This is a genomic window from Nostoc sp. KVJ20 (assembly GCF_001712795.1).
Taxonomy (GTDB): domain Bacteria; phylum Cyanobacteriota; class Cyanobacteriia; order Cyanobacteriales; family Nostocaceae; genus Nostoc.
Window position 1 is genome coordinate 1 of sequence record NZ_KV757650.1, and the last position, 57,671, is coordinate 57,671.

Annotated in this window: 46 protein-coding genes (1 of these 46 running past the window's edge); 19 read left to right on the forward strand and 27 right to left on the reverse strand. The window is 43.2% G+C overall.

Features of this window, described 5'->3' with window-relative positions:
* Positions 1 to 119: 119 nt before the first annotated feature.
* From A4S05_RS22535 to A4S05_RS22545, 3 genes are all read right to left on the reverse strand, one after another.
* Positions 120 to 1,286 carry an EcsC family protein gene (locus A4S05_RS22535; protein ID WP_069072025.1) on the reverse strand — a complete coding sequence of 389 codons (1,167 nt, stop codon included), beginning with the start codon at positions 1,284 to 1,286 and terminating at the stop codon, positions 120 to 122.
* A 391-nt stretch (positions 1,287 to 1,677) separates the two neighbouring features.
* Positions 1,678 to 2,505, reverse strand: coding sequence for an alpha/beta fold hydrolase (locus A4S05_RS22540; protein ID WP_069072026.1), 828 nt, complete (start codon positions 2,503 to 2,505; stop codon positions 1,678 to 1,680).
* Positions 2,506 to 2,601: 96 nt separating this feature from the next.
* A complete protein-coding gene (locus tag A4S05_RS22545) occupies positions 2,602 to 3,327 on the reverse strand; it encodes a lysophospholipid acyltransferase family protein (protein ID WP_069072027.1) in 726 nt (241 codons plus the stop codon).
* A gap of 380 nt (positions 3,328 to 3,707) precedes the next feature.
* On the opposite strand from A4S05_RS22545, the gene metG reads away from it, so the two are divergent.
* The 5 genes from metG to menH all read left to right on the forward strand — a co-directional run bounded on the left by metG (position 3,708) and on the right by menH (position 8,872).
* A complete protein-coding gene (gene metG, locus A4S05_RS22550) occupies positions 3,708 to 5,312 on the forward strand; it encodes a methionine--tRNA ligase (protein WP_069072028.1) in 1,605 nt (534 codons plus the stop codon).
* 166 nt (positions 5,313 to 5,478) lie between these two features.
* Positions 5,479 to 6,108 (forward strand): LabA-like NYN domain-containing protein, encoded by a 630-nt coding sequence (locus A4S05_RS22555; RefSeq protein ID WP_069072029.1) that lies wholly within the window; start codon positions 5,479 to 5,481, stop codon positions 6,106 to 6,108.
* On the forward strand, positions 6,108 to 7,316 hold the full coding sequence (lptC, locus tag A4S05_RS22560; RefSeq protein WP_084227222.1) for an LPS export ABC transporter periplasmic protein LptC: 1,209 nt from the start codon (positions 6,108 to 6,110) through the stop codon (positions 7,314 to 7,316). The genes A4S05_RS22555 and lptC overlap by 1 nt, the downstream gene beginning before the upstream one ends.
* Before the next feature lie 153 nt (positions 7,317 to 7,469).
* On the forward strand, positions 7,470 to 7,871 hold the full coding sequence (locus tag A4S05_RS22565; RefSeq protein WP_069072030.1) for a metal-sensing transcriptional repressor: 402 nt from the start codon (positions 7,470 to 7,472) through the stop codon (positions 7,869 to 7,871).
* A 182-nt stretch (positions 7,872 to 8,053) separates the two neighbouring features.
* Positions 8,054 to 8,872 carry a 2-succinyl-6-hydroxy-2,4-cyclohexadiene-1-carboxylate synthase gene (menH, locus tag A4S05_RS22570; RefSeq protein ID WP_069072031.1) on the forward strand — a complete coding sequence of 273 codons (819 nt, stop codon included), beginning with the start codon at positions 8,054 to 8,056 and terminating at the stop codon, positions 8,870 to 8,872.
* Positions 8,873 to 8,886: 14 nt separating this feature from the next.
* On the opposite strand, the gene A4S05_RS22575 is transcribed toward menH, so the two are convergent.
* Entirely contained in the window at positions 8,887 to 9,537 is a 651-nt protein-coding gene (locus tag A4S05_RS22575; RefSeq protein WP_069072032.1) for a glycoside hydrolase family 24 protein, read from the reverse strand.
* A 214-nt stretch (positions 9,538 to 9,751) separates the two neighbouring features.
* On the reverse strand, positions 9,752 to 10,411 hold the full coding sequence (locus A4S05_RS22580; RefSeq protein ID WP_069072033.1) for an NAD(P)H-binding protein: 660 nt from the start codon (positions 10,409 to 10,411) through the stop codon (positions 9,752 to 9,754).
* Positions 10,412 to 10,588: 177 nt separating this feature from the next.
* Here A4S05_RS22580 and A4S05_RS22585 point away from each other — a divergent pair, with 177 nt between their 5' ends.
* A complete protein-coding gene (locus A4S05_RS22585) occupies positions 10,589 to 11,263 on the forward strand; it encodes a DUF1997 domain-containing protein (RefSeq protein ID WP_069072034.1) in 675 nt (224 codons plus the stop codon).
* A 239-nt stretch (positions 11,264 to 11,502) separates the two neighbouring features.
* On the opposite strand, the gene A4S05_RS22590 is transcribed toward A4S05_RS22585, so the two are convergent.
* The 3 genes from A4S05_RS22590 to A4S05_RS22600 form a co-directional block, all read right to left on the reverse strand.
* A complete protein-coding gene (locus tag A4S05_RS22590; RefSeq protein ID WP_069072035.1) occupies positions 11,503 to 11,757 on the reverse strand; it encodes a hypothetical protein in 255 nt (84 codons plus the stop codon).
* A gap of 37 nt (positions 11,758 to 11,794) precedes the next feature.
* Positions 11,795 to 14,884: a phosphoenolpyruvate carboxylase gene (locus tag A4S05_RS22595; protein ID WP_069072036.1), complete on the reverse strand. Its 3,090-nt coding sequence runs from the start codon at positions 14,882 to 14,884 to the stop codon at positions 11,795 to 11,797.
* A gap of 84 nt (positions 14,885 to 14,968) precedes the next feature.
* Complete coding sequence (locus A4S05_RS22600) at positions 14,969 to 15,223, reverse strand: hypothetical protein (RefSeq protein ID WP_069072037.1); 255 nt, start codon at positions 15,221 to 15,223, stop codon at positions 14,969 to 14,971.
* Between the two features lie 442 nt (positions 15,224 to 15,665).
* Between A4S05_RS22600 and A4S05_RS22605 the strand changes: the two genes are divergently transcribed.
* From A4S05_RS22605 to psbA, 3 genes are all read left to right on the forward strand, one after another.
* On the forward strand, positions 15,666 to 18,674 hold the full coding sequence (locus A4S05_RS22605; RefSeq protein ID WP_069072038.1) for a DUF1574 family protein: 3,009 nt from the start codon (positions 15,666 to 15,668) through the stop codon (positions 18,672 to 18,674).
* Positions 18,675 to 18,764: 90 nt separating this feature from the next.
* The gene (locus tag A4S05_RS22610; protein ID WP_069072039.1) at positions 18,765 to 20,264 is read left to right on the forward strand and encodes an MBOAT family O-acyltransferase; all 1,500 of its coding nucleotides are present in this window, start codon (positions 18,765 to 18,767) and stop codon (positions 20,262 to 20,264) included.
* Positions 20,265 to 20,604: 340 nt separating this feature from the next.
* Positions 20,605 to 21,687 carry a photosystem II q(b) protein gene (gene psbA, locus A4S05_RS22615; RefSeq protein WP_069072082.1) on the forward strand — a complete coding sequence of 361 codons (1,083 nt, stop codon included), beginning with the start codon at positions 20,605 to 20,607 and terminating at the stop codon, positions 21,685 to 21,687.
* Between the two features lie 70 nt (positions 21,688 to 21,757).
* Here psbA and A4S05_RS22620 read toward each other — a convergent pair whose 3' ends face one another.
* Positions 21,758 to 24,046, reverse strand: coding sequence for an alkaline phosphatase D family protein (locus tag A4S05_RS22620; RefSeq protein WP_069072040.1), 2,289 nt, complete (start codon positions 24,044 to 24,046; stop codon positions 21,758 to 21,760).
* A gap of 96 nt (positions 24,047 to 24,142) precedes the next feature.
* Positions 24,143 to 24,301 carry a hypothetical protein gene (locus tag A4S05_RS41880; RefSeq protein ID WP_176727071.1) on the reverse strand — a complete coding sequence of 53 codons (159 nt, stop codon included), beginning with the start codon at positions 24,299 to 24,301 and terminating at the stop codon, positions 24,143 to 24,145.
* 141 nt (positions 24,302 to 24,442) lie between these two features.
* Between A4S05_RS41880 and A4S05_RS22625 the strand changes: the two genes are divergently transcribed.
* The 3 genes from A4S05_RS22625 to A4S05_RS22635 all read left to right on the forward strand — a co-directional run bounded on the left by A4S05_RS22625 (position 24,443) and on the right by A4S05_RS22635 (position 28,248).
* Positions 24,443 to 25,426, forward strand: a complete 984-nt coding sequence (locus A4S05_RS22625) for an alpha/beta fold hydrolase (protein ID WP_069072041.1) — start codon at positions 24,443 to 24,445, stop codon at positions 25,424 to 25,426.
* 242 nt (positions 25,427 to 25,668) lie between these two features.
* A complete protein-coding gene (locus A4S05_RS22630; RefSeq protein ID WP_069072042.1) occupies positions 25,669 to 26,853 on the forward strand; it encodes a class I SAM-dependent methyltransferase in 1,185 nt (394 codons plus the stop codon).
* A 516-nt stretch (positions 26,854 to 27,369) separates the two neighbouring features.
* Entirely contained in the window at positions 27,370 to 28,248 is an 879-nt protein-coding gene (locus A4S05_RS22635; RefSeq protein WP_069072043.1) for an NAD(P)-dependent oxidoreductase, read from the forward strand.
* A gap of 274 nt (positions 28,249 to 28,522) precedes the next feature.
* Here A4S05_RS22635 and A4S05_RS22640 read toward each other — a convergent pair whose 3' ends face one another.
* Entirely contained in the window at positions 28,523 to 30,610 is a 2,088-nt protein-coding gene (locus A4S05_RS22640) for a coiled-coil domain-containing protein (RefSeq protein ID WP_069072044.1), read from the reverse strand.
* Positions 30,611 to 30,764: 154 nt separating this feature from the next.
* The gene (gene hslO / locus A4S05_RS22645; protein ID WP_069072045.1) at positions 30,765 to 31,670 is read right to left on the reverse strand and encodes an Hsp33 family molecular chaperone HslO; all 906 of its coding nucleotides are present in this window, start codon (positions 31,668 to 31,670) and stop codon (positions 30,765 to 30,767) included.
* Between the two features lie 262 nt (positions 31,671 to 31,932).
* On the opposite strand from hslO, the gene A4S05_RS22650 reads away from it, so the two are divergent.
* Positions 31,933 to 32,319 carry a hypothetical protein gene (locus A4S05_RS22650; RefSeq protein WP_069072046.1) on the forward strand — a complete coding sequence of 129 codons (387 nt, stop codon included), beginning with the start codon at positions 31,933 to 31,935 and terminating at the stop codon, positions 32,317 to 32,319.
* A 170-nt stretch (positions 32,320 to 32,489) separates the two neighbouring features.
* On the opposite strand, the gene A4S05_RS22655 is transcribed toward A4S05_RS22650, so the two are convergent.
* The 4 genes from A4S05_RS22655 to ispG form a co-directional block, all read right to left on the reverse strand.
* The gene (locus tag A4S05_RS22655) at positions 32,490 to 33,077 is read right to left on the reverse strand and encodes a Uma2 family endonuclease (protein ID WP_069072047.1); all 588 of its coding nucleotides are present in this window, start codon (positions 33,075 to 33,077) and stop codon (positions 32,490 to 32,492) included.
* 19 nt (positions 33,078 to 33,096) lie between these two features.
* Complete coding sequence (locus A4S05_RS22660; RefSeq protein WP_069072048.1) at positions 33,097 to 33,522, reverse strand: universal stress protein; 426 nt, start codon at positions 33,520 to 33,522, stop codon at positions 33,097 to 33,099.
* Positions 33,523 to 33,770: 248 nt separating this feature from the next.
* Complete coding sequence (hisD, locus tag A4S05_RS22665) at positions 33,771 to 35,072, reverse strand: histidinol dehydrogenase (RefSeq protein ID WP_069072049.1); 1,302 nt, start codon at positions 35,070 to 35,072, stop codon at positions 33,771 to 33,773.
* Between the two features lie 664 nt (positions 35,073 to 35,736).
* Positions 35,737 to 36,963 carry a (E)-4-hydroxy-3-methylbut-2-enyl-diphosphate synthase gene (ispG, locus tag A4S05_RS22670; RefSeq protein ID WP_069072050.1) on the reverse strand — a complete coding sequence of 409 codons (1,227 nt, stop codon included), beginning with the start codon at positions 36,961 to 36,963 and terminating at the stop codon, positions 35,737 to 35,739.
* Positions 36,964 to 37,343: 380 nt separating this feature from the next.
* Between ispG and A4S05_RS22675 the strand changes: the two genes are divergently transcribed.
* Positions 37,344 to 38,378, forward strand: a complete 1,035-nt coding sequence (locus tag A4S05_RS22675; protein WP_069072051.1) for a cysteine hydrolase family protein — start codon at positions 37,344 to 37,346, stop codon at positions 38,376 to 38,378.
* 45 nt (positions 38,379 to 38,423) lie between these two features.
* Here the strand turns inward: A4S05_RS22675 and A4S05_RS22680 are convergent, their stop codons facing one another.
* The gene (locus A4S05_RS22680) at positions 38,424 to 39,317 is read right to left on the reverse strand and encodes a LysM peptidoglycan-binding domain-containing M23 family metallopeptidase (RefSeq protein WP_069072052.1); all 894 of its coding nucleotides are present in this window, start codon (positions 39,315 to 39,317) and stop codon (positions 38,424 to 38,426) included.
* A 370-nt stretch (positions 39,318 to 39,687) separates the two neighbouring features.
* Between A4S05_RS22680 and A4S05_RS22685 the strand changes: the two genes are divergently transcribed.
* Positions 39,688 to 40,896 carry an HhoA/HhoB/HtrA family serine endopeptidase gene (locus tag A4S05_RS22685; protein ID WP_069072053.1) on the forward strand — a complete coding sequence of 403 codons (1,209 nt, stop codon included), beginning with the start codon at positions 39,688 to 39,690 and terminating at the stop codon, positions 40,894 to 40,896.
* Between the two features lie 272 nt (positions 40,897 to 41,168).
* Here A4S05_RS22685 and A4S05_RS22690 read toward each other — a convergent pair whose 3' ends face one another.
* The 3 genes from A4S05_RS22690 to ispD all read right to left on the reverse strand — a co-directional run bounded on the left by A4S05_RS22690 (position 41,169) and on the right by ispD (position 43,205).
* Positions 41,169 to 41,516, reverse strand: coding sequence for a DUF760 domain-containing protein (locus A4S05_RS22690; protein ID WP_069072054.1), 348 nt, complete (start codon positions 41,514 to 41,516; stop codon positions 41,169 to 41,171).
* A gap of 256 nt (positions 41,517 to 41,772) precedes the next feature.
* Entirely contained in the window at positions 41,773 to 42,315 is a 543-nt protein-coding gene (scpB, locus tag A4S05_RS22700; RefSeq protein WP_069072056.1) for an SMC-Scp complex subunit ScpB, read from the reverse strand.
* Between the two features lie 206 nt (positions 42,316 to 42,521).
* Positions 42,522 to 43,205: a 2-C-methyl-D-erythritol 4-phosphate cytidylyltransferase gene (gene ispD, locus A4S05_RS22705; RefSeq protein WP_069072057.1), complete on the reverse strand. Its 684-nt coding sequence runs from the start codon at positions 43,203 to 43,205 to the stop codon at positions 42,522 to 42,524.
* A gap of 69 nt (positions 43,206 to 43,274) precedes the next feature.
* Here ispD and A4S05_RS22710 point away from each other — a divergent pair, with 69 nt between their 5' ends.
* The gene (locus A4S05_RS22710) at positions 43,275 to 44,234 is read left to right on the forward strand and encodes a glycosyltransferase family 9 protein (RefSeq protein ID WP_069072058.1); all 960 of its coding nucleotides are present in this window, start codon (positions 43,275 to 43,277) and stop codon (positions 44,232 to 44,234) included.
* A 236-nt stretch (positions 44,235 to 44,470) separates the two neighbouring features.
* Here the strand turns inward: A4S05_RS22710 and A4S05_RS22715 are convergent, their stop codons facing one another.
* From A4S05_RS22715 to A4S05_RS22730, 4 genes are all read right to left on the reverse strand, one after another.
* The gene (locus tag A4S05_RS22715; RefSeq protein WP_069072059.1) at positions 44,471 to 44,845 is read right to left on the reverse strand and encodes a DNA-binding protein; all 375 of its coding nucleotides are present in this window, start codon (positions 44,843 to 44,845) and stop codon (positions 44,471 to 44,473) included.
* A 195-nt stretch (positions 44,846 to 45,040) separates the two neighbouring features.
* Positions 45,041 to 46,504: a sensor histidine kinase gene (locus tag A4S05_RS22720; RefSeq protein WP_069072060.1), complete on the reverse strand. Its 1,464-nt coding sequence runs from the start codon at positions 46,502 to 46,504 to the stop codon at positions 45,041 to 45,043.
* Between the two features lie 129 nt (positions 46,505 to 46,633).
* The gene (gene rppA, locus A4S05_RS22725) at positions 46,634 to 47,311 is read right to left on the reverse strand and encodes a two-component system response regulator RppA (protein WP_069072061.1); all 678 of its coding nucleotides are present in this window, start codon (positions 47,309 to 47,311) and stop codon (positions 46,634 to 46,636) included.
* Positions 47,312 to 47,443: 132 nt separating this feature from the next.
* Positions 47,444 to 47,929 (reverse strand): CRR6 family NdhI maturation factor, encoded by a 486-nt coding sequence (locus tag A4S05_RS22730; protein WP_069072062.1) that lies wholly within the window; start codon positions 47,927 to 47,929, stop codon positions 47,444 to 47,446.
* A gap of 843 nt (positions 47,930 to 48,772) precedes the next feature.
* Between A4S05_RS22730 and A4S05_RS22735 the strand changes: the two genes are divergently transcribed.
* Positions 48,773 to 49,219, forward strand: a complete 447-nt coding sequence (locus A4S05_RS22735; protein WP_069072063.1) for a Fur family transcriptional regulator — start codon at positions 48,773 to 48,775, stop codon at positions 49,217 to 49,219.
* A 124-nt stretch (positions 49,220 to 49,343) separates the two neighbouring features.
* On the opposite strand, the gene A4S05_RS22740 is transcribed toward A4S05_RS22735, so the two are convergent.
* Positions 49,344 to 52,367, reverse strand: a complete 3,024-nt coding sequence (locus tag A4S05_RS22740) for a pentapeptide repeat-containing protein (protein WP_069072064.1) — start codon at positions 52,365 to 52,367, stop codon at positions 49,344 to 49,346.
* 143 nt (positions 52,368 to 52,510) lie between these two features.
* On the opposite strand from A4S05_RS22740, the gene A4S05_RS22745 reads away from it, so the two are divergent.
* Together A4S05_RS22745 and A4S05_RS22750 are read left to right on the forward strand one after the other, a co-directional pair.
* Positions 52,511 to 54,274, forward strand: a complete 1,764-nt coding sequence (locus tag A4S05_RS22745; protein WP_069072065.1) for a DUF3685 domain-containing protein — start codon at positions 52,511 to 52,513, stop codon at positions 54,272 to 54,274.
* A 24-nt stretch (positions 54,275 to 54,298) separates the two neighbouring features.
* Positions 54,299 to 55,009, forward strand: coding sequence for a diacylglycerol/polyprenol kinase family protein (locus tag A4S05_RS22750; protein WP_069072066.1), 711 nt, complete (start codon positions 54,299 to 54,301; stop codon positions 55,007 to 55,009).
* A gap of 150 nt (positions 55,010 to 55,159) precedes the next feature.
* Here the strand turns inward: A4S05_RS22750 and A4S05_RS22755 are convergent, their stop codons facing one another.
* On the reverse strand, positions 55,160 to 56,614 hold the full coding sequence (locus A4S05_RS22755) for a dihydrolipoyl dehydrogenase family protein (RefSeq protein WP_069072067.1): 1,455 nt from the start codon (positions 56,612 to 56,614) through the stop codon (positions 55,160 to 55,162).
* A 76-nt stretch (positions 56,615 to 56,690) separates the two neighbouring features.
* Positions 56,691 to 57,671 carry the 3' portion of a threonine-phosphate decarboxylase CobD gene (gene cobD, locus A4S05_RS22760; RefSeq protein ID WP_069072068.1) on the reverse strand. Its footprint extends 138 nt past the window's final position, so 981 of the gene's 1,119 nt are visible here — the last part of the coding sequence; its start codon lies off the right edge, out of view; the stop codon is at positions 56,691 to 56,693.

Sequence of the window (57,671 nt, forward strand, 5' to 3'; positions counted from 1 at the left end):
ATCCACCTCAGAACTCCGTTAATGAGTCTTTGATGCTCATTAATCAAGCCATGAACTGTACTCTTTTATTTCCTACCCCATGCCCCATGCCCCATGCCCCATGCCCTATGCCCTATGCCCTATGCCCCAATTGTATTTGTGTCAATGTCAAATTTGCTGGCGATCGCTGAGATTATTTCTTGCTCAATTGGTGTAGTCTGATTGTCAGCCTGGGCAATTTTGTAACACTGAGCTAACAAAGGTATGGCAAAATCACGATTTAGCTGATTTAACAATACATCTAAAGGTTGGGGTGATTTGATATTTTGGGCAATGGCATCTAAGGACTTAGGACTGATGTTTACAGCTTTTAATTCTGGCAAAATTTCTTCCCAAGTCTTTTCTGGATGACTGGCTAGGATCATGTGGACTAAGATTTGATCCATGAGAGTTTGTTGAGCGATAGCACTTTCGAGATACTTTTCGCTTTCGGCTTTTAAGGTTGCCAATGTCTCTGGCGATTCGAGGGATGTTGATTCATCCAGCTTGGCTTCATAAAATCGACAAGCAGCATACCCCAATGAATAGATCATCGTCGCATTTGAACTAGCTCCGATCGCTGCACCAGCAAAAGGTACATTTCGCAGCAACCCTAATCCAGCAGCTTTTAATAAACGGCCTCCACCCAAAGCCAAACCAAAAATTGCCAAAACTTCGCCTTTCCGGGCAGGATCTTTTAAATCTAGCCCATAGTCAGATGCAATCTCATAAATCATTTCTGATTGCAATTTTGTTGTTGCTGTTAAATCAATTGCCAACAATGCAACTGCTACTCCCGGCAAAATACTAGTTGCTAGTCCAACAGTGCCAGCTTTAGTCGCTTTTGCCAGCATGATTCGGTGAGCAATCTGGCTAGTTGATTCATTGGGATACTTTTGCTTTAGCTTCTTTACTGCCGCTTCTGCTTTTTCTAAATCAATAATGTCAGTACTACCAATTAGCCAGTTAAGATTTAACACTCCAGATACTTTTCTAATCAGCCAATTTTGGCTGAGGTGGTTAACAAACTGACCGCTAGTTTGAGTTGTTTGCTCAATTAACTTGTGTGTTTGTTTCGCGGTGGCTTCTCCCACACCCACTACTGTGTCTAAAACCGCCATGCCAGTATCAGCAACAGTTTTAACAAAAGACTCTATTATAGATGGTTCATTTTCTACTGATGATTGAGCCTGAATTCCGAATTTTGAAGTTTCTGTGGGTGAATTACCTGATTTTTTCACTTCTATTTCTTGGGGTTTGTCTGCCATTCTTTGACACCATTCTCTATCTCTAAAGCCTCTCTCTTTCTTTTAGCGAATCCTGAGCGGCTCTACATCCCTCTATAAACATAATTATCAGTTTCAGATTAACTATTTTCTTGTTTTAAAAACTGTGTTAATCCATCAAGAATAGGAACATCCTCTAATCCCTGTTAGGACTTACGCAAGTGTCACAAAAAAATCGGATTTGTAGTTTGTAGTAAGGGCTTTAGCCCTTATTTTGTTCGCGTAGCGTCTCGTTGGCGAAGCCTCTCGTAGAGAAGAGAGGACTAAAGTCCTCACTACGAACTGAAAATAATATGAAAACAGAGGTAAACCACCAGCATCAGATGAGAAACGCGGGTAGAAATATCCCAATTTGATGCGATCGCACCTCACCTTATCCTCTCACCTCTAACCCGGTACTGATATCAGCATTACTTTCTAAAAATTCGTTATCCTTAAGAATTTCATAGAGATTAGTATCTTGCTCTAGTAAGCAAGCATGTCCGCAATGGGGCAATACCACAATCTTGTTATTTGGTAGGATATTCCCTATACGCTTCACTTCAGTTACAGAAGGCAAAAGGCGATCGCTACCACCGGCAATTAGCATAACTGGTTGAGTTAAGCGACTTAATTGTTCCTCATCAATCTGAAACTCTCGCAGTAAAGATAATCGCCAAAGAACGGTTTCTGATGGTACAGAACGCATAGTTTTCAGTAAATCATGGCGATCGCTCCGGGAAATGCGTTGCAAAGATGCTAAAAACGGCAACAACCCTAGTGCGCCAATATCATACAATCCTGATGGCACTAAGTAAGTTAGTTGGGATGCCCAATGCAACCAAGGGCGAAGCCGAAAGGATGAAGCTGGGTTAATTAGGATAATTCGCTTAAATAAGTGAGGTGCTTGGATTGCTACTTTCATTGCCAAGCAACCACCAAAGGACTCACCACACAGGTAAACTGGCCTCTGAGAGCTTTTTTCTAGTTCTGCGTGGATCAAGTCCAATACACTTTTAGTTAGCACATCCCAACTGTTAAGGTCTTTCCGGGGGATCGCCAAACTGCGGACATCGAAGCCAGTTTCTAATCCTGTGGTTTGCGATCGCAATAGTTGACCTGTTCCATCCATTCCTGGCAAATATACCAATAGAGGATACTCTGGCTGTACTCGTTCAGGAGTCAGGAAACAAGGCTTTAACTCAACTTCAGAGATAGTCATTAGTCATTGGTCAGTAGTCAATGGTCATTTGTTAATGGTATAAAACTTTTGAACTGTTGATTGTTCGGACGATCCAAAATCCCAAATCGAACGGCTCTAATAGCAACCTTGACGCAGTAAATCACTAATTTCACCATGACAGTGTTCTGTCAGTTCAGCCACAACAGTTCTGGCTTGTTTGCCATGATATTTTTTATGATGTTGGGGCGTAATCCAATAAGGATGACCGATTAACACTGCAACCCGACGATAAATTACCAAAGGATGCCAACCACTTTGGTTAAATAAAGGTTCTGAGGGGTCAAATACACTCAAAAGCCTTAGTGGGAAGCCATTTGTGTTTACCTCTTCTAAGGAGGCGATCGCGATCGGCAAAATCGCTAAATCCTGCACATCAGCTCGCAATGCCAAATGGGCAAATCCTCGATGAAACTCACCCACCTGGTTTGGCTGAGTAAATTTCACCATTGGTTCAGTTCCTTCTGGAAATACTCCCACCATCTGCTTGGACTGCAATAGCACCTGCGACTGCAAAAAAAAGCTTTGCAGGCGGTTTTGAGTTTCCTCCAAAGGAAAACATCCCAATTGTCCGGTGACAATCTCCCGCATTACTGGCACTTGTCCCATATAGTGATGGCAAGCAAAGCGAATAGGACTCGATAACGCCGCCATTAAAATCAGTGCATCCATAAAGCTGTGGTGATTGCTAACTACCAACACGCTGGCATCCTGGGGAATGCGGTCTTCGTAATAGCGAAACATTTGCGTTGAGAATGCAGCCACCAAAGCACGAGAAATCTCTAGGGGGCTATTTCGACTCATACCTAATCAATATATTTTTCCGGTAAATATGGCAGCTTATCTTAATTTAATTTTTACATTTCTTTACTATTGCCATGACCGTCTTAAGATAGAAATATCTAATCGACAAAAGCAAATAGATTTTTCACGTTCTCAATTATGTATTCTTGATCACAAGAATTTCTAATAGAAAGTATTCAAAAACATTATGATTAGTTAATTTTCATCTTTTAGGCAAAAATTATCAGAATTGATGCATATTACAAAACAATTATTGACCTAATAAATTTGCTAGTATGAAGGTGTTATTGGAAAAAATAGGAATTTTATTGTATAATTGCGTGGTTTTGCCGCTGAAAGCTAAGGTGTAAAACGTTTTAATAAGTTAATTTTTATTTTGTATGAATCTAGTGAATAAAAAAGAATTGACATTTGCACTAACAACACCCCTGTATTATGTAAATGATGTTCCCCATATAGGCAGCGCTTATACGACGATCGCAGCAGATGTAGTTGCGCGATTTCACAGACTACTAGGACATCAGGTATTACTAATTACAGGTACAGATGAACATGGGCAAAAAATTCAGCGATCGGCAGAAAGTTTAGGCAAAGCACCACAAGAGTTTTGCGATGAAATTGTCCCTAGCTTCGTAAGTTTATGGCAGTTACTAGACATTCAATACGATCGCTTTAGTCGGACTACTGCACCTCGTCATGAAGCGATCGTCAAAGAATTCTTTGAGCGAGTCTGGAAATCTGGTGATATCTACCAGGGACAACAACAAGGCTGGTATTGCGTATCCTGCGAAGAATTCAAAGAAGAACGGGATCTATTAGAAGGACACCGTTGCCCAATTCATACTAACAAAGAAGTAGAGTGGCGAGACGAACAAAACTATTTTTTCCGCTTATCCAAATATCAAACTAAGCTGACAGAATTTTATCAATCTAGACCAGATTTTATTCAACCAGAAAGTCGGCGCAACGAAGTTCTCAGCTTTGTCAATCAAGGACTGCAAGACTTTTCCATTTCACGAGTGAATTTAGATTGGGGTTTTCCCGTACCAGTTGATCCCAAGCACACCCTTTATGTTTGGTTTGATGCGCTGCTAGGTTATGTCACAGCATTACTAGAACCAGATGCAGAACCGACTTTAGCAAATGCTTTAGAAACATGGTGGCCGATCAACCTGCACCTAATTGGTAAAGATATTCTCCGCTTCCATGCCGTTTACTGGCCCGCAATGCTGTTGTCGGCTAGCTTACCCTTGCCAGAGCGAGTATTTGGGCATGGCTTTTTGACCAAAGATGGGCAGAAGATGGGCAAAAGTCTGGGTAATACCCTTGATCCTATTGCGTTAGTTCAGCGCTATGGTAGTGATGCCGTTCGTTATTACTTCCTTAAGGAAATCGAATTTGGCAAAGATGGAGATTTTAATGAAGTAAGGTTCATTAATGTTTTGAATGCAGATTTGGCAAATGATTTAGGTAATTTGCTCAATCGCACCTTGAACATGGTGAAGAAATACTGCGCCCAGAATAAAGTCCCATCAATCGGGAATGAAGCGATTCCTGACGAAAATCCTTTGAAAGCAATTGGTTTACGTCTAGGGGAACAGGTGAAACAAGCATACCAAGAGCTAGCTTTCAATCAAGCCTGCGGGGCTATCCTTTCATTGGTGCAAGCCAGTAATAAGTTTATTGATGAACAAGCTCCTTGGTCATTATATAAACAGGGACAGCAGGAGTCGGTGGAAAAAGTTCTCTACGCAGTTCTAGAATCAGTTAGACTAGCAGCTTATCTGCTATCCCCAATTATTCCGAACATCAGTAGCGATATTTATCAGCAGCTAGGCTTTGGAATAAACTTTAACGATCAAATACAAAGTTCAGTTACCACTCCTTTTTCTATTCATGCTACATGGGGAATACTATCCAGTAAACAAGAGTTGGGTACACCCAAACCTATTTTTAAGCGAATAGAACCCCCGAAAAACGATTAGTCCTTATCAAAGTCTGATTTTGTTCAATTTCTTATTTTCTCAAAAAATTTATCGTGGCTGAATTTAAATTAGCCCCGGAACATTATCATAAGCCGCTGTGACTAGCATCTAAAAGTTGGTAATTTGTATCAAAAATAACAGGGATAAAAATTGAGGTATCACAATGATGTTGAATAATTTGGAAAACGATTCGATCTTTACGCCAGAACAAGTTTTGGAGAATCGGGGTAGAGTTGCCATATTTATAGATGGCTCAAATTTATTTTATGCTGCACTGCAACTAGGCATTGAGATCGACTACACCAAGCTATTGTGCCGATTAACTGGAGGTTCCAGACTGCTGCGTTCTTTTTTCTACACTGGTGTAGACCGGACAAACGAGAAGCAACAGGGTTTTCTGCTGTGGATGCGTCGCAATGGCTATCGAGTCATTGCTAAGGATTTAGTCCAGCTACCAGATGGTTCTAAAAAAGCTAACCTGGATGTAGAAATAGCAGTCGATATGATGGCACTAGTAGATTCTTATGATACCGCAGTTTTAGTCAGCGGTGATGGGGATTTAGCTTATGCAGTTAATTCAGTGAGCTATCGGGGCGTGCGGGTAGAAGTGGTGAGCTTGCGATCGATGACCAGTGACAGCTTAATTAATGTAAGCGATCGCTACATCGATTTAGAAGCCATCAAAGAGGATATTCAAAAAACCCCTCGCCAAAGTTATCCATACCGGCCTTTATCTGGTATCGGTTTTTTAGAAGACCCCAGAAGTAGTGATGGACACCTAGAAATCCAAGAATAATGGCGTATAAATTTCATCAAAAGGGGAGATGGGGCAAGAGAAAAATTCAAAATTTCTCCTCCACTCCCTCTTTTCTTATTTTACCTTTGACCTTTTTCTTGGTATTTGGTTTAGTTGCTTGCGGGGGTAAATCCCCTCCAGCTTCCCAACAAAATACTGCGGATTCATCTAATCCAGATAGCGATTTGACTTTCTTTGATGTCACCCTAGAACAAGCAGATGAAGTGGGAAGACCCATTTGGAAAGTCAGGGCTAAAACTGCAAAATACACCAAAGAAAAACAAATTGGTCAGGCTGAAAGTCCTTATGGTGAACTATACCAAGATGGCAAAGTAGTTTACCAAATCAAGGCAGATGTAGCAGACATTGAGCAAGATGGGAAGCAGTTGTTTCTTAAAGGCAAGATATTTGCCACAGACCCTAGTAATGGAATTGTATTGCAAGGCAATGAATTAGAATGGCGACCCCAAGAAGATTTGTTGATTGTCCGCAACCAGATTAACGGCACTCATAAACAACTACAAGCAGTGGCGAAAGAAGCGCGAGTTAAAACCCGCGAACAGCGAATGGAATTTTCTGGAGGAGTAATAGCGAATTCAGCTGATCCCCAATTACAAGTTAGAACCGAGCATTTGATCTGGAATATTAAAGAAGAAAAACTGATTGGCGATCGCCCCATAGAAATTGATCGCTACAAAGATAATAAAATTAGCGATCGCGGCAAGGGAAATTATGCCGAAGTCAACTTAAAAACAAAAATTGCCACTGTCCAGAAAAATGCCCAACTAGAATTACTAGACCCGCCACTGCAAATAGCTAGTAACTCTATGACCTGGAACATGAACACAGAAAATATTACCACACACTCGCCCACACGAATGTTCCACCGTACCGAAAATGTCACAGTGACATCCAATCAAGGTCAAATGATAATACCGCGAAAAATTGTTTATTTAACAGGTAACGTCAACGCCGTTGGTCAGCGTCGCCAGTCTCTAAGATCCAATTCATTAACTTGGTATTTAGACAATAAGTTAGTTGAAGCTCAGGGAAATGTGCTTTATCGGCAAGTTGACCCACAAATAAATTTTGTGGGTGAAACAGCCGTTGGTAATCTGCAAACAGAAAATATTGTTGTCAAAGGTGGCAGTCCTAGCGGTAGGGTCGTAACGGAGATTATTCCCCAAGAAAGAGCCAATCGTCAGTAGTGGAGTTAGGGGCATTGGGCATGGGGCATTGGGCATTGTTTATAGTAGTTATTCTCAATCTCCCTCATCCCCACTCCCCACTCCCCACTCATAAATTTTGGGTTGGTCGAGTACTAGGCTAGGATTTTAGTACTACAAGTCCTTTGATAACCCATGAATGGATCAAACAGATTAGGTAAGGAATCCTTGCCAACACCCCAGCAAGCAGAACATTCCCACCATCATGATACAGAGCAAGAGCAGACAGATCATACTCATGGGACTGGAGAGTTAGCTCATTCTCACGTCCATAGTGAAGAATCTCTACGGCGAATTGTCAATCGATTATCGCGTATAGAAGGACATGTTCGTGGTATTAAGACAATGGTGCAGCAAAGTACCCCTTGTCCTGATGTTTTACTGCAAATTGCCGCAGTCCGAGGCGCATTGGATCGGGTAGCGCGAATTGTTTTGGATGAACATTTAACCGAGTGCATTGGTAGAGCCGCACAAGAAGGTAATATTGACCTTGAAATTAAACAGTTAAAAGCTGCTTTAGATCGATTTTTACCTTAAAAATTAAAAAAATAATGTAGGATACATTCGCTATTCAATAGTGCATCATGATATTTACCTTAGCAATATTATGTTGCAAACTTTTAGCAACCTATTTTAATTCATTTCCTCGTATGCTTAAATAAGCTTACTCCATAAGATAATATGCTGTGCAGCCAAGAAAGATGGTTTTTAAGTAGACTATGGTAAGAGAAAAATATCAATTTTACTATTCTTTCATGGGCAACCCAGAAAAACCACTGATTCTTTTTCTGCATGGTTTCATGGGTAATATAAATGAATTTGATGAAGCTATAAAATTACTATCTGATGAATTTTCCTATTTAACAATTGATCTCCCTGGACATGGCAAAACCCAAGTTTTGGCTGGGGATGATTACTATACAATAACAAACACTGCCCATGCATTAATCAACTTGCTGGATGAGTTAAAAATTGCCAAATGCTTTTTAGTTGGTTATTCAATGGGTGGAAGATTAGCTTTATATCTCACCCTGAATTTTCCAGAACGTTTTCATAAAGTTGTACTAGAGTCAGCTTCACCAGGTTTGCCAACAGAAGCAGAACGATTAGAACGCATTAAACTTGATACGCAAATAGGTAGAAAGGTAACAAGAAGTTTTGAAAAAAACGATTTTGCCACTTTTTTATCACATTGGTATGATCAGCCGATTTTTGCTTGTATCAAAAATCATCCAGAATACGATCGCATGGTAGAAATTAGGTTACAGAACAATCCCCAGGAATTAGATAAGTCACTGCGCTTTATGGGTACTGGATACCAACCCTCTTTATGGGAAAAGCTAAAAGATAATACAATTCCTATTCTCTTATTAGTTGGTGAATATGATAAAAAATTTATATCTATTAATACAGAAATGGCTAAAAGATGTGAATTTGCCCAGATGAGAATAATTGATAATGCTGGGCATAATATCCACTTTGAAAACACCTTGGCATTTGTGGAAAATATAAAAGACTTTTTGTCCGCAGCAAGTTAAAAATTAAGATAACTTCACTGCTTCTTTATTGCCTTGCTAGAAGGAGTTGGGGATGGTGTCAAATTCGGGGCTGTTGGTTGATTAATTGCGGTTAATTCTTCTTGCAACATTTTCTGATAAATCTTAGGTAAAGAGCTACTAACAGAATTAGTTTCTATCCCATATCCTAAACTTGTCCAGGTGGGAGAGAGTCGCCGCAAAACATCATTTATCTTTCCCTGACGCAACAGTTGAGAAATATCAACTCCCCAAACTTTAGAATCATTTAACCATCGGTAAACTACTACATCTTGATATTCTGCTTCAAAACTATAACCAGTCCAAAACATCATCTGCATTGGATTTGGATGATAAGTGGGGGCTAAACGATACCAAGTAATGTTGATAATTTGATATCTGCCAGCAGCAGTAGAACAATTACCTGTGTTGGGGCCTGTGACAATTGTGACGCATATCTCAGGATGTCGGCTGAGGTCATTAACTTGCTGTCCACCGTATAACAGCGAATAGGGACGGTTCCCACTAGCCTCACTCGCCGAGATAGTTCGCATTAAAGCGCGAATATAGGGGTCGCCCTGTTTCATGACCAAAGGCGGCTGTTGATCTCTAAAAACGGGATCAGAAGGCGATCGCAAGTCTCCAATATACCATTGCAATAAATACACAAAGCCGAGAAGCGCGGCTATCGGGCCAATAAGCTTTTCAGCACCTTTGAATTCAAAGCCTTTCAGAGTCTAACTCCTTCAAATTTGCTCTGTTTACTAACAACAATAATTGACGCGCTCATTCTGGCAAAGTTCACATACATACCGACTATTTGTAGGGGACGCATAGATGCGCCCCCCTAGCGCGTGTTGCTCCTAACTCTTCACTGGTTGATTACGCGACGTTAGCAAATAATTCCCCAAAAGTTTTGGAGCTAGCTTCAGGTTTGGCAACAATTTCGACAATTTTATTGCGTGCATCAGCTTCAAATAGCGCCTCAACAGCAACTTGGGCGACTTTCTGCCTGGGGATGCTACCCTCAAACAGTGTATCTGCACTCTGCATCACAATGGGGTCGAGGTTATCTTCATTCTTTAAGCCACCAGGTCGGACAATCGTATAAGTAAGACCACTTTTTTGGATATACTCTTCAGCTTGTTTTTTCCACAACAAAATTAGCCAAAACAAATTCAGTGGATGGAAAAGCTGCGAAATACACAAAGAAGAAACTAAGACAAAATGTTCAATTCCCTTTGTTTTAGCAGCATCTACTAAATTTTTAGTCCCTTCAAAATCCACTTTATAGGGGCCAGTGGGGTCAAAGCTCGGTTTTGCGCCAGTTGCAACCAACAGAACTGTGCTATCTCCCAACGCAGCAGCCAGACTTTCTGGTTGTAATACGTCGCCTACAACTAATTCAGCTTCAGGAGAGAGAATACCCCTAGCTTTCTCTATATCCCGCACCAAGGCTCGGACGGGAATATTCCGCGCTATCAATTCTTGCACAATCCGGCGACCTGTTTCACCCGTTGCCCCTGCTACAAATGCTTTCATGAGAAATGCTATCCTGGGAAACTATTGTGTGCTTGTTCAGTTCTTTATTTTAGTAATTCTATGGAGTTGATGGCAGATTAATGAGGTTTCAGTAAAATGGGATTTGAATGCGAAATGACCCAGGCGCGTGGGGAATCATTAATATAGACGAACGCCAAAGTATACAGTAATGCATTTATGCTTTCAAGAAAAAGCGAATATAAATCCTGGGAAATAACAGAAGCCGTTTTACCTGTAGCCTCCACCCAAGAAGAAGCTAAGGAAACATTAACAGAAGCAAATGTAGCAACGCTCACAAAATTTTACGGTCGTTATCAAGACTGTATGGAAATGGCTGCCCCAGCAGAGAAGGTTGCTGAGTATCTCAATGCTCACGCCTCATGGTTTTCGCGCTGCGCTGAACCCATGAAGGTACAATCACTTGGGGAAAATGGCTATGCTTTAGTAATTGGTCGTTTTGGTTCTTTCGGTTATGAAGTAGAACCGAAAATTGGTTTAGAATTGTTGCCCCCAGAGGAAGGTATTTACCGCATCCGTACAATCCCCATTCCTGACTATCAGCCGCCTGGTTATGACGTAGACTACCACGCAGCTCTCAAGTTAATAGAAACGGATGTTTCCTCTAGTATTGGGGAGGTTACAAGAGTTGAATGGGAATTAGATTTAATAGTTTATATTCACTTTCCTAGGTTTATTCAGCGATTACCAAAGTCTCTAGTTCAATCTACAGGCGATCGCGTACTTAACCAAATCGTCCGCCAAGTCTCCCGCCGCTTAACTCGCAAAGTTCAGGAAGATTTTCATAAATCTTTGGACATACCCTTTAATACCAATTCTAGGCAAAAGCGGTGAACGAAAGTGTTAAGAAAAATCTGACTAATGGATAGTCACAAGTGGGGACAATACAATTCGGATAAGAAAGTGAGGCAGGGTAAGAAAGAAAGTTTATTAGCAATTTTTCTTTCCCTGCTCACCTCAACAGATAACTTTCTTAACCAAACCGACTTGCAAGTGCAAAGGGACAGACTTTAACTAAAGTTCAAGTTAAGGAGAGGTTCGTCGAATTCACGCTTGATTAAGTAGTCAACAGACTAATCACGAGCTTGTCGCGTCACCAAACCACCAATAAACGCCCCTAAAATAGTGCCTGTCCATAGTCCTGTTGTGCTACCTTGCCATATTGCTCCTGGTGTCATCCAAGCGTTACACATCTCCTTTAAACCCCAAGGTTGGTTTTGGCATTTTTGGCTATGCAGCATTATGGTAATTTGCCCACTGGTGTAAGCACCAAAAAAACCTAATGACAATGCCAAAAAAGTGCAAATTAAAATTCTATTTTTTGTCATTTGTCATTTGTCCCTTATTCCCATGCCCCATGCCCAATCAACCTGTATTTCTCATCCCTGCTGCAATACCATTAATAGTTAACAATGCTCCTCGCAGTAACTCACCTTTGCTGTAGCGAGAATGGATAACTCCAGAAGTAGCAGTAGTGTTTAGGGACTGGCGTAGGCGCTTGAGTAGTGAAACTTGGATAAATCCCAAGGGGACAATTGTGCCATTGCGTAACTGCACAGATCGTTGCAATACAGGATCACCATCTAACAGTTGATTGTGATCGGTGATTTTTAACACCAAATCCCTTGTGAGATAAAACTCGCTGGCAATTTGATCAAAAACTTTGGCAAAACGAAGTTGATCTTCTGGTTTTGACAATTCTTGGACGTAGTGATGTGCCATTTGCATATCTACTTTTGCCAAGGTCATTTCAGCCTTAGAAATCACCATCTTGAAAAAGGGCCACTTAACATAAAAGTAGCGCAGCAATTTCAAATGTTCTTCTGGTTCTGCGTTCAAGAATTCTTGTAAAGCCGTGCCAACACCGTACCAGGAAGGCAGCAAAAATCTAGTTTGTGTCCAGCTAAATACCCAAGGAATAGCTCGCAGACTGCTTAAATCTTTTTTACCAGATGGACGGCGGGCTGGACGAGAGCTAATTTGTAGCTGGCTTATTTCTTCAATTGGGGTTACTTGGTGGAAGAAGTCAACAAAATCAGGCTGTTCGTAAATTAAAGCACGATAATGTTGACGCGATCGCACTGCTAATTCTTCCATAATCTCGTTCCAGGGTTCAATATCATCAAACCCTGTCCGCAGTAGACTAGCTTGAATCACAGCTGTAGTGATGGTTTCCATGTGGTACAAAGCCAAGTCCAACAAGGAGTATTTAGAAGCCAAAACTTCTCCTTGTTCGGTAATCTTGATTCGCCCATTGATACTATGACCGGGTTGAGCCAAAATCGCCTCGTAAGCAGGGCCGCCACCGCGTCCCACAGAACCGCCGCGTCCGTGGAAAATCCGCAAATTTAGATCATAGCCTTCTGCTATTTGTTGCAGTGATTTTTGGGCTTTATGAATTTCCCAGTTGCTACTTAAAAAACCAGAGTCTTTGTTGCTGTCAGAATACCCCAGCATTACTTCTTGCAAGTTGGGGGTGAGGGGGGAGGGGGCAGGGGAGGTGGGGGAAGCAGGGGAGGATGAATTTTCATCCACTACAACACTCTCTGCTTTTGTCTGTTCGTAGCCGCCGGCTAATAAGGCGCGATATAACGGCAGTTCAAACAGTTTCCGCATGACGCTTCGGGAGCGTTGTAAGTCTTCTACTGTTTCAAATAGGGGGACAACTTGAATAGTTCCCACAGCAATGGCGGGGTCAAAAAGTCTGGCTTCTTTGGCTAACAGCAACACTTCCAGCACATCGCTCACGTCGCGGCACATGCTGATAATGTAAGTTTGGCAGATATTCAGACCAAATTCTTGTTGGAGCGATCGCACGACGCGAAAGGTTTCAATTACATCGTTGGTTTTTTCGGAAAATGGCAATTCTGCCGGAATTAATGGCCGACGGGTTTGCAGTTCTCCTGTAAGCCAAGCGACTCTTTGCTCCTCAGAGAGTTCGTTGTAAGGTTGAGGTAATATTTGCAGGTATTCCAGGATCTCATTCAGTGCATCGGCATGGCGGGATGATTCTTGGCGAATATCTAGCTGTGTCAAGTTAAAACCAAAAATTTCTACTTGACAAATGAGATTTTCTAATTCTCGACAGCTTAAACCTGTTTCTGTCAAGTTGCGCTGAATCATCCGCAGTTCTGCTAAAAAATCGGCTCCGGAAAGATACAGGGGGCTATCTTGATTTTTTGGCGTTTCCCGATTGTACAAAGCTAAATTGCGATCGCGAGTATTTTCCAGTCGTTTCAGCACATAAGCCAGTTTGAGCCGATAGGGTTCTTGTCGATAACGCAGCGCCAGTGCGTCATAAACTTCGCTTAACTGGGACTGATCCAATTCTAGAGATTCCAGTAAATCTGGTAAGACATCACTCCAGTGCATCGACACACTCAACAATTCAATCAGATTTTTCACTGACTGAATATATCTTCCGATCACCATTTTGCGCTGATAGCAAGCTGTCTTCCAGGTAATTTCGGGTGTGACTGATGGATTCCCATCTCTGTCTGAGCCTACCCAAGAACCGAAAGAGCAAAAGTTTTTACTCGGTGGTTCTAGCCAAGGAAAGGTATTGGATAGAGTGTGTTTGAAACGTTTATAAAGTTGGGGAATGCCGTCAAATAGAACTTCTTGGAAGTAGTGCAGGGCATAATCTACTTCGTCTAGCACCGTGGGTTTAAACTGGTGCAGTTCATCTGTGCGCCACCACAGGCGAATTTCTTCGAGCAATTGTTCGCGGACATCTGCTGCTTCCCAAGCATATCCCCCGGCTGTAGTACCAAAATGGTTTTCTAAGGTATCCAGCTTTTGCAAGAGTTGTACCACCTGGCGCTGCTTATCCCGGATAGTATGGCGAACAATTTCCGTCGGGTGCGCTGTGAAAACTAAACGCACATCCAGATGTGCAATTAAACGTTGAATTTGCTGGGGTGGTACATTCAGTTTGAATAAATAGGGAAATAAAGCAGCAAAAGTCCCTTTTGGTTTGACTTGCGCTTTTTCTAGATAATTTTTTGCCAGCAATTCTGCTGCGATTCCCTTGCTAACAGGCGCATCATCTTCTCTTTGATTGGACGAGTAATTGACATTAGATGCTCTTTCTGCGTCTGTAGGCTCTGTTTCTGCTTCATAGCGACTCAATTGCTGCCGTTGTTCGTATTCCTGCTCTATGATGTTGATCAACTGAAAATATAGAGCGAAAGCACGAGCCGCGCGGATTGCTTCGTTGATATTTAGTTGTTCAATTAATTTAACGGCTGAGGATGCTTGGTCATTTGTTGCTTGTCCTTCTGGTGAACATAGATCGCGCAACTGCCGCAACAAATCTACCATATTCTGACCGCATTCTTGCCGGAGAACTGACTCCCACAATTCTTCCACTACCTGGAGACGATGACGCAAAAATAATTCCGACACCGGGTATATATCCGCAGTTTGAGACGAAGAGTATAAAAGGGAACCCATATTCTCTATTCTTGTAAAGCTAATTACTGTTTACGGTTCTAGGTTTTGCACTTAATGCTCACCGGGTTGTTCCTGAGCAAATAATTATTTGGTGTATATCTTCTCATCTTGATTGATTTCGTGTTCATCTGGGAAGTCGAGGTTGGGTAGGCGATCGCCTCGAAATAATTCTTCACTGGCTTCCCCGATGGATTCTAGTGCTCTTACTGTAGTTTTTCCGGTAATGAGCAGCAGTAATATAGACGCTGTACCTATTTGTAAAAGGAAAGATTGGGGAATGCTAAAAAAATCCAGATTAGATGGCGGGTTAGTTGAGGGTTGTTGGTTGGTAGGAGGCATTGCTAATTTTTGGTTATGGGAATATGAGTCAAAAGGAGTTATGAGTCAGGAGTTAAGAGTTAGGAGTTAAGATGACTCCAACGATCAAGGGATGGAGTTGAAATGAGATAAGCTTGTTGTTTGTTTCGCCTATCAGGGGCGTTACATTAGCACATTGGGACGCGAGTCCGGTTTTAAAGGACAAGTCATCAGCCAGTCATATAAAATTATTCTGACTCCTGGCTCCTAACTTCTGATTTCTGACTCCCTATTAGTAAAATAAACGCAAAACTCAACATTAGTCAGACTTGCAACCTGTACAAGACTATCTTGGCCGATTTTGTGAGCTACGAAGGTAACAAAATTGTTAAAAAAAAACGTCAGAGTGTGATAGACCTATGGTTCTAGTTTACAAGTGCAGGCACTATCCCCCAACAATCGCTTCCTGTAAAGTTAACTGAGCATGAAAACAGTATTACCAGATCGCCAGCAATCCTTAGTGCAATGGGTAAGCCAAGCAACAGGGATCAACACTTTCGGGGTGAAAGTCCGGTTGCGGGGAAATGACCTTCATATTCTTTGTGAAGGTACAGAATGTCCGCAGCGTTGGCACACTTTGTCTGATTTGCTGCAAGCACTACAGCAAACAAACTTAGATATCCTCACAAGTAACGAACAACCCTCAATATATCAAGTATTTGTCTATGGCCGAAGAAAAGGGGAACAGCGCCCCAAATGGTGCCATCGGGTTTACTTGAATCAAATAGATAAGCATCTGGAGCAGGTGGAGCAAGCCTTGCTAGCAGACTCGGAAAAATCAAAACAATCGGGTGGAGCATTAATTGTCTCTAACGAAAGTTTGGCACGCCAAGGCAACCCAGAAGCGATCGCTCGATATCTCAGCGAAACTCTGAGTACCTTAGGTGTATCGGTACAGGCAAAGATTAAGCTATATAAGCCAAAGAATTCTCAGCCAGAAGAAAATCGCCTGTGGATATTTTGCCAGTCGAGCTATAGCCCTGATGCATCCTTGCTTGCTGAACCAATAGCACAAAAGTTGCGTTATCTCAAGCTTTCCGGCTACCAAGATGCAGTTATTGTTTCCCAGGTGAGCGGCGAAACTGTACATGATTGGCTGCTGCGGGTGGATTTGACACCACCAGAAGTGATGCTGAAAGAGTGGGCGCGTTGGGGGGATATACAAGCGATCGCTCGATTATTAACTGAGGTACTATCAGGGTTAAAAATTGCTGTTCAAGCTTCTCTGAAAGAATCAACGCTACATATCTTTTGTACCCCAGCTTTTGATCCCCTAGGAACTGCCCCAATCCCAGACAAGGAAGTGTGCTTAAAGGCGATCTTACCCCAGCTAGAAGCGATCGCACCTCAAGGCATTCTCGCCGCCACCATATACGGACAAAAAGCAGGCGACAAGCAACCCACTTGGATTGATTGGCTGGCTTTACCCGCTGCAAAACATCCCGCCTTTGCCCCATCACCGCTAGAGTTGGCAAATACTGGCGATGAACCAGCCATCATATTTTTACTAGAGCGCTTACTCAACCCTGACTTGGATTGGCGGCTATTGACAGGTGGAATTCGCGTACTTTTACTGAACAAAAATGATTTATTGCACATTATGTGTGATGCACCTGTTTGTCCAGGGCGGCAACAAGTAGCAAGTAAAATTACGCAGTTTATTCGCCAATTAAAAATTCCCGGTATGATGGGAGTACGTATATACGGTCGCCGCGCTGGGAATAAAGAACCTTTTTGGCATTATGGCGTTGATCTTGAACATCGCCAACGTTTAGTGCCAGAAGCAACCCCAGAATTTGCTGCTACTTCTAAATACGTTAACGACCTGGTAACCTCTGAGACTAGTGAGCCAATTTTGCGCCCCGACTTAACGACAGAAGAAGTTCAAAGTTTTGTAACCGAAGTAGCGCGAGATTGGATGGCAACGGCCAGTTCAACAGCGAAAAAATTCCTGTTGAAAAGCCAGTTATTTACCGAAAGCAACCAGTCAGCGGAACATAACCATGATGTTCAAGGAATTAAGATTGCTTTAGTTTGGGGAACACTGGGATTATTGCTCACCCTCCAAACTGATTGGGTATTGGGTCGAATTATTGCACGGACTAGTTCGCCAAAAGTCGCTAATGTCTCGCTTCCATCATCCTCTGAGCATAAGGCATCTTTGACATCTGGGAAAAATCAGAGTGGGGATACGACATTTTTTAGCAGCACTTCCAAGACAAAATCTCCTCCAAATCAGAGTTCTGTATTTAATGCTTCGGAATTTACCCAAAATGATGATACCCCGACCAAGAATTTGGCAGCCGCACCACTGAAAGAAAAAGCAACCGCAACAGCTATTCTTTTAGCAGCGCGATCGCAGATGCCAAGTTTCAATGTCAGGCAGTTAGATGAACAACTAGCACTGTATAAACAGCGTTTAGCGAGAACTGGTAATCCGCCAGATGTATTGATTATTGGCTCCTCCCGCGCCCTCAGAGGAGTAGATCCAGCAGCACTTTCTAAAGCTTTAGCGACTCAGGGCTATCCAAATCTGGACGTGTTTAACTTTGGGATCAACGGTGCTACCGCACAAGTTGTAGACTTTGTGATTCGCCACGTATTAGAACCATCAGAACTGCCCAAAATAATTGTCTGGGCAGATGGCGCCCGTGCTTTCAACGGTGGACGCGAGGATATTACCTTTAAATCCATCGCTGCATCAGCTGGTTATAAACAAGCATTCCAAAAAACTCCAACAGATGCAAATAGCGATGATTTAGCCGAAAATACGGTAAATTCGGGAGAGAAAAAGACAAATGAGGACGTACCGGAGATTAGTACGTATCAAGCTGTTAATGAGTCATTGAATCAAGCTCTAGCATCTGTTTCCAGTAGCTATCCAAATCGCGATCAAATAAAAAGTTTACTGCAAAAACAACTCCTCATACTTGGTCATTATCAGACAGTTGCATCAGAAAGACAGCTAACAGACGGTACTTCAGATGAAAGTACTTCTCGGCAATCAGTTGACTTTGATGGCTTTCTACCTTTGTCTATTCGCTTCAATCCCGCTAGATATTATCAAAAATATTCTAGAGTTACCGGAAATTACGACAATGATTATAAATCTTTCCAAGTGGAAGGACAGCAAGATGCTGCTTTTCAAGAAGTGCTTCAGTTTGCCCAATCTCAGAAAATTTCCTTAGTGTTTGTCAATATGCCTTTGACAGGAGATTATTTAGATCCAGTGCGTAGGCAATATGAGCATGAATTTCAGCAATATATGTTGCGTTTGGCTACTAATCCCAACTTTATTTATCGTGATTTGAGTCAACAGTGGATAAAAGTAAATGACTACTTTTCTGATCCTAGCCACCTCAACCGCTTTGGCGCATACGAAGTCTCGAAAAAGCTTGCTAATGACCCGATGATTCCTTGGCCAGTGAAGTAGGGGATTGGGGATTGGGGATTGGGAAGAATAATCTACAATACCCAATGACAAATGACCAATGACAAATGACGAATGACAAATGACTAAAAAATGAACTTTATATCAATTTTCTATGGGCTGTTCTTATTGAGTGTATTAGGAATTTACTGGTCTTTAGCACAACAGAAATTGCGATTGTGGACGCTGCTAATTGCCAGTTTGGTTTTCTATGCATCTTTGCATATTCAGTACATACCATTACTATTAGCCTTGACGTTTGTTAATTTCCGTGTGGGGCTGGAGATTGGGCAAAACACATCACCAGGAAAACATTCTCTGGATTGGCAAATTTCTAATGAAGAGTGGCAATTTGCTCAAGGTGATTGGAATCGTCACCGTCTAAAAGTTTTGTGGGTGGGTATAATTCTAAATGTTTTACTGTTATTAGGTTTTAAGTATTTTACCCCTTTATTCAAGTTTGTTTTTCATGTGCAAACAAACTCAACAGATAACTCTTTTAAATTGATTGCACCATTAGGAATTTCCTTTTTTACCTTTGAATGCATTGCCTATTTAGTAGATGTCTATCGTGGTGCCCCTGCTAGTGATAATTTTCTCAAATTTGCCACCTACAAATTATTCTTCGCCAAACTCATTTCAGGCCCGATTACGCGCTATCACAACTTAGCAAATCAATTCAATACACTAAACTTTCCCAGTAGCGATAGAGTAGCTGAGGCGCTGTGGTTGATTGCTAGAGGCGCAGTCAAAAAAGGTATTTTTGCAGACCACCTCGGAATTTTCGTCGATTTATGTTTTGGTAATCTGCAACGGGCGGGTAGTACCGATCTCTGGTTAGCTACATTCGCCTACGGTTTGCAGTTATATCTAGATTTCAACGGTTACGTAGACATCGCCCGTGGTAGTGCTATGCTTTTCGGCTTGGTTCTACCTGAGAATTTTGACTTTCCCTACTTCAGCACCAATATTTCAGAATTTTGGCGGCGCTGGCACATGACTCTAGGAGATTGGCTGCGTAACTATGTCTACTTTCCTTTGGGTGGTTCGCGTCGGGGTTTAGTCCGTACCTGCTGGAATTTATTTATTGTGATGCTAATCGCTGGTATCTGGCACGGTGCTGCTTTGGGTTATGTAGTTTGGGGCATATTCCACGGGTTAGCCTTGGTGGTTCATCGACTTACAGATACTATGAGCGATCGCTTTGAAAATCTAGAACATTTCTGGCAAAATCCTCTAGGTATCTTTGTCGCTTGGTTCTTAACTCAATTAATGGTTTTTACCTCTTGGATTTGGTTCCGTCTACCTAATCTCCAAGACTCTTCTTTAGTAATTCGCCATCTTTGGGGTTATCCAGCTGATGCCCAGTTTGCTCAAAAGGTCTATGTAGATGCCTTAAATATGAGTCAATACCAACTCACTTGGGTACTTCTAACTTTAGCTGCCTTCATGGCTATAGTCTATGCCTTCAACCGAATGCTGAAGTTAGAGTTTAATTGGCCTCTCAAGCTTGTCTTCGTTCCCATCTGTTTCTACGCTGTTTGGTTATTCGCTCCTGAAGGGAGTTTGCCCTACATCTACTTTGATTTTTAACAGAAACATAAGACAATTCACAACTTATTATTTCGTTACAAATCAACAGGACTTAAAATTTTTCTAACAGCTTATTTGTAAAGAAATGTAAAGACAACTAACTAGGCGATCGCATCATTGAAAGTTATAGCTAGATTGGTATTGAAGTGGCTTACAAAGCCTCAGTCCATTGCTTTTATCTAGTAGAAAAACTTTATATTTCGATGATCTTTTTAAAGAATACTGTTACAGAATATTAAGTCAAAGATCGCGTCAAAGTAAATTCATGTAGACTGTATTTCAACAGGCAAAATCAATCTTGCTTGTTCCATATTTAACAACAAATAGCACTTATAAAACAATGACCACAACCTTACAACGGCGCTCTGGCGCTAGCGTATGGGATCGCTTTTGCGAGTGGATCACCAGCACTGACAACCGTATTTACATCGGTTGGTTTGGTGTTTTGATGATTCCTACCCTGCTAGCTGCGACCACCTGCTTCGTAATTGCCTTTATCGCTGCTCCTCCTGTGGACATCGATGGTATCCGCGAACCAGTTGCAGGTTCTTTGATCTACGGAAACAACATCATCTCTGGTGCAGTTGTTCCTTCTTCAAACGCCATCGGCTTGCACTTCTACCCAATCTGGGAAGCTGCTTCCTTAGATGAGTGGTTGTACAATGGCGGCCCTTACCAATTGGTAGTTTTCCACTTCTTGATCGGTTGCGCTGCATACCTTGGTCGTCAGTGGGAACTTTCTTACCGCTTAGGTATGCGTCCTTGGATCTGCGTAGCTTACAGCGCACCTTTGGCTTCCGCTACCGCAGTATTCTTGATCTACCCAATCGGTCAAGGTTCTTTCTCTGATGGTATGCCTTTGGGTATCTCTGGAACCTTCAACTTCATGATTGTGTTCCAAGCAGAACATAACATCTTGATGCACCCCTTCCACATGTTAGGTGTGGCTGGTGTATTCGGCGGTTCCTTGTTCTCTGCAATGCACGGTTCTCTAGTAACTTCTTCCTTGGTGCGTGAAACCACCGAAACCGAATCACAAAACTACGGTTACAAGTTCGGTCAAGAAGAAGAAACCTACAACATCGTTGCAGCCCACGGCTACTTCGGTCGTCTAATCTTCCAATACGCTTCTTTCAACAACAGCCGTTCACTGCACTTCTTCCTCGCAGCTTGGCCTGTCGTCGGTATCTGGTTCACCGCTTTGGGTATCAGCACGATGGCATTCAACCTGAACGGTTTCAACTTCAACCAATCAATCATTGACTCCCAAGGTCGCGTTATCAGCACTTGGGCAGACGTAATCAACCGCGCTAACTTGGGTATGGAAGTAATGCACGAGCGTAACGCTCACAACTTCCCACTCGATTTGGCTGCTGGTGAAATTGCACCTGTAGCAATGACCGCTCCTGCTATCAACGGTTAATACTTCAGTATTAGCTAAATAAAAAGCGCCCTCCAGAGATGGGGGCGCTTTTTTTAATGAGCAAAGCTGGTTATCGTAATAAGGACTGATTGGGCGTTAACTGGCTCTCAAAACGGCTGTAAACAATTTGGGTTGGATACCAAGAAGAAAACCAATACAAATCTTGAATAACTTTGCAAGAATTACTCCCATCTGGTAACTCAAAGTGAACCAAAGCTAAATTATTCAATCCAACGACTTCCCGCCCCTCCTGAAACCAACGAGATTTCCAAAACATCACAGGTTGTAACCATTTCCATTTGGCATTTTTGGCTCGTTTCCAGGGAGCTATCAACGAAAATATATCTGCTGTGTAGGCAGAAGTTTGAACACTGTTTCGAGGTATCCACTCCAGCACACAATGCCAGTCAGAGTTAGCTAGCATTTGGCGATTATGGTGTAATTGTTTCTCGGAAATTTCTACCATATTGGGTGGATTGAGCCACCCTATCCAATGTCTCACCTTTTCTGGTAACAGCCAATCTTTCAATCGTGTATGAATGAGCCGGGTCAAAATCTCTTCATTCTTTAATGCACTAGCTGTTAACTGCACTAATACAGACTGTAATTTGGAATGGGTACGTGCATAAGACAAGTGAGCGACAGAACTGTAGTGAATATCCCCGGATAGAATCACGACTTGTTGACGTTCCTCAAACAAGGTGGTTAGGAATTGTGCCAGCGCTCCAGTATTAATGTTCCAGGCATCTCCAACATCCGTTGAAAAAACTTTCTCCCGTTTTAAATGCCAGTGGTGAATCCAATCAATCACTTGTAGTCCAAATACATTAGTGGGCGCAATCACAAATGTAGTTTGAATCTGAGTTTGTTCAGCTATTTCTTGTAAAGGCAAAAGTAGCTGTTGCTCAAAGGCTTGTGGACACAACAGCATCGGCGGCGCGATCGCTTTTTGATCGGCTGGATAACCCCGCCAAGTACGCGTATCAAGCACAATTACTTCATGGCAATCGCTCCTGACTATGTAGTGCCAAGTCAGTGCTTCAGGATGTCGATCCAGAATAAATACTGGGCCGTCTCGGACTAAGATAGGTAAGCCTGTGTGCGGATCGTTGGCTGGCATACCTACATAACGAGCGATCGCCTCATCAGCCTTTACATCCGTCCCTTGGGAAGCTGACCAAGCTTGTGCAGCCATCAACAGCTTTTCACCAGATTGACCTTCAGCAAATTGCCCTGGTGTGTTGCCCCACGCTTGAAATACCGTGTAGGCTAACAATGCATTTTGAACTATTCTTCGCCCTAAAGGACGCCCCAGCACTCGCAAACACCAAGCTTGGTTTAGGTTCCAGTCATCACTAACATCATGGTCATCAAAGATGGTGTACATGGGAATATTGGCAAGGGCGCGACGCACTTTCCAAAGCGTATAAATTAATTGTCGCAAATGCCATACTGCCCGATTCCAGTCCTTGATAGCGTGGCGATCGCGCATTACTTGATGTCCTTCGGGAAATGCGGTTGGCCAGCATACTGGCGACCAAGCTAGTAAATAAGTAGCGTAATACTCGCCCAGACTGAAAAGATGACTGTTAACTTTCTCAGGTTTATTATGTAATCCTGCGGTCAAGCCTGCTTGATTTGTCGCAACTTCAGACCGCTCTCCAGGGGGTAGTTGCTGGGGAGTGCAGTATACTCCATTCACAGGAAGTTGTTCTTCCCAACCCAAGAGTGCATCACCAAGAGTACTGGCAACCCACAACGACGGTTCTGATACATCGTCGCCGTAAATTTGATCTCCGGTGAGGAACAGCTGGTGAGGGCGATGTTGGGGTTGATTAGCCGCAGCCTCAATTAAAGTGTCAAGAATTGGCAGTGCATCAAACCCATGACCATGAGGTTTACGGCAGGAAGCATGGACAATTTGTAAATCTTGCAGACAGTTAGGCGGTAGAACAAAGGTTGGTTTTTGATGATCGAAGTAGCTAATGCTGACTGTAGGAGAAGAGTTTGAGCATAATGCTTGTTGCAGAGTTTGCGGGGTTTGGTCAGCAACAGTAAACTGGAGATCGTATGCATAGATGTGACCTCCAGTTAGGCGATGTCCAACCGTAGACCGAGCCGTTATCGCAACTACATGAAGATGCTTACCCAGAGAAAAGGTAGAGCGTTCCCCATCCAATAAGCAATTTTCTAGTGCTTTACCATCATCTGTTGTGTCATAAACTTTAAGTTCTACCTGACAAGACTGTTTCAGTGCTACCCATACCGTTACTGACTCTGGTTCAGTATGTTGGAGGATTGGCCCCGCTAAAATCAGTGGCAGTTCTTGTAAAAACTTGTCCCCAACTTGATACTTCATTGCAAACAGTTAACAAAGTGGTGGTTTTTTAGATGTGTTATTTTGCTCCTAAATTGGTAGCCCAAACTCATCTAATCACCAATCATGCATCAATTCTTATCTGTTTAACATCAGTTCATAGCGCAAATTGATTGCAGCCCAAAGCTGATTTCCAGATGTCAAGTGACCTAGAGGCGTTGCGTCGGTGTCGTTGACTAACGCTTTAAGCAACCCCATAGAACGCTGATGCCCGATTAACCAAGGAATGAGTTGCAAAAATGGGTTTTGCGATCGCCTCTAAAAAATCAATACCTAATTTTCTGATATTAGTTATTTCGACCGCACTGGATCAAATTTGACATAATATGCTATCGTGCACAATGCGGCGAGGCCGTTCACTGGCAAAAAGACTTAACTATGTTGATCCTAATCAGAGTTTTTCTGCTAGTTGCTACAACACTTTATCAAGCGATCGCGTGCTGGTTTGAAGATCGAAAACTGCCCCCCGGTCAAATGTTTGATGTGGGTGGATATAGTTTACATCTCTACATTGCAGGAAACACTAATCCAACAATTGTCCTAGACCACAGTTTAGGGGGAATTGAGGGCTATCTCCTAGTTGAAGAATTGGCCAAGTTAGCGCGAGTATGTATCTATGACAGAGCGGGTTATGGATGGAGCAATCACAGCCCTCATCCCCGAACCAGCAATCAAATTGTGACAGAATTAGATACGCTGCTTACTCAAGCAGGAATTGAACCACCCTATATTTTGATAGGAGATTCTTTTGGTAGCTACAATGTCCGGCTGTATGCCCATCGATTTCCTGAGAAGGTTATTGGAATGGTACTCACAGACGGACTACATGAGACTGAAATGCTCAAAATGTCTTTTCAGTTGCAAGCTTTGAAACTCTTTTTTATATCGGGCTTTGTGATGTCTATTCTCGGCTCAATACTTGGCATTATTCGATTAATGAGGATATGCAAAATATTTGAAGTGCTGAAGCCGGAATTAGGTAAATTTCCTCAGCACTTACTTAATTCAATCAAACGTTCCTTTTGCCGTCCTAAACACTGGATTACAATGAGTCGAGAGATGTTAAATCTCAGCGTTAGTGGACGTGAGGTGAGAATAGCTAACCAGTTTGGTGATCTGCCTATAGTTAATATCAAAGCAAATTCTTTTTTAAAACCTTCTCTTTGGACTGTTTTTATTCCTCTGCGAGGTGCTAACCAATTGCGGAAGCAGATGCATATAGAGTTACTAAAGTTATCAACGAATTGTACTCAACTTCAAGCAAGTAAAAGCGGTCATTTTGTATGGGTAGATCAACCTGATGTAATCATAGATGCTGTAAAAATTGTTCTAAATAAAGTTGCTCCTTCTCGTCCGGGTTAAGGAGCATAGATGCTGAACAGGGAATGAATTGTGTTTTGCATCGTCCATAATTCATTTATCGAACAGAATTCAGGAGTCAGGAGTCAGAATTCAGAATGAATTCTGTGTGACTGGCGGATAGCGTAGCGTTAGCGAGTCTTCGATAGCGCAGCGTTAGCGAGTCCGCGAGCGTCTTTATTCTGACTCCTGAATTCTGACTTCTGAATTCTTCTTCAATTTCTTTCTCCCCAATATTAAATTTTATGGATTCAAATTCAGCATTGTGTGCAGCGATCGCAAATCACATTACCACTAGTCCCCAACAACGAATTACTTTCGCCGAATTCATGGATATGGTATTATACCACCCTGAACATGGCTACTATTCCAGCGATGCAGTCAAAATTGGCTTTGAGGGTGGTGATTTTTTCACCTCTCCCAACCTCTGCCCTGACTTTGGCGAGTTACTCGCAGAACAATTTTTCCAAATGTGGGAAATTTTAGGAAAACCTGTACCCTTTACTCTAGTAGAAATGGGAGCAGGTCAAGGATTGCTGGCATTGCATATCCTCAAATATCATCAGCTACGCTACCCAGATTTTTTTACCGCGCTGGAATACATCATTGTTGAAAAGTCGCCAGCTTTAAGAGCAGAACAGCAGCAACGCTTGCAAGATTTCCCTGTACGTTGGTGCAATTTAGAGGAGATACCACCAAATGCGATCGCAGGTTGCTTTTTTTCTAATGAATTAGTAGATGCGTTCCCCGTCCATCAATTCGTCCTAGAGAAGGGGGAACTGCGAGAAATTTATGTAACTACAGATAATAATGAGAAAGCAAGCAATGCCCCATGTCCATTTATAGAAGTAACAGGAGAACCTTCAACGCCTCAATTAGCTGAGTATTTAGACTTAGTGGAAATGGACTTGACCCAAAATGTATATCCAGATGGCTACCGTAGTGAAATTAATTTAGCTGCTTTAGACTGGTTGAGTATAGTAGCAGACCGCTTGCAGCGTGGCTATGTGTTAACAATTGATTATGGTTACCCCGCCAATCGTTACTATAATCCCAGGCGATCGCAAGGAACGCTACAGTGTTATTACCACCATCGTTTCCATGACAACCCTTATATTAATATTGGGCGACAAGATATCACTGCCCATGTTAACTTTACGGCTTTGGAACGCTGGGGCGAGAAGTACAATTTAAAGAATATTGGTTTTATCCAGCAGGGATTATTTTTGATGGCGTTGGGGTTAGGCGATCGCATTGCTGCCCTTTCTTATCAAAAGCAACTGCTCTCACAGTTACTACAGCGGCGGGACGCACTACACCAACTTATAGATCCCACGGGACTAGGCGGCTTTGGAGTCCTAATTCAGAGCAAAGGTCTGAACAATACAGAAACTTCTCAGCCACTAAAAGGATTGACTCTGCCAGAGTAAACGTAAATTTGAAAAGTTAAAACTCTATTTAAGAATGCAGTATCAGTCTTATTTAGACTAGCATAACAGTGATTACTGTAAAGTTAAACACACTACCAAAGTAATAATTATGTCCACTCATGACCTGCTAATGCTAGCAACACTACTTACCCCTGGGATTTTACTTTCAGTGATAATTATGGTAACTTTTGCCGCTGGTGGTTGATTGCCAAAGTTAGGGAGTAGGAAACTGGGATTTGGGATTGTATCTTAAGTCTCAAATAACTACTTCCCAACAAATTTGAATTAAATAATAGACTTCTTGCATAAATCAAAAAAAGAACCCCACCCCGCCTTTGACTTACGTCAAAGTCTCCCCTTCCCGCACATGGGGAGGGGCTGGGGGGTGCTAAGGAACTTTTGCAAGAGGTTTCGCAATGTCCACGATGGGCTATGACGCTTAATCACTCGCTAACGCTTCTCTACGAGACGCTAAACGAACGCTATCGGTGATGCTGTATTAAAGGAACGTGAAAAATGAAGGTGGCATTTCTGGGAATTGGACTGATGGGACTACCAATGGCTCAAAGGTTATTAGCCGCAGATATACAGCTAGTTGCCTACAATCGTACCCCAGAAAAATTAGCACCACTACAAGCCGCTGGGGCTGAAATTGTCACACATCCCCGCCACGCCATTCGTGCTGCTGAGTGCATAATCCTCATGCTAACTAATGCCCCGGCTATTTATAATGTGTTGCTTTCAGATACTTCTTGGCAAACTTTGGAAGGACGCACAATCATCCAAATGGGAACAATTACTCCCACAGAAAGCCAGGAAATTAGAGATGCAGTTGTTGGGGGTGGTGGTGAGTATTTAGAAGCACCTGTATTAGGGAGTATCCCAGAAGCAAAAGCTGGCAAGTTGAGTGTTATGGTAGGTGCCGAGCCAGAACAATATCAACGCCATTTAAAGTTACTCCAAAATTTTGGGACAGAACCTTTACTTATAGGGCCAGTGGGATCTGCGGCGGCGCTCAAGTTGGCACTAAATCAACTAATAGCTTCTCTAACAACCAGCTTTGCTCTGAGTCTAGCTTTTATCCAGCGTCAAGGTGTCGATGTGGATGTATTTATGCAAATATTGCGCGACAGTCCACTCTACGCACCTACCTTTGACAAAAAGCTAGAACGGATGTTGGATGGCAATTATGCTGATCCCAATTTCCCCACAAAACACTTGCTAAAAGATACAGAATTGTTTATCTCGGAAGCTAAATCTCGGAGTTTGGATCTTAGCAGTATTAAAGGTGTGCGGGAAATTTTGCAAACAGCCGTGAAAATGTCATTTGCTGATGATGATTACTCATCACTATTTTCTGTAATTAAAGAATGGGGAGAAGGAATCGGGGAATAAAGAGTTTAAGCTCATCCCACGCCTAGATTTCGCAGGTATTGGGGAGCCAAGTCCAAGTGCGTTCGGCTAATTTCCTGACTTCTTTCTTTGTGCGTAAGCATCTCTGACAGGAAAAGGAACTGCCTTCAACTGGCGTTTGAGGAACGAAGCCCAACAAATACCAAGTATTTGTTGGGCTTCGCTGATTCTAAAGACAGTCACTACAATTTTTCTTAAACCAAGTGTATTGCGCTCCTCGAAAATTAGAAATTAAAACTTTTTAAAATATAGATGGTCACTGACCATTAGTAGTTGTTGATTGAGGAAATGGTAAAGATTCAGGCTGAGGCTGAACTTCCGGTTGAGGCTGAGGTTCCGGTTGAGGATTGAGAAATTCCTGCCAAATCCTAATTTGCTCTTGTGCTGCACTGTAAGCAGCACTACCTCGCGGAACCGATTTTGCAATGTCAATCCCTCTAGCAATATCAGACTGACCTTGAGAGCGTGCTATTTCTAACAATTGCTGACTCCATTGGTCAATAGCCAGATTTGCATCCATACGTAAAATGCTATTGTTTGAAACTCGATTTGCTAGTCGCATTGCTTCAACCAAAGCTTCTGGTGTACCAGCTGCACCCACCTCTTGAGCTTTTCTCCAGTTTTCTCTAGTGCGGATTTGCCCTTCCCAGTCATTTATCGCAGCTTGTGCTTCTCCAGCAAGTGCCCTTCCCGACGAGGCAATTTGTTGGGCTGCGCTAATGGCGGCGGTGAGATTTCCACTCTGAGCCAGTTCTTGCGCTTGATCTAAGTAAGGCTGGTCTTGAATTCGCTGAATTTTTCCTACCCAAGTACGAATTTTTTTCCGTGCTTCTGGATATAATGCCCGACCTCTACGAATTTCGCTAGCTTGAGCGATCGCAGCTTGCAAGGAATTGATATCGTCGAATATGGCTATCTGTTCGGCGCGTTCTAAGTAAGGTTGGTCTTCAATTGTCTCCACTTGGGCACGCCAGCGACCTATTTCTTGTCTAGCTTCTGTGCCCCTGGGATTATTCACAGGAATCAACTGTACTTGAGCGATCGCTGCTGTTAAATTATTCACTGTTCCCTGGCTAGCCAATATTCTCGCTTTTTCCAGATGGGCGACATCTTCAATTTCCAGTTGCCAACGAGCAATTAGTTGCTGTGCTTCGTTATACACTGGTCTGGAAGGATCAATTTGTTGTGCTTGAGCGATCGCTGCCTCTAAACCAGAAACGTTACCGATCCAAGCACTCCTTTTAGCGTCAGCTATGGCGATAAAGTCATCTGTTTCGCCCTGTAGTTTCGTAATCTCTGGAATTTGTCTAGCAATATTCAGTGCTTCATCGGCATCTTGCTTGTCTAGTTTTGCCTGTGCTAATTGCAGCATTTGGCGTCCAAATGCGGGAATTGCTTCCTGAGCTTTTTGGTAAAGGTAACTTTCCTGACCAATGGACTCGGCTAACTTGATAGCTTCTAATAAATTATCAACAACTTGGCTTTTTGCTAAACTTTCAGCTTTTCCTAACTTATCGCCATCTTCCCGTGCTGTGGCAATTAGACGATTTAATTGGTCGTATTTAGTACTCGCCCAGTATTGATTGTCTACGCGCAGCATTTTGGCGGACAACATGAATGCTGATTGCCAGCGCCGTTCCTTTACTTCGGCGATCGCACCGTTGTATGTTGCTTCTGCCTTTGACCAAATTGACTGCCATTTGCCAATTTGCTCATCGACTAACTTATAAGCTGCCACATCTTCGGGTATTTTCTGAGCTGTTGCGATCGCTTCCTCTAAATTCCCAGTTTGGAAACTTTGATCGGCTAGCTTCAAAATATCCCGCGACCATTCTTCAATGAAACGATCAATTTCTCCATGCAACGGATGAGTTGGCGGTAGTTGCTTCACCAGAGCGATCGCTTGCAATAGGTCGTTCACTGTCTGCTTAGAAGCCGCCAACTGAGCGCAGTGTAGCCGCACAGAAGCACTAGCTAGGGGCCAAAAAATCGAGGGACAATTCGGGGCAGTTGGCAACTTTAGCAGCATTGCCATTGCCAAGAATGCGACACTGCCGGGAATCAAAGTTAGCAGTGCTAGCCACAATACCCAGCTTTTCATCCATCGTGGCAATTTCCCAGAAGTATTACTGAGTTGGGCAGTTTCTTCTGAATGACTATTTATAGGTAATCCTTCCCTATGGTTTTTTTTTCGCCGTTTCACTGACTTGGAGGTAGAACCAGTAGCAGGGACATCAAATGGTTGAGTTTCACCGAATTGTTCTGTTCGGGATAATCTTTTGTTTTGATCTGGCTCTCTTCCACTGGCTGAAGACCAACTGTCTGGAATATCCCGCTCTGTCATCTCTCACACCAAAATAATTGAATAGCGCTCTGTTTTAGGTCGATAATTCCATTGATGTCATAGTAACTTTCTGATAATTAAAAAGCTACTTTTTTTCAGGCTCTCTCTCCACAGATACCATTAGCGATCTAAAAAAATAGTGCTGTTTTATACTTTATCCTGAAACGGTAGATTCAGCTTGCAAATCGGCAATTAGTTGAGCTAACTGATCGCTACTTGCCTGGTAGACGTTGCCGCAAAACTCGCAAGTTGCTTCAGCACCATCATCTTTAATAATCATATCTTGCAGTTCGGCTTCTCCCAAAATCTTCAGTGCCCCCAAAACGCGATCGAAAGAACAACCACAGTGGAAGCGTAGCATTTGCCGTTCGGGAAAAATTACCAGCCCCATGTCTCCCAACAAGTCGCCAAAAATTTCAGGTAAGGTTTTCCCCGCTTGCAACAATGGCGTAAATCCTGCTAGGCCAGCAACCCGCGATTCCAACGTTTCTACTAGGGCTTCGTCTCTGGCAGCTTTGGGCAATACTTGTACTAGTAATCCTCCAGCCGCAGTTACTCCCCCTGCGCCCACGAACACACCTAAAACTAAAGCTGAAGGTGTTTGTTCAGAATTCACCAGATAATGAGCTACATCATCGCCAATTTCGCCAGAAACTAGTTCTACTGTACTGGAGTAAGGATAACCATAACCGATATCCCGCACAACATAGAGATAGCCATCACCTACCGCACCACCAACATCTAGCTTACCTTTGGCATTGGGAGGCAATTCTACAGATGGATTCCCAACATATCCGCGTACCGTGCCATCTAAACCTGCATCTACCAATATGCCACCTAAAGGCCCATCGCCCTTAACCCGGACATTGACCCTTGATCCAGTTCGCTTCATACTAGAAGCCATTAACAAGCCCGCCGCCATAGTCCGACCCAGTGCTGCCGTTGCCACATAAGAAAGCTTGTGGCGTCCTCGCGCTTCTTCTGTTAAACGTGTGGTGATCACACCTATGGCACGAATTCCACCTTCGGCTGCTGTTGCACGAATTAACTGATCCGCCATGAATAACCTTACATTTCTTAACAAGTTCACTTTTTCTATTCTAAGTTCTCTGCTGGTAGAAAAGTAACTTTAGTAGGGTGCTACGTAAATAAACGGCTGTTATTGGTCATTGGTCATTGGTTATTGGTCATTGGTCATTAGTTATTTGCAAAGGACATAGACGCGCCAGGGGCTTCCCGCAGGGTAGGACTAATGACTAATGACAAAGACTATTTGCAATATTAGAAATAGCGATGTCTCATCTTTAGGTAATCCTAGAAAAATGCTGGGTAATTTTCAACAAAGTCAACTACGGATCGAAATCGAAGCATCAACAGATGCAATTCGTGACAGTCTGCTGCATCCGGTGCAATTAGAAAAATGGCTCTTAGGGCAACGTTTTGCGCCAGGAATGCCAGAAGAACTACTTCCCGGATTCCAGTTTACAACCTGGACTGGGCCAGTTGCGATTCATCATCAGGTGGATGTTGCCAAATCCAACTGTCTCCGCTTGGTACTCAGTGGAGGGATTGATGGGTTCCATGAATGGTACTGGGGAGAAGGTTGGGTACAGTCCCGCTTGGAAGGAGTTTCAATTTTGCCCTTGAATTTGGGTCAAACGCTGAGTTTGTTAAGCTTGCGTCAGTTTCTCGCAACTCAAGAACGTTAAATCGATTGAACGTAGAAGGGGAATTTTCCTTGTCCCTAGGACTAGCTCTTTCAAGGTGACTCGAAAAATCTCTTTTTTCTCTCTGTGTCTCTGTGGTTTAAAAGTAATTTATCTAACCACAGAGACGCAGTTAACACAGACTCGCATAGCTTAAAATGCTTAAATTATTTTTAATTGTCGGCTGTTAACACTTGTTGAACTGTTAATTCTAAATGCGGAAAAGTTTGAGATTGAATACGATCACGACCAAAAAACTCTACTGGTTCGTATAATTCTTCAATCAATGTAAAAACAGTCACTTTGTTCGTTAATGGATCGACAATCCAATACTCTGGAATATTTAAAACGTTATACTCAACTCGCTTGGCTCGGTAATCTACAATCTTTGTTGACTCACTGACGACTTCCACCACTAATAAGGGGGGTGGTTCGTTGAGTTCAATAACTGCCTCTCGGTTTCTCAACTCTCGCCATTGAGGTAACGGAATCACAACTACATCTGGAATCCTTGATGTATCCCATCTGCCAGCACGGGGAGAACGAACACCAATAACCATTTGTTTAGAAGTCCAATCCCACTTTAGTCGGAGAATTTCTCCTCGGAAACAAACATTGAGAAATTCTGTTATCGCGCCATGTTGCCCACTTCCCAGACTCATGGGAATTAGTTCTCCATTGACCAATTCATAGCGCGTATCAGTGCCATCATCATATTTCAGGTATTCTTCAAAGGTTAGTTTTGGGGTGGTTATAGTCATTGCTTCCCCTTACAAGTTTTTACCTTGGTTTTACAACTAATACTGAACAATTAGCCTCTTCTGCAACTTGACTGCTGACAGAACCCTGAACAATTCGCTTCATCCCCATCAATCCCCGACTGCCAATTATGATCAAGTCAGTTTTGTAAATATTGGCAAGGCGAATAATTTCTTCAGCAGGATCACCAGTTACTAATTCTAAATCACTGGTAACTGATAACTTTTCCTGATAGGATTGCAGTTGTTTTTCAATATGAAAATAAGAAAATGTTGGGGACTCTGGCTGAGGGCGATCAGCGGGTAGTTCCATCTCTGACTCTGGCGTAGGAAACACATGGCAAAGAATAACCTTGGCGTCTTTTGAAAACGCCAAATTATCTAAAGTCTGAATTACTCGTTCTGAAATTTCCGAACCGTCTAGAGCTACCAAAACACTATTTAGCACCGCTCTCGTCTCCTAAAGAGTAGACCCCTTACATAAGTATCTAGCAAAATCCGCCGGCAGCGACACTAAACCAATTTTTTATTTGCCAATTTGGATAGAGAACTTTCTGTCGTCAACTCACGCGCAATTCATCTCACGCTCCCCTAACGGATGAGATGTGAGATGAATTGCTGTTTCAGCTAAACTTTTAGTTTGAAGCTAGTGAGTTACCTTTACCAACAGTACAAGAAAAAATTAAGCATTCCAAATCACTCTTCTTGCTGAATTCGGCGTCGTACTGAATCAGCATGAGAAGGTAAACCCTCTGCTGTTGCTAGCACATCAATTGCACCAGCCACATTTTGCAGTGCGGTTTGGGAGTATTGAATAATACTGGAGTGTTTTAAGAAAGTTTCAACCCCCAGTGCCGAAGCATAGCGGGCAGCACCAGAAGTTGGCAAGGTATGATTAGGGCCTGCCAAATAGTCTCCTACGGCTTCTGGTGTTGAGTAACCCAAGAAGATTGCCCCAGCGTGGCGAATCTGTGGTAAGAGTGCCCAAGGGTCTTTGACTTCTAATTCCAGGTGTTCGGGAGCAAATTCATTTGAGAGTTCTGCTGCTGCTTCGAGCGATTCCACAACGATAATCAAGCCGTAGTGAGCGATCGCTTTTTCTGTGTCTATTCGCCGTGGGTGATCCGCTAACTGTCTTTCCAAGGCTACTTGCACGTTCTTCGCTAAAGCTGCATCTGTCGTCAGCAAAATCGCTGCCGCCATTGGATCGTGTTCGGCTTGGGCCAACAAGTCAGCAGCTACATGCACTGGATTTGCGGTTTCATCGGCAATCACCAGCACTTCGCTGGGGCCTGCCAAAGAATCAATCCCAACTGTGCCGTAGACAAGTTTTTTCGCTAGGGTGACATAAATGTTACCAGGCCCAGTAATTACATTCACTTTTGGAATGGTTTCAGTGCCATAGGCTAAAGCGGCGATCGCTTGTGCGCCCCCAATGCGATAAATTTCTTGCACCCCTGCTTCTTGGGCAGCTACTAAGACTGCGGGATTAATTGCACCCCCTGGGCCTGGTGGTGTCACCATCACCACGTGGGGTACAGCAGCAACACGAGCCGGAATTGCATTCATCAGCACAGTACTGGGATAGGCGGCACGGCCACCAGGCACATACAACCCGGCTCGGTCTACGGGAGTGTAGCGTTTGCCCAGCACTACTTCATCGTCGCCAAAGTGTACCCAGCTTTTCGGTACTCGCTGACGATGAAACGCTTCAATTTGGCGGCAAGCTAGCCGAATTGCATCAAGCAATTCCTTTGACACCTGTTGATAGGCTGCATCCAATTCCGAGCCTGTAACTCGGAGTTCGTCTGCTTTCAGGGTTTGTTTGTCAAATTCGGCAGTATAATGCAATACAGCTTTATCGCCTTGGCGCTTCACTGCTTGCAAAACTTCTCGTACCGTTGCTTCTTTGTGAAGCACCTGTTCGTCATGGGTGCGATCGCAGATCCGTTGCAGTTCTGCTCTGACGTCTGCCTGCTGAGTAATGATTCGCAGCATGGAGTAAGGACAATGCCAAAATTATAATATTGCCACCTGAGACTTAGTATTGCTCTTGACCCACTGGGGTATGCAAGCTGACTCTAATTCTCTTCTCTAGCTTAACCTGGATTTTTTTGATACTCTCAAGGCTGCCAGCATATAATTTGCTTGAGAAGGCGACCTAATTGCTCAGTCCGACAAGCCTTAGTAGGCTAGTGGCAGGAAGCAGGTGTGCCATTCCCCACTACCCTTACGCCCTTACCTTCACTCCTTGCGAAGTGTCGGTGGTGTGTTTTCACATCCAAATCCCCCAGATTTACAGGGGGTAGGGGCTGAGTATGATTTTTACTTATTTTCCTAACTTATTAGTAGTTAATGTGTGTACAGACACGATATGTTCGATTCTGTACCTGTGAATTCCTGAAATTTAGCTCTTTACAGTTCTTTGCCTCTGACAATACATCTGCTTTAAGGACAGATGATATTTATTGGCAATCACATTGCTTTAATCAGGTGGTGAAGTTAGGGTCACTATTTTCTTTGACGTAGCTTATTTTAACGCATTTTCTAAATTGACGACACACTGAATTGAGGACTAGGGAGCAGAGGGGAAGTTCCAGTAAGTCTTTCCCCTCTGCTCCCTACTCCTCTGCTTCTTCCAATGCCCACTCGCCTAGTTGCTTTATGGTTCTACCCAGCGTTCATCTGCCTTAATGAGGTTAATTAATTCCTCTACACCTTTATCTTCTGGGACTTTTTTAATTTCTTCTCGGCCACGGTACAAAGAAATGTAACCAGGTGTTTTGCCAACATAGCCATAATCGGCATCTGCCATTTCTCCGGGGCCATTGACAATACAACCCATAACTGCAATATCCAAACCAGTTAAGTGTTTAGTTGCTTCCCGAACTTTGTGCAGCACTTCCTCTAGGTTAAACAAAGTGCGTCCACAGGAAGGACAAGCAACGTATTCCACCATCGTTTTTCGCAATCCCAAAGCTTGGAGAATGCTATAGCAAACGGGAATTTCTTTTTCTGGTGCTTCTGTCAATGAGACGCGAATGGTATCGCCAATGCCATCAGCTAGTAAGGTAGCAATACCGGCCGTGGATTTAATTCGCCCATATTCGCCATCACCGGCTTCCGTAACACCTAAATGTAACGGATAATCCATACCCAGGTCATCCATGCGCTTGGCGATGAGGCGATAGGCGGCTACCATCACCGGTACTCGTGAGGCTTTCATGGAAATTACCAAGTTGCGGAAATCCAAAGATTCACAGATGCGGATGAATTCTATAGCGGATTCCACCATTCCTTCGGGGGTGTCACCGTAAGTAAATAGCATTCTCTCTGCAAGGGAACCATGATTTACCCCAATTCGCATCGATTTCCCTTGATCGCGCAAGGAAACTACCAGAGGCTCTAAGGTTTCGCGGATTTTATCGCCAATTTCGTCAAATTCGGTTTTTGTATATTCAGTTCTATTGATGTTTGGCTTTTCAAACACATACAAGCCCGGATTAATCCGTACTTTCTCAATGTGCTTGGCGACTTCCACGGCGATTTTCAGCCCATTGTGATGGACATCAGCCACAATTGGCACGTCTTGGTAAGTTTTAATTAATTTTTGTTTAATTTCGGCTAAAGCTTTAGCATGAGCCATACTTGGCACTGTGACGCGGACAATTTCGCAGCCAATTTCGTGCAGACGACGAATACCAGCCACGGAACCATCAATATCAAGAGTGTCTTCGTTAATCATTGACTGCACCACAACGGGGTAGCCACCGCCAATGGTGACATTTCCCACCTTTACGGGACGGGTTTTACGCCGCTTGATGGTTGTATCAAAGGTGTCTTGACTTGATGTGGGATTTGAAGTGTCTACTGCGGGCAGAGTTTGCATAACCTGACTAAGTAAATTTGCTGTTGCTCAAATATCAGATTTAATAAATCTCTGTTTCCCAGATTGCCACAGCAGGGGCATTTTTGGGCGATTAAATAGAAAAAAAAGGAAAATAACACAGGTAAGCTAATAAAGAGCGATTTAGAGGTTTTGCTCATTTTTTAAAGATATTTTGCTTAAAAATCTTTTTATCTGAGTAGCTTGAGTAGCGATCGCTAAATTTATATTTACATAATACAAATATACTATTTAACCAAGAGGACGAGGAGCGATCGCTCCTAGCACCAGCTAAATTAGGCTCTCACGATGACGTTTACTAAATTCACCATTATTTTTAACTAAGGCAAGCTTAATAATTAGAAAATAATTACAGATTTTAGATGAATACCCAAGAAACAACCCAACTATCCATTCCTCTGCACTTTAAATCCGATAAAGTCGGCGAAGTTTCACGTGTACCTTACCAAAAACGTGCCGCCGAAGCTGAAATCTGGGCAAAACAACACGATATCAAACCAGCATCTTTAGATAAAACCCGTATTTGCCTACTATTAATCGATGTCCAAAACACCTTTTGCATCCCTGGCTTTGAATTATTTGTAGGTGGAGAATCCGGTAATGCGGCGGTGGATGATAACGTCAGATTATGTGAGTTTATCTATCGAAACTTGGGGGTAATTACAAAAATTGTACCTACTCTAGATACTCACACAGCAACGCAAATATTCCATCCGATCTTTTGGGTGAACGCCGCCGGAGAACATCCTACTCCAGCAGCGACTAGCATCACATCAGCAGATATTGAACAAGGTATTTGGAAAGTTAACCCAGCCGTTGCTAACAGTGTTACTAATGGTGATTATGAATTATTAGAAAAACACGCTTACCATTACGTTAAGCAACTCAGTCAAGACGGTAAATATCCCCTCACAATTTGGCCTTATCATTCTATGTTGGGGGGTATTGGTCATGCTTTAGTTTCATCGGTAGAAGAAGCGATATTTTTCCACGGTATTGCGCGTCAAAGTCAGACGCAATTTGAAATCAAAGGTGAAAATCCTTTAACAGAAAACTATTCCATCTTACGTCCAGAGGTGTTGGAAGATTTTGAACAACGTCCACTTGCTCAAAAGAATACGCGCCTGATTAAACAACTTTTAGAATTTGATGCTGTAATTATTGGTGGTCAAGCTAAAAGTCATTGTGTCGCCTGGACAATTGATGATTTATTAACAGAAATTAAACAGGTAGATGCTAACCTTGCGAAAAAAATCTATCTACTAGAAGATTGCACTTCTCCTGTTGTTGTCCCTGGTGTTGTGGACTACACAGAACAGGCGGATAAAGCGTTTAAAAGGTTTGCAGAGGCAGGAATGCACATCGTCAAATCTAGCGAATTTGGGAATTGGGCATAGGGGATTGGGCATTGGGTTTAGTAGTCTCCCTCATCGCCTATTCTCTCATTTCTTTAAATAACCCTTGGGATCTTGCGCGACCCAACCCAGAGATGAGGTAGAACGCACTTCAAAATGGAGATGCGGTTGAGTGGAAGTTGGTCTTCCACTAGTGCCTACTGTTCCTAGTAAGTCTCCTTCTTTTAGTTGCTGACCGACGGTAACTTTGATACTGTCAAGCTGGGCGTAGCGGCTTTGGAGTCCGCCACTGTGGTTGATAATGACTAACTTGCCATAAGAACCTTGGTCGTTGGCAAAGGCTACGGTTCCAGGTGCGATCGCTAGCACATCTGTACCCACTGGTGCTAATAAGTCAATACCACTGTGGAAGAAAACTTCACCAGTTGCAGGATTAATTTGCCAGCCGTAAGGTAATCCCACAGTTACCACTTGCGCCAAGGGGTATCCAGTCAGGGATGCAGGGTTTGGTGTTCCTGTATCAGCAGGTAAAGGGGATTTCGTTACAACACCATTTGGCGACCAATTTACCCCCGGAACAAACACAACTCTGGGGTCTTGTTGGCAACCATTCACCTCAAAAAGACTATCAGCACGAACTTTGTATTGTGCCGCCACTTGTCGCCAAGTTTGACCACGAGGTACTTCGACTACAATCCCATTGTAGGGAGGAATCTGAAGCACACTACCAACGGCGGCAGTTGCACCATTCTGCAAAGCTGGATTCATGCCAATAATAGTTGTAGGAATGAGATTGTAGCGCTGCGCTATGCTCTCCAAAGTTTCGCCACGAACTACTTTATGGCGTTGGAAGCGAGATAAAGCTGGAGTTGGGCAGCCACCCACAGCAGCATTGGCGCTATTGGTGTTTGGCAGTATGGATACTAGGCCCAAGGCGCTAACTAAGCTACAGAGAAACAGTTGACGAAAGGGTAAAGTCATGTATAAACGTCAAGAGCGCATTAACTTTAGATTTTAGATGGGAAGACTGGGGATTGGGGATTGGGGATTGGGGACTGGGGATTGGGGACTGGGGATTAGAAAACTCTTCTCTAGTCCCTATTTCCTAGTTCCCACTTCTGATCTGCTAGTCCCCAGTCCCCAGTCCCCAGTATCTACTTCCTACTTCCCACTTCCGATCTCCTAGTCCCCAGTCCCCAGTCCCTATTTCTTAGTTCCCACTTCCGATCTCCTAGTCCCCAATGCTCAATACCCAATCCCTAATTCTTCGTAAATTGATCTGTCCACTTGCCGTTAGCTTGACTACACTTAGAAATTAGCAACTGCATTGCTGTCCTTGAGCAAAATGATTATGAAGTTATCTTTAAAGCAACTGGCGGTTTATGTGTTTTTACTGGTGATTGGCGGTGGTGCAGGTTTGTTGGGCAGTCGCTATCTCCTGCCACAAAGTCGCTCCTTCCAACAGTTAAAAAATGTAACGATGGCTTTGCCACCAGAATCCGTGGTTCCGAATTCTCCTAACGGAGCAATTGGGGCTACTGGGGGCGATAACGTGAATTTTATTGCGACGGCAGTCCAAAAAGTTGGCCCGGCTGTGGTGCGAATTAATGCTACTCGCAAAGTAGCTAATCCCATCTCTGATGCATTGAAAAATCCCCTCTTGCGGCGATTCTTTGGAGAGGATGAGCAACCAATTCCTCAAGAACGTATTGAGCGCGGTACAGGATCGGGATTCATTTTGAGCGAGAATGGAGAATTGCTCACTAACGCTCATGTGGTAGCCGATACAGATACAGTACAAGTCACCCTCAAGGATGGTCGGACTTTAGAGGGGAAGGTGGTAGGAGTAGATTCTGTGACAGATGTGGCTGTGGTGAAAATAAAAGCCGATAATTTACCAACAGTAAAGCTGGGAAATTCACAAAACTTGATACCAGGACAATGGGCGATCGCAATTGGCAATCCTCTGGGTTTAGATAATACTGTCACTATCGGCATTATCAGCGCTACGGATCGCACTAGCACTCAGGTTGGTGTCCCAGATAAGCGAGTCAGCTTTATCCAAACTGATGCCGCAATTAACCCTGGTAATTCTGGTGGCCCCTTGTTAAACGCTCAAGGCGAAGTGATTGGTGTTAATACAGCAATCCGCGCTGATGCTCAAGGACTCGGTTTTGCCATCCCCATTGAAACCGCCGCTCGCATCGCCAATCAACTTTTTACCAAAGGGCGTGTGGTACATCCCTTTTTGGGTATTGACATGGCAGACCTTTCTCCAACCAGAAAACAGCAGATTAATCAAGAAAATCAACTGAACATTCAGCAAGACGCGGGGATTGTGATTAAAGGAGTCACAGACGATTCCCCAGCCCAGCGTGGAGGACTGCTTCCTGGAGACGTGATTCAAAAAGTTAACGGTAAACCAGTCAAAACCTCAGCCCAAGTTCAAAAGCTGGTAGAGTCCAGTCAAGTTGGCGACATTTTAGCGATCGAAGTCAACCGTAGCGGTAAAATTCAAACCTTTAAAGTCCAATCAGGAGCTTATCCTGAAAAGAAGTAGTCAGAATAATTCGCAATTCGTAGTTACAAGGCGCTCGCGGACTTGCTCTAGGCGTTGGGGGAACCTCTCGTAGAGAAGGCTTTACGGTGCGCTATCAGTGGAAGCTTGAACTCCCCACTGTCTTGTTGAACACTGAATTTTTACAGTGTGGGTTGCTGTAACCTGTTTAATTACGAATTACGAATTACGTTAGCGCAGCGGTAGCGAGTCCGCGAGCGTCATTACGAATTATTTGGTCAATAGTCCCAGAATGTTTGACTATTGATGATTGATTATTGATTATTAGACAAATGCTCTAACTGCATTCTCTGCTCCATCTGGCGCAGAAAATACCCCGTCATCATGGCCGACGCTAGAAGTCCAGCTAAGTTATCCCGATCCGTTGTGATTTGCACGTTGAAATTTTCCGCTGGGAGCATTCCTACTAGCCCTTGGACATTTTGCGAGATGATTTGTTTAATTTCGGGGCTAGCGGACTGAGCAATCCTAGCTAAAACATCAGGAGACTGATGCTGTAGATATTTGAGTAACTGATTAGGGTATTCCTCAAAGTGGTCGGAAAGAAGTTGATTAGGGTGTTCCTCGGAGTTGTCATTCAAAAAGTCAGGATTAAACACCATTGGCAGTTTTATTTAGCTTAATTGCTAACTCTACTCTAAACCATAGTACAAGGGTAGCGCATTCATCATTGGTATAAGTCAATAGGAGGGGAATGGGGAATGGGGCATTGGGCATTGGGAAAGAGGAGACAGGAGTTTTTGAATTTTGAATTTTGAATTTTGAATTTTGAATTGATTTGTCTCCCTCATCTTCCCATGCCCCATGCCCCATGCCCCATGCCCCATGCCCCATGCCCCATTCCCTACTCCCCACTCCCTACTCCCCACTCCCTACTCCCTTTAGTTCTAGCTCTAGTTCTAGTTGTTCTTCCTTTTGTGTGGTGGCAAGTATTTGGGGGAGTTGTTCGATTTGGAAATACTGATGAAATTTTGGGGTTACTTGGAGTGAGTAGGAACGAGAATCGCTGTCTCGGCGTTTGCGGATGAAACCAAGTTCTACGAGTTCTGGAACGTGCTGATATACTCCTGAACCTCGCAGGTTAATCAAGTCACTTTGGAGTATGGGACTATTAAGGGCGATCGCTGCTAAAGTCCGTAATGCACCTACACCCAATTCTACTGGTATCATCGTTTGCACTAAATCATGAAAATCAGACCGGAGTTGCAAACTGTAACCATCTGGAGTTTCTACCACCTCTAAGGCGCTATCTCGGTGGGCATAGTTGTCCATGAGTTCAATTATGCCTTCTTTGACACTGGCGCGATCGCACGCGGCATACTCGGCGATTTCGCCGAGCGACAAGGGTTTACCCTTTAAATAAAGAATTGCTTCTATCTTCGTCGCTGTGGCTGTAATCATTTAGTTATTAGTCATTGGTCATTAGTCATTGGTCATTAGTACATGACAACTAACAATCAATAAGTGTGTGGCATTATATCGTAAATTGTCAAAATATTATTTGAAACTCTCAAATTGGGTATTGGGATTAGGGGAGAGGGGAGAGGTGACAGGTGACAGGTGATAGGGAATAATCTGTACCCTGTAACCTGTAACCTATTCCCTTCTCAAAAGCCTCTAGTTGTGAGAATAAATTCTGCGATCGCTAAATCTTGTGGAGTTGTCACCTTCAAATTAGTCTCCTCTCCCTCGACAATTCGGACTTCAATACCGCATTTTTCAAATAAAGCAGCGTCGTCAGTTACTTCCCAACCTTGACGGACACCTTCAGCATGGCACTGTTTCAACAACTTGACATCAAATCCTTGGGGAGTTTGTGCTGCCCACAATTTTCGTCTGTCGGGTGTTTCTTGAATTATGCCTTGTTCATCGACAATTTTGATGGTGTCTTTGACGGGTACACCAGCAATTAAACCGGGACAGTGGCGAATGGCCTCGGCACAAGAGTTAAATAAATCTGGTGTGGCTAGACATCTAGCACCATCGTGAATCAACACTTGTTCTGCGTCTACCGGCAGAGATTGCAAGCCATTGTAAACAGATTCTTGACGGGTGGAGCCGCCTTGAATTAATTTCACTGGTTTAGTCAGCTTGAGATCGGCGAGAATTGCCTTGAAGTCTGGCCAATCAGTCGGCTGAGAAATAATCCCGATCCAACTGATGGTAGTGGCGGCTTCTGCGGCTAATAGAGTCCAAGCAATAATTGGTTGCGATCGCACTTTCAGCAGGAGTTTATTGCGGTTACTCCCCATTCTTTTTCCGATGCCCGCAGCTGGAATTAGTAAATACACAGAATTCCTCAATCTTTAAGCTATATATTTTCCCCTAAAATAGGGAGCGAGTAAGCGTCAATAAATATTATGCGAGTAGTAGCCCTTGTACCTGGCGGAATTGGCGACCAAATTCTCTTCTTTCCGACTCTAGATGACCTGAAGCGCCATTACCCTAACGCTCAGATAGATGTCGTTGTTGAACCCCGGTCAAAGGCTGCCTACCGAGTGAGCAAGTCAGTTCACGAGGTGCTGAACTTTGATTTTCAAGACCGTAATAGTCTGGCAGATTGGGGTAACTTGATCGGCAACATTCGCGATCGCGAATACGATGTCGTCATTGCTGTTAAGCAAATTTGGTTGCTTGGTCTTTTGCTCTGGTTGACGGGAATTCCCATACGTATTGGCTACAAAGGCAAAGGTTCGGTTTTTCTGACCCACGCTGTGCCATTTAAACCATCCCAGTATGCGGCGGCAGTATATCACGATTTGCTGCAACCATTGGAAATAAATAGTCCTGTCCCAGAGTTAGCAGTAAATGTGCCCAAACCAGACATTGAGTGGGCACAAAAGGAACAAAAACGCTTAGGGGTGAATGAAACAGGCTATATCTTGATTCATGGCGGTTTTGGCCAGTTATCCCAGGCTAAAGAACAGGATAAAATTTACCCTGTCGAAAGTTGGCATCAAATTATTCAAGGCTTCCAAGATAAGCAGCCGGATTTGCCTGTGGTGGTGATTAAGGGAACTGACGATGAGCAGTTTGTGCGATCGCTTCTGGGGTCTTCTCCAGATATCAAGGTGACTTCTCCAGATGATATTGGCAAGTTAACTGCTATGATCGCCGGGGCAAATTTGATGTTGTCTACTGATAATGCAGCACTACAACTGAGTGTTGCAGTCCAAACTTATACCATTGCTCTGTTTGGGCCTACTGATCCAGCTAAGTTGTTGCCGAAAAACGATAAATTCCTGGCTATTGCATCCCCCACGGGAAAAACGGCGGATGTTTCACCAAACGCCGTTTTGGAAAAGATTTGGGGTGGCTAAAGGGCAGTTTGTCCCGATTTCTGCAATAAGTCTATTGGATATCCAATGTAGTTATACGTTTGTGAATGACCGCAAAACCTGGTTGTGACAGCTAGATTTTGCGGTTATTTCAGTATTTACAACCAGGCTCAAAGCCAATACGGTTGGGTTAAGGGTTATTGGTGTAGATAATTGGTCTTTGAAGACGCGATAAATCGCGTCTCTACAAAAAACAGATTTTTCTCAATGCTTTGTGCTTATTTGCGATCGCGCCGTCCCCGTCCACCTGCCCAAGGGGGTGGTCCTCCCGCATTGCGAATGCGAATAACTTCTCCGTTACTGCGAGTGATGCTAAAGGCATCAAAATCATAGTCGTCGTATTCTCCCACGACGGTCACTTTTTCACCCTGGCGCAAATTTAGCTGATGATGCCAACGTGGCCCCGCATCGACAATAATCTGTCCAGTACCGTCCTCTAAGATAAATTCATTGCCAACAACACTGCGAATTTCACCAGAAACGCTGACTCCTGGATCGCGCTGCAAATCACGGATTGGGATCTGTGCTTGAGCGGTGGGAATAACTACCGCTAACAGTGCAGATGTAAAGGTCATAGCAACAGTGGATTTCATAAGAATTTATTGGTTTGAACTTCACTGCACAAAATGTAAACAGGAAGTATGACCAAAAAATGACCACAATTTATTCGGTTTTGTGCGTCAAAAGTCAATACAGTTCAGATAAGACCAAAACACTTGTAGAGACGGCGATTTATCGCGTCTTCTATGGCGATTTATCGCGTCTCGAAAACCCACAATTTTGTACAATTAGCCCTTAACTGAACCATATTGCGTCAAAAGTGGCAGGGTAATTTGAAAAGTTGAGCCTTGATCAAGAGTACTGGTGACACTGATTTGTCCACCGTGAACCTGAACAATTTGCTGGGCGATCGCTAATCCTAGTCCAAATCCACCAGATGTTCTAGAACGTTTGGGATCGGCTCGGTAGAATCTTTCAAATACATGAGGTAATGCATGGCTGGGAATGCCAATTCCAGTATCTTTAACCTGAATTAAGGCTTGTTCTAGCTGTCTAATCAGGCGCAGTTCAATGGTTCCACCAGCGGTTGTATAGCGACAAGCATTGCTGAGGAGATTAGCGATCGCTTGTTGTAACAAGTTTGCATCACCCTGAACTACAACAGCCGTATCGGGTAACTGACTGGTGAGTTCTAAAGAATGGATTTTGGTCTGTGACAACCATTCAGTAGACATACTCCCTAAAAGCTCTGTTAAATTCACAGATTCCATCGAGTCAGGAGCCAATAATCCTTCGTGTCGCGCCAGAAATAACAAATCACCCACCAACGTACTCATCTGTTTGGTAAGGCTGATAATCTTCTCAATGCGCTTTCGCAGTTTCATTGGTGAGTCGTCTAGCTCATCTAAATCCATTAGCCCAACTTGGGCATTGCTCATGATTGCTGCTAAGGGGGCCCGGAGTTCATGAGAAGCATTGGCAGTAAATCGCTGGAGTTGATCGCAGACTATTTCTAAACGCTGATTGGTTTCTCGCAGATTGATTTCTCGGTTGGCTAATTCTCGCTCCAGTTGATAGAAAAGATGAACTGCAAACAAAGCTGCGATCGTCCCAAATACAACAGAAATACACAATACAATCCAGGTAATTTGCCGATAAAAATCTTGATGTTGTATGCGTTGTACTAATAATTCTTCCTCGGTTTGAGCGAAGCGATCTATTTCTTGACGCGCCTGATCCATCGTTAATTTCCCTTCCTCCAACCACTCATAAAGGGACGCTACGGGAACCAAGGTATCAGTTTGTCCACGAATTCGTTTCAGTTCTCGCTGTAAGGTTAATTTCTGCTGAAATATTTCTAAATTATCATCAACCAGTGTGCGAATTTTTTGAATTTGCTGGGTTTGTTGGGCATTGTCTTGTACCAGTTTTTCTAATCGATTCAAGGATGGAGGAATAATTGTCTGAGCTTGCTTATAAGGAGCTAAAAATTCCTCCCGTTGAGTTAACCCATAACCTCGAACTCCAGTTTCAGCATCAATCAAGGCGTTGAGAAGCTGTTTTGTTTCTAGCCGTACTGTTTGAGTATGCTGCACCCAGGTTTCATCTTCTACCAGACTGGCTTTTAGCCAAGCAAAGGCTGATAAAGCCATAAACAAGCAGGTTATGGGAATGGCAACGATCGCTGTTCCCCGCACTCGAATTGGCAAAGTTTGCCAGCGTTGATAGAGCCGTTGAACCCGATAAGCCATAGATTATACCAATTCGCAATTCGCAATTCGCAATGGGCTAACGCCCCGCTACGCTAACGCAATTAAAAAATTTATATGCAGCAAAGCTTTCAGGGTTTACATCTGTATCAGGTTTTTCGTGAAATGGTATTACCCCGCAGGAGGTTCTAAACGATAGCCAGTGCCATAAACGGTTTCAATCCAAGTTTCTACACCAATCTCGCGCAGTCGTTGACGCAAGCGTTTTACACGAGCAACTACGGCATTACTCTCAGGTTCTTGTCCCCATTCCCAGAGTGCCTGTTCGATCTGATCGTGGGTGAGAATTTGCCGAGGATGGCGCATCATGTACTCTAGTAATTGAAAATCTCGGCTTTTCAATTTCAAGCTACTACTTCCCCATTCCAGACGCATGGTGTCGAGATGCAGGGATAGCCCGTTGACTTGCAGCGCATCACCACACCACAGGGGCGATCGCCGTCGTAATGCCCGCACCCGTGCCAGTAATTCTTCAATATCTACAGGTTTGACAAGGTAATCATCGGCTCCGGCATCTAACCCCATCACTTTATCGACAGTGGTATCTTTTGCCGTCAACATCAAGATAGGAGACGCTTTTCCTGCTTGACGATACTGTTTGCACAGAAAGATACCATTTTCATCGGGCAACATCCAGTCAAAAATCAGCAGATCGTAATCTTTTTCACCCATCAACCATTGGGCTGTTGCCCCATCTTCGACGGCATCCACAATATGCCCTGAACGAGCCAAGGCGTCATGGAGCGGTTCTATTTGCTCTGGATCGTCTTCTACTAGCAAAATCCGCATTGTTCAATTGCAGCTAGTTGGGGAATTGGGGATGGGGAATAGGGAATGGGGAATAGGGAATGGGGAATAGGGAATGGGGAATTGGGTTTTAGCCTAGTTTGATTTTATTGTGCCAATTTAATTTTCACCCAGCTAAAATATCTCAAAAAAAGCATCATCTAATTCATAACCCAGCATTTGGGCCATGGACTTCAGCCGCGAGAGACTGGGGATGTCTTGCTGTTTGAGCCAATCACCTAAAACAAAGATTTTGTGCATCAAAAATATTTCTAAGGCTTCAGGATTGTACTGAATGCCTTCTTTGGAACTGAATTGGTGCGGTACAAGCATGGCGGCATAACGAGCAAATTCTCCAGCTTTCCAATCTAGTAAAAATGCTAACCAGGGGTATTTGGCATCTAGGCGCACAAACCACAGCCGGATTTCTGGAATTTCTGATAGTTCCCGTGGATCGTCAGGTTCGAGAGCGTAATTGATATCAAAGCGTAGCTGCTGTTCATGGGATGCAGCCCCATCTTGCAGCAGTTGTTCAATCACCGTTGACGCAGGAGATATATCCAGATTGTTAATCAGGTCATTATTGAGTGCGATCGCAATTGTCTTTGACTCAGCAGCCACTTTCTTTTTGCTCAACTTTAGGATCGACAATCTACAGTAGCAGCTTTCAGGGCTTGACGCTAGATTGACCTTTAGGATCACAGAGTCTTGTTCACAAATCAATTAGTATTTACTGATACTTTTTTGCTGATAATTTGGTCAACCTATACAAGGTTTAGATTCAAGTCAGAGCTTCTCAAGTTTTGAGGGTTTGTAGTAAGCACTTTAGTGCTTAGAAAATAAGGACTAAAGTGCTGACTACAAACTTGACAGATTATTGGACTTCTTGCAGAAGTCGGGAAAAGGGGAAGGGGAAAGGGAAAGGTTCTGTATTTTGCCTTTCCCCTTTAACCTTTACCCTTTTCCCACCTCTTGCAAAAGTGCTTTTTGCAAGAGGTCTATTTAGTTGCTAGCCTTGATATAAGCCTATGGCAATGCCTGCGGCGGGCTACGCCTACACCACTCACGTACACTAGATTTTGCTACACTTAATTGTTACTTTCCTAGTTGCTATAAATACCCACATTTTATTAAAAAGTTACCAAACGATTAATATGTATGCCATTAGAATTAGCCTACTTGGGTAAGGCAACACTTGCCCCAAGGTGGACATTTACAGCAATTTTAAGTTAAAGTTGTAATGAGTTTGTTTTAGATTAAGGTCTGACAAAGTAGCCATCAACAACCAAAAAATCAACAACCAAAAAATAGATCATTATTTATCGCCACCTGTTACTTCCGCAGCATCAAAAAGCCAAAACATAAGTACAGGTAGAACAATGGTGTGCAATATTATTGCATATATTAAATAACCAATAAACATTTTAGACGGGAAAATTCCCCTAACAGTTAACAAGCTGTAATATGCAAAAACAAACAATTACGACAAAACCAATTCGTTCTTTAGAAGATGCGCTTGAGCGCTGTCAAATTCTGGGTATGCGCGTCAGTCGTCAGCGTCGCTTTATTCTGGAATTACTTTGGCAAGCAAATGAACATCTTGCGGCAAGAGAGATTTACGATCGCTTGAATCAACAAGGCAAAGAGATCGGTCATACTTCTGTTTATCAAAACTTAGAAGCATTATCCAGTCAAGGCATCATTGAATGTATTGAACGCTGTGATGGGCGTTTGTACGGCAATATCAGTGACTCTCACAGTCACATAAACTGTGTGGATACAAATCAAATTCTTGATGTTCATGTGGAACTACCAGAAGATTTGATCCGCAAAATTGAAGAAGAAACAGGAGTGCAGATTACTGACTACAGTATTAACTTTTTTGGCTACCGGAATCCGCAAGAGGGATAGGTAATGGGGAATGGGGAATGGGGAATGGGGAATGGGGAATGGGAGAAAGGGAGAAGAGTTTTTCCCCTCAGCAAGAGTAGCACCTCTGCCTCTTTTCAATGCCCAATGCCCAATGCCCAATGCCCTATTCTCCAATAACATTATTGCCAAAAACTGTCTCATCATCGGCATCATCATCGTATAAATCTATTGGTACAATAGTTCCTTCGCAGCTTTCAATTAGTCCGATCGCAGGTGTGTTGCTCCAATTAACATCTGTGTTTGTCGCAATGTGGACAGTGTTTAAGAAGGGTTGCTGCGATGCCTGGAGCGGTAAACTACGCAAACTTTTCAGTTTTTGAAATGACTCTTTAGAGAACAAGCCACCATTATCTGTAGCTAATTTTTTGTTAGCCTCAGTCAAAATGGTGTCAAATAAACAGGCGTTAGTAAGGTTGGCAGAATTAAGATTTATCCCCATAAGGTTAGCCTGTCGTAGGTTTGCGCCTGTAAGGTTAGCCTGTTGCAGGTTTGCACCTGCGAGGTTAGCCTGTTGCAGGTTTGCACCTGCGAGGTTAGCCTGTTGCAAATTAGCTCCAGCCAAATTCGCCCCGATTAACTCCGCATTGGATAAGTTTGTCTGCTCAAGATTTACCCCAATTAACATTACTTGCAATAAAGAGGCTCCTGATAAATTGAGTCCAGCTAAAGACTTGATTCGGGTTGCGAAGGCACTTTTGTGCAAAACGGTTGTCCTCGCAATTAGGACACTTAAAGCCTCTGGATTGAATTCTGTGAAATTGAGCGGATTCCCACAAGGCCAAAAAGGGATTTTTGTTTCTCGATAGCACGCACAAAGCAATAAAAACACATTTAGTCCCACAGCAGCATTCACTTGCTCAACATTCACCGGATTTTGCAGTGTGTGGAAATGAGTCAAAGCTTTGTGGGCTATTCCTTCGTCTAGCCAACGCCCTTGACAGTAAGCACGCCAGAAAGACAAAAGCCGTTGGAACAATACTTCAAAAGAAAATTTGTGCTTTTGCTCCCGGCGTAAAATTGCGATCGCCAGTTCTTCAATTTCTTGGCTAAGTATCCCGTAACCCAGTAAATTGTAAATATGCTGGGCAACGCTACTGGGAGAATCAAGCACAAAAACAAGGCTACCATAAACCTCATTTTGGTACTGAGTTAGAAATTTAAGTTGGGCAGCAATGGCATCTGCACAAAGAGATTCTCCTAGCTTCAGATGCGAAAACTCAATTAAACTACTTTTGGCTGCGCTTTCTAAATCCCGAATTTTAAAATAAAAGCCTGGTAGAGGATTAAATTCACCAGCCAGATTAATTTGATGACGTTGCGAGTGTAAAATTTTGAGAGCGATCGCTTGCATCTGCTCAAGTAAATCTTGGGGATGACGATTAGCGAGTAAATTAGCGATCGCTTCTGGAGTCCGGTGGATATGAGCCGATCCTGTACGCAGTAGCATCGTCTTGATCCCACCAGTTAGCGGATAACCCAATAACCATCGACTCAGACGATGATAAATTTCCCATAACAGAGAAGACTTTGGAGCATTAGCGGCTAATTGCAATAGTTCATCATCTAGCAGTCCGTCGCGGTGTAAAATGCCCAATAAATGCAGCATTAAGGGTTGGCGGATCAGAGCAGATAATTCTCTTAACTTGGACTGGCTGGTAAATAAACCCGCCTGTTTTAACAATGTAAAGAAATTTTGAGCGATCGCTAACGATTGCACTTTTGCCCATTGCTGAAACCATTGTTTGAGTTCATCCACATCGAAGGGCTGAATGATAATTCGCTTCAATGGCAACGGGATCTCTGGGGCAATTTCCTGTAATGTTGTTGACCGACTCGTTAACACAATTTTGTGTCTATACTGAAATTTAAAGTTCAGTAATTGCTGAATAAAAATGGCTTTTGCCCTGATACCTTGAGCAGAAGGGGGCAGTTCATCTAAACCATCCAGCAGCAATAGACAAGGCAGATTTTCTTGCTCTAACCAAGTTGAAAGATTAACAGGAAAAGCAGAATTTAGGGTTTCGGTAAAAGTTTTGCCATATTTTACATCCCGTAACTTAATTAATATAGGCATCCAAGTAGGGTAAGATTCTTCTGCTACCTGTGCTGCCCAAAGTTGGCAAAAACTAGTTTTTCCATAACCAGGTTCCGATTCAATGACGGCGATCGTTTCTAAATCACTTAGCTCTTGTTGTGCCCAAGTCTTTAAATCAACTGGTTTAACAGTTTTTTTATCTTGCTCAGAAATATTTTCTTCTATTGGTAAGCCTTTTTGCGGCACATAGAGATCCTTAAGGGCAAAGGATTCCATCAGCAAAGGCATACTCAGATTTTTAATCAAACTTGCACGGTAATGTTCTCGGTGCAAATCAATTTTTTCAGCGATCGTAGAACCAACTTCTGGAGTGATCAAGCTGGGAGATAATGAAATTCCCAAACGGAAAAATTTTTGCAGTTGGGCTAAAGGGGCAGCATTTTCAGTAACGACTACCAGTAAATGACCAGGAAGTGAGTTGACTAAACGCTGTATTAAGAGTTTAGCTTCAACTTCCTCTGCACCATTAGCAACTAACCAAGCCATAGCAGCATTATTTATTTGTTGCACCAGTAATGAATCTGCAACCAAAGATAATGCTTGTTCAGCTTGAGTATCAGTCAATTTACCAGGGCTGAGAGTTTTCAACAATCCTTGCAGTTGCGAATCTTGGAGGATGAGTTTACCCACGCCCTCTTGAACTATTTGTGCTTGGATTGGTATACTTGCCCGGTCTAGCCACGGTCTTTGTAAGCTTGCTTCCTGCTCTAGAATTGCTTGCAAAGCTTGAAGATAGGCAATTTGAAACGCCAGCCATGTGCCCTCATTACGTTTTAACGGTTTTTTTTGGCTGAGACTACGCAACAAGTTTTCTGTCAACTGGGAAATTACACTGATTTCTTCCCAAACAATCCCTAAAGGCAGTTCTAAAGCCTCTACCAAGGTACAGATATCAAAAGGCATGAGGCTTTTGACTTCCATATCCTGAACAATCCGGTAAGCAATACCTGCCAATTGTCCGGCTGAAAATCCTCTGATTTGATTGATTGGGATATAGCGTTCCGCCAACCAGTGCCGAATACTCAAGTTCATTTAATTACACAGTGAAGGCTGCACAAGGCAATTATGATCGATTTATCAGTTTGCGAAAACAGGTAACAATGGGGAAGACAAAGTTTTGTATCAAAGCTGTTTTCTGATTGGTAAAAAACAGTGCTTGCGTAATTGAGTAGACTATGAGCGATCGCCATCTAAAATTATTGTTAATCGACCAAGACCCGATTTTTCGTCTGGGATTACGGGTAACTCTAGAAGCAATTCCTAACCTAGAAGTAATAGCAGTGGTAGAAACTGATACCGCTGCCTTGCAGATTTTAGCAGAAATTGCTCAAGAAGACCCCAACCAGCTAAATTTGGTGGTTTTGGAATTCGGTAATGGTCGCTCCATCACTAGCCAACAACTAGGTTTACAATTCTGTCGGCAACTTAGAGCCTTATATCCCAACCTGCCAATTTTGCTTCTCAGTTCTGTGCAAGAACCAGGATTGCTATTAGCTGCAAAATCTGTTGGTGTAAATGGCTACTGCCCGAAAGGTACACCACTCCCGGAATTAGTCGCCGCCATGCAAGAAGTTGCAGATGGTGGTTCCTATTGGTTTCGGGACACAGAAGCAATCACATCCTCACTCTCTAGTACAGACGCGATTAATCATGTCTCTTCCCACTCCCCACTCCCTTTTTCTAAACTGCGAAATAATTTACGTTTGTCAGGATTTGGTTACATTGACGCTACCTTAGCCGTAGTCACAGCCCAATTACAAGTTCCCGGATTACCAGTCTTAGATCGAGCAATTCTAGCTGGACAGCGACGAGAACTGCTAGCAGCTCGTTGGTTGCTAAATCGGTTGTTGGTTTCATCACAAGAAAGGCGAGAAGAAGATATTCCGGTTGCTGATGAGCCGCCTTTGACCCCTTCGTTGAGTAGTGCTATTGAGCAAAGGAAAATGTCACCTCTACTTAGTCCAGGAGCGCTACAATCTGCCTTGTTTGCGTCTTGCATTACCAAACTTCAATTTCCTTTACAGAATGTCACAGATGTAGCTTTAGAAATTGACATTTTTCGTGAAGAGAAAAAACGAGAATTACTTTATCTTATCCTACAAAAATTAGCTGATCAGTTGGATGAACTGCGTGCTTCTCAAATTGAGATTAATCAATTATATGAAGTGAAATCTATCTTGTTGCGCGATTTATGGCAATCAGCAATCACGGATTTTTTTGGAAGGTTTTCTAGAATAAAAATAGGTGATAAAAACATAGAAATTGTTGATTTATTGCTGCAAAATACAGAAGCAGTGCAAAGAGATATCCTCAATCAAATTCCGCTAGTTTGTGAGTTGTATTGTTATCTACTATTTCAAACAGAATTGTATATTGATAATGGCTCTTATCCCGCAGTGAGCCATGAAGCCAAGTCCCAAGCATTAATGATTTTAGAGAACTTGTTGATTCAGGTAGCGAATGGTGTAGTCCAACCACTACTCAACTCTTTAGCAGATGTAGAAACGATTAAGCAAAATTTATATAGTCGCCAATTTATTTCTACAAGAGAGATTGAACGGTTTAGAAACGATTTATCATGGAAATATCGGTTAAAAAATTATATAGATGAGCCAAAAGCAGTTTTTGAAAGCCGTTATGATCTATTTGTAATTGCACCTCGTGGTATTGCCAAGACTTCAGTTTATGCCCCTCGGAATCAGGAGTTAGCCAAACTTTCTAATATTCCTTTAGTAGTGACATTATTTTTAGAATTTAGTGATGCGATCGCACCGCGTTTAAAAACATTAGTAGCCTTTATAGGTAGCGGTATAGTCTTCATTCTCACCCAAATAATTGGTAGGGGTTTAGGTTTAATCGGTCGTGGTATTCTTCAAGGTATTGGTAGTGTTTCGTTAATAGAAAAAAACTTTAGAAAAAATAGCGATAGGTCTAAGTGAACAAGCCAGGAAGCAAAATGACAAATGACAAACAATGATTTTATCGGGCTAGCAATCTCTTATATTTACGCAACTAGTCTGCTTATTATTGGCGAAGGACTGCGTAGGCTATTGGGCGTAAAGCCAGATTTGACGCGCAAAGTAATTCATATTGGTGCAGGAATGTGGGTTTTCGGCGTCCTGCTGCTATTTAATCGCTGGGAAATCGGAATTATACCTTTTGCTACCTTTATCGGACTAAACTACCTGTTTTACCGCTACCGATTCATCGGCGCAATGGATACAGAGGATAGCTCACCTGGCACAGTTTATTTTGCTATCTCAGTGACGCTGTTGTTTGGGTTACTGTGGCGACCAGATGGGCCAGTAGATAGGGTTGCGATCGCTGTAGCTGGGATAATGGCAATGACCTGGGGTGATGCATTAGCAGCATTAATCGGTAGACGCTTCGGACAGCATAAGTACCAAGTGGGAAATTCTGTGCGTTCCTGGGAAGGTTCAGCAGCGATGTTTGTGGCGAGTACAGTGGTGATTTTCTTGGTGCTGTTGTTGCTACCTGGCTCGTCCCTGAGTCCCCTAGCAACACCTTTAGGTTTAGGATGGGCTTTGTTAACGGCTGTGGTAACTGCTACTTTTGCAACCCTAGCAGAGGCAGTCTCACCTCACGGCACAGATAACCTCAGCGTGCCTCTAGTAGCAGCGGGGGTAGTTTGGATTATCATGCAGGGATTTTAAAGAACTCCCAATGACCTCGTACCCAATACGGTTCGGTTAGATCCAAAGACGCGATAAATCTCCGTCTCTACAAGGATCAATCTTTTGTAGAGACGGCGATTTATCGCGTCTCTTGCCTTAACCAAACTCCTAACTCGCAAACTCACAAACTCACAAATTCCAATTGCGGCGGAAATGGAAAAAGCCTTCTAAAAACTCTTGCATAGCAATGTTGCTATTTAACTTTTGCTTACTCCACTCTCTTGCTGTTTGTTCCAGGATTTCTGAGAAACTGGGATAGACGGGAGATAAATTCGCTAAATCTTTGACTTTAATTTTTTGTGACATTGCCAAGGCAATCAAATTAATTAATTCTCCAGCTTCTAACCCCAATATTGAAGCTCCCAAAATTTCGCCGTTGCGTAGCACAATTAATTTACATATACCAGTGGTTTCGTCTCGAAGTTGAGCTGCTGCCACTGTTTTAAAATACTGTCGTAAAACTAAAACTTCATCTAGACGAAATTGGCGTTTTGCCTGCGTCTCTGTCAAACCAACTTGCGCCACCATCGGCACAGAAAACATCGCCCAAGGGATGGAACGATAGTTTACTCGTAATCTGGGGAAAAACAGTGCATTGTTCAGGGCAATTTTTGCTTCATAATTAGCGACATTCGCAAAGTCGTAACCACCAATTACATCACCACAAGCGTAAATGCGCTGGTTAGTGGTTTGCAGTTTATCATTTACCACTAAGCTACGCCGATGCCATTTCACGCCTACCATTGCCAAATTTAGAGATTCAAGATTCGGCTGTTGTCCAGTCGCCACTAAAATTTCATCAGTTTCAATGGCCTTATCTCCTGCTTGAACCCACTTTTTATTCTCAATTACCCTCACCTGAGTCACTGGTTTATCGGTGAGGACGCGCACACCTTCGACTTCCAACTGTGCTTGAAGCAATATGGCTATCTCAGGGTCAATATTGGGTAGAAGATATGGATGCTTGACTGCCAACGTCACACTGCAACCAAACCGTGCTAAAGTTTGAGCAATTTCAATACTTTGGGGAATTCCACCGATAATTACCCAATTTTGAGGTAATGTTTTTCCCTGTAAGGATTGCCAAATATTAGAAAGGGTAAGATAGCCAGTGGTTTGCAATCCGTCAATCTCTGGAATTTCTGGACGTGAGCCACTGGCTAGCAAATAGGTACGGGCGCGTAGAAGGCGATTGTTAACGGCAAAAGCTAGTTGGGGTGAAGATTGAAATTGACCACTGCCAACGATGACATCGACTCCCTGTGCGGCTAGGATGGCTGGAGAATGCTGTTCTTTGAGATTTGAGGCGACGCATTGAGCATATAGCATGGCTTCTTGCCATGCCATAGATATGTGGCGTTCTTCTGAGGTATTAGTGTGTGTGGCATAAATACCAAAACCAGCAGCATCATTCAACTTCTGCGCCAGTTTACCGATTTCGGTAAGAGCATGGTGATGAGTGAACCCGTAGTCTACTTTAGGTTCCACCAGGGCAACTGTAGCCCGTAGTTGGGTTGCAGCAAGAGCAGCGTAGTATCCAGCAAGACTGCCACCAATAATTACAACATCGTAGTCAATTGTCATTTGTCATTGGGCATTGGGCATGGGGCATTGGGCATTGGGGAGAGTGAAAAATTATCTCATCTCCCCTACTCCCCACTCAGCACTCAGCACTCAGCACTGAGTCTAGCGCTGTGAGTAAGCGTTGGTTATCGGACTCTTCACGTACAGCAACCCGGAAAAAGCGATCGCCTAGTTCTTTAAAACTAAGGCAATCGCGGATTAAAATCTGATTATGCTTGAGTAATTGTTGCTGTAACTGTGACGTAGACTCTTGGGACTCAACCAGTAAAAAGTTAGCAGCACTTGCTTGGGGTTGCAATCCCGGTACTTTAGCCAAACCCTGAAAGAGTTGATTTCGTGCAGGTGGTAGCCATGCCCAGGTTTGCTGCTGAAACTCTGTATCTTGGAGGGCCGCAATTGCCGCCGCTGCTGCTAGCGTATTTACAGGCCAAGGGTCACGCCATAGCTGCCATTTAGCTAGGCAGTCGGGGTGTGCGATCGCATATCCTAATCGCAGCCCAGGAAGACTGTAAAATTTGGTCAGCGATCGCAATATTACTAAATTCGGATATTCTTGCACCACCGGAATCAGGCTTTGTTCCTCATTAGGCGGCACAAAATCCATAAATGCTTCATCCACCACAACCAAAGCAAATTGCTCCAGGTAGGGCAATATAGAGTCCCGCGAAAATAGTTTTCCGGTTGGGTTGTGGGGATTATTCAACAATAGTCCTTTGTCATTTGTTCTTTGTCCTTTGTCAATGAATAATGACCAATGACCAGTGACGCCACGTGCTTCACTTGGGGAGACCCCAAGACCGCAGTGGCTCACCAATGACAAAGGACACTCCAGCACATTAGCGTTATACGCTGCCAAGGTTCGGTAGTAGTCACCAAAGGCTGGAGTGATTAAAATTATCGCGGCTAATTGAGCTAATTCCCTACCTACTAAAGTGAGTAATTCTGCGGAGCCGTTACCCGGCAGAATCCACTCAGGAGGCAATTGATGGAAGTGACTGAGAGCTAGTCTCAGTTCACTATAGTTTGGGTCTGGATAGTGCTTAAGATTACCAATTTG

Bases quoted from the DNA above. Each gene is read 5' to 3' on its own strand.
- A4S05_RS22535 (WP_069072025.1), bottom strand. From the start codon at position 1,286: ATGGCAGACAAACCCCAAGAAATAGAAGTGAAAAAATCAGGTAATTCA.
- A4S05_RS22540 (WP_069072026.1), bottom strand. From the start codon at position 2,505: ATGACTATCTCTGAAGTTGAGTTAAAGCCTTGTTTCCTGACTCCTGAA.
- A4S05_RS22545 (WP_069072027.1), bottom strand. From the start codon at position 3,327: ATGAGTCGAAATAGCCCCCTAGAGATTTCTCGTGCTTTGGTGGCTGCA.
- metG (WP_069072028.1), top strand. From the start codon at position 3,708: ATGAATCTAGTGAATAAAAAAGAATTGACATTTGCACTAACAACACCC.
- A4S05_RS22555 (WP_069072029.1), top strand. From the start codon at position 5,479: ATGTTGAATAATTTGGAAAACGATTCGATCTTTACGCCAGAACAAGTT.
- lptC (WP_084227222.1), top strand. From the start codon at position 6,108: ATGGCGTATAAATTTCATCAAAAGGGGAGATGGGGCAAGAGAAAAATT.
- A4S05_RS22565 (WP_069072030.1), top strand. From the start codon at position 7,470: ATGAATGGATCAAACAGATTAGGTAAGGAATCCTTGCCAACACCCCAG.
- menH (WP_069072031.1), top strand. From the start codon at position 8,054: ATGGTAAGAGAAAAATATCAATTTTACTATTCTTTCATGGGCAACCCA.
- A4S05_RS22580 (WP_069072033.1), bottom strand. From the start codon at position 10,411: ATGAAAGCATTTGTAGCAGGGGCAACGGGTGAAACAGGTCGCCGGATT.
- A4S05_RS22585 (WP_069072034.1), top strand. From the start codon at position 10,589: ATGCTTTCAAGAAAAAGCGAATATAAATCCTGGGAAATAACAGAAGCC.
- A4S05_RS22590 (WP_069072035.1), bottom strand. From the start codon at position 11,757: ATGACAAAAAATAGAATTTTAATTTGCACTTTTTTGGCATTGTCATTA.
- A4S05_RS22595 (WP_069072036.1), bottom strand. From the start codon at position 14,884: ATGGGTTCCCTTTTATACTCTTCGTCTCAAACTGCGGATATATACCCG.
- A4S05_RS22600 (WP_069072037.1), bottom strand. From the start codon at position 15,223: ATGCCTCCTACCAACCAACAACCCTCAACTAACCCGCCATCTAATCTG.
- A4S05_RS22605 (WP_069072038.1), top strand. From the start codon at position 15,666: ATGAAAACAGTATTACCAGATCGCCAGCAATCCTTAGTGCAATGGGTA.
- A4S05_RS22610 (WP_069072039.1), top strand. From the start codon at position 18,765: ATGAACTTTATATCAATTTTCTATGGGCTGTTCTTATTGAGTGTATTA.
- psbA (WP_069072082.1), top strand. From the start codon at position 20,605: ATGACCACAACCTTACAACGGCGCTCTGGCGCTAGCGTATGGGATCGC.
- A4S05_RS22620 (WP_069072040.1), bottom strand. From the start codon at position 24,046: ATGAAGTATCAAGTTGGGGACAAGTTTTTACAAGAACTGCCACTGATT.
- A4S05_RS22625 (WP_069072041.1), top strand. From the start codon at position 24,443: ATGTTGATCCTAATCAGAGTTTTTCTGCTAGTTGCTACAACACTTTAT.
- A4S05_RS22630 (WP_069072042.1), top strand. From the start codon at position 25,669: ATGGATTCAAATTCAGCATTGTGTGCAGCGATCGCAAATCACATTACC.
- A4S05_RS22635 (WP_069072043.1), top strand. From the start codon at position 27,370: ATGAAGGTGGCATTTCTGGGAATTGGACTGATGGGACTACCAATGGCT.
- A4S05_RS22640 (WP_069072044.1), bottom strand. From the start codon at position 30,610: ATGACAGAGCGGGATATTCCAGACAGTTGGTCTTCAGCCAGTGGAAGA.
- hslO (WP_069072045.1), bottom strand. From the start codon at position 31,670: ATGGCGGATCAGTTAATTCGTGCAACAGCAGCCGAAGGTGGAATTCGT.
- A4S05_RS22650 (WP_069072046.1), top strand. From the start codon at position 31,933: ATGCTGGGTAATTTTCAACAAAGTCAACTACGGATCGAAATCGAAGCA.
- A4S05_RS22655 (WP_069072047.1), bottom strand. From the start codon at position 33,077: ATGACTATAACCACCCCAAAACTAACCTTTGAAGAATACCTGAAATAT.
- hisD (WP_069072049.1), bottom strand. From the start codon at position 35,072: ATGCTGCGAATCATTACTCAGCAGGCAGACGTCAGAGCAGAACTGCAA.
- ispG (WP_069072050.1), bottom strand. From the start codon at position 36,963: ATGCAAACTCTGCCCGCAGTAGACACTTCAAATCCCACATCAAGTCAA.
- A4S05_RS22675 (WP_069072051.1), top strand. From the start codon at position 37,344: ATGAATACCCAAGAAACAACCCAACTATCCATTCCTCTGCACTTTAAA.
- A4S05_RS22680 (WP_069072052.1), bottom strand. From the start codon at position 39,317: ATGACTTTACCCTTTCGTCAACTGTTTCTCTGTAGCTTAGTTAGCGCC.
- A4S05_RS22685 (WP_069072053.1), top strand. From the start codon at position 39,688: ATGAAGTTATCTTTAAAGCAACTGGCGGTTTATGTGTTTTTACTGGTG.
- A4S05_RS22690 (WP_069072054.1), bottom strand. From the start codon at position 41,516: ATGGTGTTTAATCCTGACTTTTTGAATGACAACTCCGAGGAACACCCT.
- scpB (WP_069072056.1), bottom strand. From the start codon at position 42,315: ATGATTACAGCCACAGCGACGAAGATAGAAGCAATTCTTTATTTAAAG.
- A4S05_RS22710 (WP_069072058.1), top strand. From the start codon at position 43,275: ATGCGAGTAGTAGCCCTTGTACCTGGCGGAATTGGCGACCAAATTCTC.
- A4S05_RS22715 (WP_069072059.1), bottom strand. From the start codon at position 44,845: ATGAAATCCACTGTTGCTATGACCTTTACATCTGCACTGTTAGCGGTA.
- A4S05_RS22720 (WP_069072060.1), bottom strand. From the start codon at position 46,504: ATGGCTTATCGGGTTCAACGGCTCTATCAACGCTGGCAAACTTTGCCA.
- rppA (WP_069072061.1), bottom strand. From the start codon at position 47,311: ATGCGGATTTTGCTAGTAGAAGACGATCCAGAGCAAATAGAACCGCTC.
- A4S05_RS22735 (WP_069072063.1), top strand. From the start codon at position 48,773: ATGCAAAAACAAACAATTACGACAAAACCAATTCGTTCTTTAGAAGAT.
- A4S05_RS22740 (WP_069072064.1), bottom strand. From the start codon at position 52,367: ATGAACTTGAGTATTCGGCACTGGTTGGCGGAACGCTATATCCCAATC.
- A4S05_RS22745 (WP_069072065.1), top strand. From the start codon at position 52,511: ATGAGCGATCGCCATCTAAAATTATTGTTAATCGACCAAGACCCGATT.
- A4S05_RS22750 (WP_069072066.1), top strand. From the start codon at position 54,299: ATGACAAACAATGATTTTATCGGGCTAGCAATCTCTTATATTTACGCA.
- A4S05_RS22755 (WP_069072067.1), bottom strand. From the start codon at position 56,614: ATGACAATTGACTACGATGTTGTAATTATTGGTGGCAGTCTTGCTGGA.